The organism is Candidatus Villigracilis saccharophilus, from assembly GCF_016711665.1.
Genome location: NZ_JADJSO010000023.1, coordinates 57,672 through 109,282, shown reverse-complemented (window position 1 = coordinate 109,282; position 51,611 = coordinate 57,672). Strand labels below are relative to the sequence as shown.

The 51,611-nt window shown below is 50.4% G+C and carries 44 protein-coding genes and 1 pseudogene (1 of these 45 only partly in view); 3 read left to right on the top strand and 42 right to left on the bottom strand.

The genetic code is table 11. The features are described 5' to 3' along the window. From IPL17_RS09935 to IPL17_RS09745, 39 genes and pseudogenes are all read right to left on the bottom strand, one after another. Positions 1–807, bottom strand: an 807-nt coding sequence (locus tag IPL17_RS09935; protein ID WP_345306931.1) for an MATE family efflux transporter, incomplete at its 3' end; no start/stop codon positions are given. Between the two features lie 116 nt (positions 808–923). Next, positions 924–1,856 (bottom strand): glycosyltransferase family 2 protein, encoded by a 933-nt coding sequence (locus IPL17_RS09930; RefSeq protein ID WP_345306930.1) that lies wholly within the window; start codon positions 1,854–1,856, stop codon positions 924–926. Next, positions 1,853–3,022, bottom strand: coding sequence for an AI-2E family transporter (locus IPL17_RS09925; RefSeq protein ID WP_345306929.1), 1,170 nt, complete (start codon positions 3,020–3,022; stop codon positions 1,853–1,855). Before IPL17_RS09925 ends, IPL17_RS09930 begins: the two co-directional genes overlap by 4 nt. Further along, complete coding sequence (gene thrC, locus IPL17_RS09920) at positions 3,019–4,287, bottom strand: threonine synthase (RefSeq protein WP_345306928.1); 1,269 nt, start codon at positions 4,285–4,287, stop codon at positions 3,019–3,021. Before thrC ends, IPL17_RS09925 begins: the two co-directional genes overlap by 4 nt. Positions 4,288–4,404: 117 nt before the next feature. Next, positions 4,405–4,863: a molybdopterin cofactor-binding domain-containing protein gene (locus tag IPL17_RS09915; RefSeq protein ID WP_345306927.1), complete on the bottom strand. Its 459-nt coding sequence runs from the start codon at positions 4,861–4,863 to the stop codon at positions 4,405–4,407. Position 4,864: 1 nt separating this feature from the next. Beyond that, complete coding sequence (locus IPL17_RS09910) at positions 4,865–7,198, bottom strand: molybdopterin cofactor-binding domain-containing protein (protein WP_345306926.1); 2,334 nt, start codon at positions 7,196–7,198, stop codon at positions 4,865–4,867. 11 nt (positions 7,199–7,209) lie between these two features. Then, positions 7,210–8,082, bottom strand: coding sequence for an FAD binding domain-containing protein (locus IPL17_RS09905; protein WP_345306925.1), 873 nt, complete (start codon positions 8,080–8,082; stop codon positions 7,210–7,212). Between the two features lie 135 nt (positions 8,083–8,217). Next, positions 8,218–9,780, bottom strand: coding sequence for an ABC transporter ATP-binding protein (locus tag IPL17_RS09900; protein ID WP_345306924.1), 1,563 nt, complete (start codon positions 9,778–9,780; stop codon positions 8,218–8,220). 72 nt (positions 9,781–9,852) lie between these two features. Then, a complete protein-coding gene (locus IPL17_RS09895) occupies positions 9,853–10,911 on the bottom strand; it encodes a BMP family protein (RefSeq protein WP_345306923.1) in 1,059 nt (352 codons plus the stop codon). A 104-nt stretch (positions 10,912–11,015) separates the two neighbouring features. Continuing rightward, positions 11,016–11,948, bottom strand: coding sequence for an ABC transporter permease (locus IPL17_RS09890; RefSeq protein WP_345306922.1), 933 nt, complete (start codon positions 11,946–11,948; stop codon positions 11,016–11,018). After that, positions 11,945–13,102, bottom strand: coding sequence for an ABC transporter permease (locus tag IPL17_RS09885; RefSeq protein ID WP_345306921.1), 1,158 nt, complete (start codon positions 13,100–13,102; stop codon positions 11,945–11,947). The genes IPL17_RS09890 and IPL17_RS09885 overlap by 4 nt, the downstream gene beginning before the upstream one ends. Positions 13,103–13,291: 189 nt before the next feature. Beyond that, on the bottom strand, positions 13,292–14,260 hold the full coding sequence (locus tag IPL17_RS09880; protein ID WP_345306920.1) for an ABC transporter permease: 969 nt from the start codon (positions 14,258–14,260) through the stop codon (positions 13,292–13,294). A 2-nt stretch (positions 14,261–14,262) separates the two neighbouring features. After that, positions 14,263–15,387 carry an ABC transporter permease gene (locus tag IPL17_RS09875; protein WP_345306919.1) on the bottom strand — a complete coding sequence of 375 codons (1,125 nt, stop codon included), beginning with the start codon at positions 15,385–15,387 and terminating at the stop codon, positions 14,263–14,265. Next, positions 15,380–16,969, bottom strand: a complete 1,590-nt coding sequence (locus tag IPL17_RS09870) for an ABC transporter ATP-binding protein (protein WP_345306918.1) — start codon at positions 16,967–16,969, stop codon at positions 15,380–15,382. Before IPL17_RS09870 ends, IPL17_RS09875 begins: the two co-directional genes overlap by 8 nt. A gap of 99 nt (positions 16,970–17,068) precedes the next feature. Beyond that, positions 17,069–18,328, bottom strand: coding sequence for a BMP family ABC transporter substrate-binding protein (locus IPL17_RS09865; RefSeq protein ID WP_345306917.1), 1,260 nt, complete (start codon positions 18,326–18,328; stop codon positions 17,069–17,071). Between the two features lie 140 nt (positions 18,329–18,468). Beyond that, positions 18,469–19,881: a hypothetical protein gene (locus tag IPL17_RS09860; protein WP_345306916.1), complete on the bottom strand. Its 1,413-nt coding sequence runs from the start codon at positions 19,879–19,881 to the stop codon at positions 18,469–18,471. Further along, a complete protein-coding gene (locus IPL17_RS09855; protein WP_345306915.1) occupies positions 19,868–20,425 on the bottom strand; it encodes a hypothetical protein in 558 nt (185 codons plus the stop codon). Before IPL17_RS09855 ends, IPL17_RS09860 begins: the two co-directional genes overlap by 14 nt. A gap of 68 nt (positions 20,426–20,493) precedes the next feature. Beyond that, positions 20,494–21,447 (bottom strand): carbamate kinase, encoded by a 954-nt coding sequence (gene arcC, locus IPL17_RS09850; protein WP_345306914.1) that lies wholly within the window; start codon positions 21,445–21,447, stop codon positions 20,494–20,496. Positions 21,448–21,496: 49 nt separating this feature from the next. Continuing rightward, the gene (locus tag IPL17_RS09845; protein WP_345306913.1) at positions 21,497–22,486 is read right to left on the bottom strand and encodes an ornithine carbamoyltransferase; all 990 of its coding nucleotides are present in this window, start codon (positions 22,484–22,486) and stop codon (positions 21,497–21,499) included. Positions 22,487–22,533: 47 nt separating this feature from the next. Continuing rightward, positions 22,534–23,058: a histidine phosphatase family protein gene (locus tag IPL17_RS09840; RefSeq protein WP_345306912.1), complete on the bottom strand. Its 525-nt coding sequence runs from the start codon at positions 23,056–23,058 to the stop codon at positions 22,534–22,536. Further along, positions 23,058–24,260: a YgeY family selenium metabolism-linked hydrolase gene (locus IPL17_RS09835; RefSeq protein WP_345306911.1), complete on the bottom strand. Its 1,203-nt coding sequence runs from the start codon at positions 24,258–24,260 to the stop codon at positions 23,058–23,060. Before IPL17_RS09835 ends, IPL17_RS09840 begins: the two co-directional genes overlap by 1 nt. Positions 24,261–24,346: 86 nt before the next feature. Continuing rightward, positions 24,347–25,060 carry a GntR family transcriptional regulator gene (locus IPL17_RS09830; RefSeq protein WP_345306910.1) on the bottom strand — a complete coding sequence of 238 codons (714 nt, stop codon included), beginning with the start codon at positions 25,058–25,060 and terminating at the stop codon, positions 24,347–24,349. Between the two features lie 6 nt (positions 25,061–25,066). Further along, positions 25,067–26,857, bottom strand: a complete 1,791-nt coding sequence (ade, locus tag IPL17_RS09825; RefSeq protein ID WP_345306909.1) for an adenine deaminase — start codon at positions 26,855–26,857, stop codon at positions 25,067–25,069. A 16-nt stretch (positions 26,858–26,873) separates the two neighbouring features. Further along, positions 26,874–27,179 (bottom strand): hypothetical protein, encoded by a 306-nt coding sequence (locus IPL17_RS09820; RefSeq protein WP_345306908.1) that lies wholly within the window; start codon positions 27,177–27,179, stop codon positions 26,874–26,876. 81 nt (positions 27,180–27,260) lie between these two features. Beyond that, complete coding sequence (locus IPL17_RS09815) at positions 27,261–28,640, bottom strand: 8-oxoguanine deaminase (RefSeq protein ID WP_345306907.1); 1,380 nt, start codon at positions 28,638–28,640, stop codon at positions 27,261–27,263. A gap of 218 nt (positions 28,641–28,858) precedes the next feature. Then, positions 28,859–29,959 (bottom strand): DUF2270 domain-containing protein, encoded by a 1,101-nt coding sequence (locus IPL17_RS09810; RefSeq protein WP_345306906.1) that lies wholly within the window; start codon positions 29,957–29,959, stop codon positions 28,859–28,861. Positions 29,960–30,163: 204 nt separating this feature from the next. Continuing rightward, entirely contained in the window at positions 30,164–31,225 is a 1,062-nt protein-coding gene (gene hypE, locus IPL17_RS09805; RefSeq protein ID WP_345306905.1) for a hydrogenase expression/formation protein HypE, read from the bottom strand. A gap of 15 nt (positions 31,226–31,240) precedes the next feature. Next, positions 31,241–32,323: a hydrogenase formation protein HypD gene (gene hypD, locus IPL17_RS09800; RefSeq protein WP_345306904.1), complete on the bottom strand. Its 1,083-nt coding sequence runs from the start codon at positions 32,321–32,323 to the stop codon at positions 31,241–31,243. After that, on the bottom strand, positions 32,320–32,574 hold the full coding sequence (locus IPL17_RS09795) for a HypC/HybG/HupF family hydrogenase formation chaperone (RefSeq protein ID WP_345306903.1): 255 nt from the start codon (positions 32,572–32,574) through the stop codon (positions 32,320–32,322). The genes hypD and IPL17_RS09795 overlap by 4 nt, the downstream gene beginning before the upstream one ends. A gap of 1 nt (position 32,575) precedes the next feature. After that, positions 32,576–34,888 carry a carbamoyltransferase HypF gene (hypF, locus tag IPL17_RS09790; RefSeq protein ID WP_345306902.1) on the bottom strand — a complete coding sequence of 771 codons (2,313 nt, stop codon included), beginning with the start codon at positions 34,886–34,888 and terminating at the stop codon, positions 32,576–32,578. 6 nt (positions 34,889–34,894) lie between these two features. After that, complete coding sequence (gene hypB, locus IPL17_RS09785; protein WP_345306901.1) at positions 34,895–35,554, bottom strand: hydrogenase nickel incorporation protein HypB; 660 nt, start codon at positions 35,552–35,554, stop codon at positions 34,895–34,897. A gap of 71 nt (positions 35,555–35,625) precedes the next feature. Further along, a complete protein-coding gene (gene hypA, locus IPL17_RS09780) occupies positions 35,626–35,967 on the bottom strand; it encodes a hydrogenase maturation nickel metallochaperone HypA (RefSeq protein ID WP_345306900.1) in 342 nt (113 codons plus the stop codon). 136 nt (positions 35,968–36,103) lie between these two features. Then, positions 36,104–37,900, bottom strand: coding sequence for a sugar-binding domain-containing protein (locus IPL17_RS09775; protein WP_345306899.1), 1,797 nt, complete (start codon positions 37,898–37,900; stop codon positions 36,104–36,106). A gap of 4 nt (positions 37,901–37,904) precedes the next feature. Continuing rightward, on the bottom strand, positions 37,905–38,939 hold the full coding sequence (locus tag IPL17_RS09770; RefSeq protein WP_345306898.1) for a DUF2804 domain-containing protein: 1,035 nt from the start codon (positions 38,937–38,939) through the stop codon (positions 37,905–37,907). 11 nt (positions 38,940–38,950) lie between these two features. Continuing rightward, positions 38,951–40,891 (bottom strand): beta-L-arabinofuranosidase domain-containing protein, encoded by a 1,941-nt coding sequence (locus IPL17_RS09765; protein ID WP_345306897.1) that lies wholly within the window; start codon positions 40,889–40,891, stop codon positions 38,951–38,953. A gap of 4 nt (positions 40,892–40,895) precedes the next feature. Continuing rightward, on the bottom strand, positions 40,896–42,203 hold the full coding sequence (locus tag IPL17_RS09760; protein ID WP_345306896.1) for an MFS transporter: 1,308 nt from the start codon (positions 42,201–42,203) through the stop codon (positions 40,896–40,898). 214 nt (positions 42,204–42,417) lie between these two features. After that, a complete protein-coding gene (locus tag IPL17_RS09755) occupies positions 42,418–42,705 on the bottom strand; it encodes a M20/M25/M40 family metallo-hydrolase (RefSeq protein WP_345306933.1) in 288 nt (95 codons plus the stop codon). A gap of 101 nt (positions 42,706–42,806) precedes the next feature. Next, a pseudogene (locus IPL17_RS09750) lies at positions 42,807–43,379 on the bottom strand (M20/M25/M40 family metallo-hydrolase); the annotation flags it as partial. A gap of 268 nt (positions 43,380–43,647) precedes the next feature. Next, positions 43,648–44,712, bottom strand: a complete 1,065-nt coding sequence (locus IPL17_RS09745; protein ID WP_345306895.1) for a P1 family peptidase — start codon at positions 44,710–44,712, stop codon at positions 43,648–43,650. Between the two features lie 482 nt (positions 44,713–45,194). Between IPL17_RS09745 and katG the strand changes: the two genes are divergently transcribed. From katG to IPL17_RS09730, 3 genes are all read left to right on the top strand, one after another. Continuing rightward, on the top strand, positions 45,195–47,375 hold the full coding sequence (gene katG, locus IPL17_RS09740; protein ID WP_345306894.1) for a catalase/peroxidase HPI: 2,181 nt from the start codon (positions 45,195–45,197) through the stop codon (positions 47,373–47,375). A 402-nt stretch (positions 47,376–47,777) separates the two neighbouring features. Further along, a complete protein-coding gene (locus IPL17_RS09735) occupies positions 47,778–48,464 on the top strand; it encodes an AzlC family ABC transporter permease (RefSeq protein ID WP_345306893.1) in 687 nt (228 codons plus the stop codon). Beyond that, the gene (locus IPL17_RS09730) at positions 48,461–48,790 is read left to right on the top strand and encodes an AzlD domain-containing protein (protein ID WP_345306892.1); all 330 of its coding nucleotides are present in this window, start codon (positions 48,461–48,463) and stop codon (positions 48,788–48,790) included. Before IPL17_RS09735 ends, IPL17_RS09730 begins: the two co-directional genes overlap by 4 nt. A gap of 233 nt (positions 48,791–49,023) precedes the next feature. Here IPL17_RS09730 and IPL17_RS09725 read toward each other — a convergent pair whose 3' ends face one another. From IPL17_RS09725 to IPL17_RS09715, 3 genes are all read right to left on the bottom strand, one after another. Next, positions 49,024–50,823 carry a methyl-accepting chemotaxis protein gene (locus tag IPL17_RS09725; protein ID WP_345306891.1) on the bottom strand — a complete coding sequence of 600 codons (1,800 nt, stop codon included), beginning with the start codon at positions 50,821–50,823 and terminating at the stop codon, positions 49,024–49,026. Then, positions 50,823–51,392 carry an MCP four helix bundle domain-containing protein gene (locus tag IPL17_RS09720; RefSeq protein WP_345306890.1) on the bottom strand — a complete coding sequence of 190 codons (570 nt, stop codon included), beginning with the start codon at positions 51,390–51,392 and terminating at the stop codon, positions 50,823–50,825. The genes IPL17_RS09725 and IPL17_RS09720 overlap by 1 nt, the downstream gene beginning before the upstream one ends. A gap of 61 nt (positions 51,393–51,453) precedes the next feature. After that, a protein-coding gene (locus IPL17_RS09715) for a chemotaxis protein CheW (protein ID WP_345306889.1) crosses the window boundary here: on the bottom strand, positions 51,454–51,611 show its end. 295 nt of this gene lie beyond the right edge of the window; only the last 158 of its 453 coding nucleotides appear in the window; its start codon lies beyond the right edge, outside the window; its stop codon occupies positions 51,454–51,456.

Here is a 51,611-nt window from a genome sequence, read left to right as displayed (position 1 = left end):
GATGTGGGCATAGATGGCGTTGTAGGTTGTAATGCCCAAAGACCAGAACATTTCGTTCGCAACAGCAGGCATCACCGTTGTAATCACGCGGATGAAGAACGCCTTGTCGAAGGAGAAAAATGTCAACGGGTTTGCGGCGAGGGGAGTCTTCTGAGTGTAGATAAAGATCAGAAGCAGAACCAGTTCCAAGGTCCAGCCTGATGCGGTGCCAATCGCTGCGCCGCGGACTCCCAGCGCAGGAAGTCCGCCAATGCCGAAGATCAATCCATAGCCAAGAATCGTCTTAAAGATCAAGGCAGAAACGGTCGCAACAACGGTCAGCCGAACGAGTTGAATACTGCGCAGGATCGCGATGTAGGAAGTGGCGATGGCGATCGGGATATACGTAAAACCAACGATGCGAAGATAACTGCTTCCAAGACGGATGACTTCGGCATCTTTTGTATATAAGCCAAGTATGATCTCTGGCATGAGCGTTGCCACAAGGGTGAAGATGAACGCAACAGATATGGATAAGATCAGACTCATGCCCAGCACTTTACGGATCGGCTCGATCTCCTGCTTGCCCCAAAATTGCGCGGTAAAAATTGACATGCCGCTGGTCGCGCCAAAGAGAATCAGGATCAGCACGAAGAAAATCTGATTTGACAGTCCCAGCGCGGCGATGGAGGTCTCGCCCAATTGCCCGACCATGATCACGTCGATCATGTTGAGCGAGGCGTTGATAAGCTGTTGAAATGAAATGGGAATCGCGATCACCAGCAATTCACGGATAAAGGAACGGTCTTTGAGAAAGGAAAGATTCATGGGGAAAATGCAAATGATGAAAGAGGAAGGATGAAAACAGAAAGCAGAAGGCGGCTCAAGGGACAGTTATAAAAGGTGTCTAACCGCCGACTGGTCACTGATTACTGATCGCTAATTTACTGATCTTCCGGCGCGTCGCGGACAATATAAAGCGGCCTGCCTTTGGCTTCGTCGTAAAGGCGGCCAATATACTCGCCGAGAATGCCAAGCGAAATTAATTGCACACCGCCAAGGAAAAGCACCGAGATGAGGGTTGTCGTTTGACCTTCAAAGAAGTGCGAGCCTGCCAGGCGCAAGGCAACGACTATGGGAATGGCAAGAATTGAAATTCCAGCCGAGACGAACCCAAAATAAGTGGCAACCTGTAATGGGAAATATGAAAAGCCTGTGATGGCATTCAGCGCCAGTTTGAGCATCTTACGGAACGGATATTTGGTCACGCCTGCCACGCGCGCGGCGCGTTTGTAAGTGACTCCGATCTGTCTGAACCCAACCCAGGCAGACATGCCGCGCGGAAAACGATGACGTTCCTTCATCTGCTTGAGCACATCCACGACTTTGCGATCCATCAAGCGGAAGTCGCCTGTGTCTACGGGAATCTTCACATCCGTGATGCTGTAGATGATCCTATAGAACATGGCGGCTGTGAATTTTTTGAACCACGATTCACCTTCGCGTTCGCCGCGCACGGCGTATACGACTTCGTAGCCTTCCTTCCATTTCTTTGCCAATTCAAGGATCACTTCGGGCGGGTCTTGCAAATCCGCATCAATGATGACGATCGCATCGCCGCGCGCATAATCCCAGCCTGCGGTGATGGCAACCTGATGCCCGAAGTTGCGCGCAAAGATGACTGGGCGCACGATCTTATCTTTTTTCGCCAGCTCACGGATCTTCTCAGTCGAACCGTCGGTTGAGCCATCATCCACGAGGATAAGTTCCCACGCTTCCCCTGAAGAATTCATTACTTCTTTTACACGGCGGTAAAGTTCAGGGAGATTCTCGATCTCGTTATAAATGGGCGCAATAATGGAATACGTAATTTTCATTTATTTTTTTCCTGCATCTCTTGCTCAACAGCGGGGACTGCGCGCCTTGATTTGATCTTCTCCGGCGGCGCGACAAACTGCTGACTGCCATCGTCGCCAAATGGAGGCAGACCCAGTACACGGCGGCGTAAATATTCGAGGATCACGACCACAGAAGCCAGGACCGGCACAACCAGCAGCGCCCCCATAATCCCTTCAAGGATCGTGGCGATCATGATGGCGATGAAGATCAAGGCTTCATTCATGTGAACACTGCGTCCCATGATGTAAGGCCGCAGCCAGAAATTCTTCAAATTGATCAACACCAAATAAACAATAAAAACGATTCCCGCCACCAGGAAGTTTGAAAGCGGGATCCAACTGGAACCTTCCAACAAAGCTACAGCCATTGTCAATATGACAGCCACAAAAGGCCCCACGTCAGGCACCAAGGTGAACAGTCCCGCGATCACACCCAGGACCAATGCGCCGGGAATTCCCATAATGACCCAGGCAATCGTAAAAACGATCCCAACGATGATCATCAAAACGATCTGCCCGCGCAGGTAAGCCATCCATACGCCGCGGACACGCCTGTACAACTCACGCAGATCATCGTGATAAGACGAAGGAGACATCTCCAATAAGCGCACACGAATGTGAGGCCACTCACTCATAAATAAATGCACAGCCACAATGATCACCAAAAACCACAACACACCGACAGAGGTTGTTTCAAGCAACGCCAGGGCTTTCTCCGGGATCGGAGTAAGCACCGCGTTCTGCACATTCGCCAGACTCGCCCCAAGCTGCTCAAAATGAAAAACCATGCCCCCAAACCGCACAGGCTGTATCAGAATCGCGCTGATCTCGTTGGACAGATCCAACAAATCCTGCGCGACAATTTTAATTTCATCAAAGAAGATCGGTGTTAAGGTGGAAGGGACGCCCACCAACAAGATCAAGGAAGAAAAATAGACGATATTCACGGCCGCAGTTCGTGAAAGCTTTGTCCGCTCCATTAAAAAATTAACAGCGGGGCTGATCAGATAGGCGACAAATGCCGCAATGATCAATGCCTTAACGGCATCGCGCGCGTAAAGCAACAGCGCAATGATCGCGACAAAGAGAATCAGACCCGTCACATAGCGAAACGGCAGACTCCAGGCTGGTTCATTATTTTTCATAAAATCTTTTTCACCGCTTCCAAAGTAGGTTCAATGATCGGGGCAGACTGGACAGCCTGCATTGCCGCGCGGACATCCTTCAATCCGCTGCCGGTATTCATAACGAGGACGGGATCATCGCTTCCGACTACGCCCGAGCCTGCCGCTTTGACCAGACCCGCATACGCCGCCGCCCCGGCAGGTTCGGGAAAGATACCCATCCTGCCAAGCTCCGCGATGGATTTGATGATCTCATCATCGGATACAGTGATATATGTTCCGCCAGTCGCTTTCGCTGCCCGCACCGCGCGGACACCATCTCGCGGCAGGTCAACTGAAATACTATCAGCGATCGTTGTGGCAGAGACCGGGGTAATTATCTCTGTATTTGCATTAAATGCATTCGCAATCGCAGCAGACTTTTCCGCCTGCACACCGATGATGCGCGGCATGGTTTGGATCCAACCCAAAGTAAGCAAATCCTTGAAGCCTTTATGAATACCAGAAATTATATTGCCATCCCCCACTGAAACAAAGACAGTGAGGGGAGCATGATCGTCAAGCTGCTTATCCTTTTGATGCCACTCGCGATGAGCCTCCAGCCACCACTCCCAAATTTCAAAAGCAGCGGTCTTTTTGCCTTCCAATGTAAATGGATTGTAGCCAGTGTTACGGCAATACCACCCAAATTCATTCGACGCTTTGACACTCAGATCAAAGGCCTCATCATAAGTCCCATCCACAAGGATCACTTTCGCGCCAAAGACAAGCAATTGCGCCACTTTGGCCTGTGGAGCGGATTTGGGCGCAAAGATGATCGCTTTCTGCCCAACCGCAGCAGACATGCCCGCCAGCGCCGCGCCAGCATTCCCTGTGGATGCTGTCACAACGATCTCAGCTTTGAGTTCACGAGCGCGGGTCACAACGATTGCGCTGGCGCGGTCTTTGAAGGACGCGGTTGGGTTGCGCGACTCGTCTTTTAGCCAGAGATGCTTGAGGTTGAGTTTTTCTGCCAATCGCGGCAGAGCAAACACCGGCGTCCAGCCTGCGGCATGCAAAGGGGTAGAATCACCCTCAGGTTCATCCACAGGCAAAAGAGGCAGATACCTCCAAAGTGAGGGCTCAGTCCGCGATGTAATATCTTCGGGGTGGAATTTCTTCTTTATGTGTTCATAATCCGGGATGACATCAAGATTGCCGCCATCCTTCGGGCAGATGTATGTGACCTGACCGGGCAGGTATTCGGATCCACAAATTGAACAGCGATAGCCAGTGAATTTATTCATAGTTAGCCCTTTTCTTTGCCTGATTTTACCCGATATACAAGCAGACTTGTAAAAAGGACTCTCAAGCTAAAAACCTTGAGAGTCCTTTTGATATGTCAGCGATTTATTTTCTTTTTTTTACTTATTTTCCCTCTCCCATAGCTCATTCGCGATCAACTCCTGATCCACAGGTGTTCTGTCAATCCGCACGCCGACTGCGTTGTAGATGGCGTTTGTGATGGCGGGTGTGGTTGGGATGCTGCACACTTCGCCCACGCCTTTCGCACCGTAAGGACCTGCTTCAATAGGATGTTCGACGACGATGGAGGTGATCTCTGGGGTCAGCATAATGCCAGGCACACGGTAACGGGCGAGATGGTCTGTGATCACGTTGCCGTTCTCGACGATGAATTCTTCGGTGAGACAGTTGCCGAGTCCCATCATCACGCCGCCTTCGATCTGTCCCTGCAAGCCGAGCGGATTAACCGCCATGCCCACATCATTGGCTGAGATGACTTTCAGCACGCGCACTTCGCCTGTCAGCTTATTGACTTCGACTTCAGCAGCCTGCACACCGAATGAGAAAGCAAAGTGCATGTCACCGCCTGTGCCAAGGGGTTTGAGTCTTGGGCGCTTCATACATATAGCGCACGAGCGGATTTTTTCCCGCGGCTTTCATTTCTTTATAAATTTCCGCGTATGTCAACGAATGTCCGTTGACATGGACAACGCCATCCGCAAAGCGAATCTGTTCGGGACGGACATCGTACTTTTCAGCCATCGAGGCAGTGATCTCATCGCGCAGAGTCTTTGCCGCATAACGAGATGCATTGCCTGTGACGAATGTTTGACGTGATGCAGTCGTTGGGCCGCCGTTGGGAGTCAAGTCGGTGTCCATGACAAGGACGCGCACTTTTTCAGGAGCGACCGCCATTTCTTCGGAAACGATCAAACGCATGACGGTCACGAGTCCCTGACCGAGTTCAGCGGCTGAACTGCGGACCTGGAACGTGCCGTCTTCGTAGAGTTCAACATCCGCGCCAGAGATATCGGGAGCGCCGCCGCCGAGTCCGGTGTTCTTGTAGGCAGAGGCAAAGCCCCAGGCGCGAATCAGGTTCGGGTTGGCAGAGTCAACTACCGGCGTGAAAGGATCCGAGTTGTGCTTGCGCATCTCCGCATCCACACGGTCAATACATTCCATCAAACCCACAGACTCTTTTAGTTCCTGTCCCGTGTTGGTGATGCTTCCAACGTGCAGTGCGTTCATGCGGCGTAGTTCAACACGTTCAATATTTAATTTTTCGGCGAGCATGTCCATCATGGACTCAACAGCAAACGCAGATTGCGTCACGCCGAAACCGCGGAACGCGCCCGCGGGCGGATTGTTGGTGTACATGGCGTAGCAATCAGCGCGGACGTTCTCCACATCATACGGACCTGCGGCGTGCGTGGTGGCGCGGGTCATGACCTTTTCGCCGAGCGACGCATACGCGCCCGTGTCGCCGTAGAGTTCTGTATCCACCGCAACGAGGCGGCCATTTTTCATCGCACCCATCTTGACGCGGATCTGTGTGGCGTGGCGTTTGGGGTGTACGAGCAAACTTTCGTGACGATCAAAGAGCAGCTTCACTGGGCGCTGGGTCACGTTCGCAAGCAGGGCAACATGGATCTGCCCCATGATGTCTTCCTTGCCGCCGAAACCGCCGCCCATCAGCTGACCCACAATGCGGACACGCTCTTCATCCCAGCCCAACGCGCGCGCAACCTGTGTTTTATCCTGATACGGAATTTGCGAGCCAACGTAAACTTCCATGCGGCCATCGGGCAGCGGCACGCCAATACTGCATTCGGGCTCGATGAAGGCGTGGTCAGTGGTCGGCGTGTGGAAGGTATGTTCAAAAACAATATCAGCTTTTGCAAAGCCAGCGTCCATATCACCCTTGCGGACTTTGATGTGCTTGAGCAAATTTCCTTTTTCGTGAATTTGCGGAACGCCATCCTGCCGCGCTTGAACTGGATTCGTAATAACAGGCTGGAGATTAAATTCCGCTTCGATCAACACCGACGCCTGCTCGGCAATATCCTGAGTTTCGGCTGCAACGATGGCAAGAGCGTCGCCCACATAGCGGATGCGCTCGCCGACGCCGACCATTACCGGCCAGTCGTAAATGACCAATCCATGATTGTGTTCACCGGGAATATCATCAGCGGTTAGAACGGCCAATACACCAGGGAGGGCTTTCGCTTTGGAGATATCGAGTTTTGTTAAGAAACCATGTGGGATCGTCGCGCGGCGGGCTTTGGCGTATAACATGCCGTCAAATTTCAGGTCATCAGTGTAGATGGCCTCGCCGGTTACTTTTTCCACAGCTTCCGGGCGCAAATGACTGTGCCCAACTGTTTTGTGATCGTGGATTGAATCAGGAATATGCGTCGGTTTCTGGACGGGTTCGCCAGTTCGCAAGGCTTCGGCCGCGGCGATAATGGCATTCTCAATGGACGGGTAACCCGCGCAGCGGCAGAGGGTATCCTTAAGCGCAAAGCGAATGTCGTCGCTGTTTGGATTCGGATTGCGTTTAATCAAAGCATACGCGGTCATAATTTGACCAGGGATGCAGAATCCGCACTGGACTGCGCCTTGTTCAATAAAGGCTTCCTGCAACGGATGCAGTTTCATTTCTTCGTGAACGCGCTGGGCAAGTCCCTCAATGGTGACAATGGTCTTGCCATCGGCGCGCTCGGCGGGATAGACACAGGACATCATCGGCTCGCCATCTACAAGGACGGTACATGCGCCGCACTCGGCTTCTTCACAGCCGATCTTGGTGCCGGTCAGGCGCAGCCGTTCGCGCAGGAGGGTTGATAAAGTCTCGCCCGCGATAGGTTCGATAGAATACTTTTGCCCATTAACTGAAAAATTTATGTTTGACATACCATTAATCCTTATTCTGCGCGTTTCCACGCGGTCTCGAATACATCACTAAATAATCCACCAACGGTATGCTTGCGGTAGTCTGCACTGGCGCGGCGGGCGCTGGTGCGGAATTTAGCCTGGCCAAGAAGAGATTCTATTGTGCGGTTTAGTGCATCGCTGTTTACTGCTTGTCCTCGCAAGGTTGCTTCCGCTTCCGTGGCGCGGAAAGGAGTAGAACTGCCGGGGCCGACGGCGATGTGAATATCTTTGACAATATCGCCTTCACGTTCAAGCCAGACGGCGCAGTTCAAAATGGGCAAAGCCACGCCCTGCGGACGCATGATGCGCTTGAAGCAGGAGGCTTGTCCCGTCTTGGTTTGTTTGAGATAAAAGCCAACGATGATCTCTGAGCTTTTATTGATCGCAGATTTTCCGGGGCCAAGAAATAATGATGTGAAGGGCATTCGGCGAGTCCCAGCAGAACTGGCAACTTCAGCTTGCGCTTCGAGGGCAGTCAGGGCGATGGTCCCATCTGCGGCGGGGAGGGCGTGCGCCACATTACCGCCGAGCGTGGCGGTGTTGCGGACTTGCGGGCCTGCGATCAAGTTACAGGCTTCGACCAATGCCTGGGCGTGCGCACCAGTTAACGGGTCCAGTGCGACGCGGTTGACCGGGACGGCAGCTCCGATGTAGAGTTCATCCCCTCTCAATTCGAGCAGGGACATCTCCGGGACAAAAGTCAGATCAATTAATGTGTGGACAGGGGCGTGGCGGCCTTGTTTCAAGTCGAGCAATAGATCGGTTCCGCCCGCGATGGGCATGACGGGACCTGATGCGGATGTGAGCGCTTGGATTGCTTCCGTGACGGAAGCTGGCCGTTTATATTCTTGCCATAGGTTCATAGGTGGTGTCCTTCCTTTTTTGGGACGGCGGCACTTTTCGATGGATCGCGAAACTGTCCAACGCCGCTGCTGCACTTTACACGCGCAGCGAGCGACCACCGAACCGATGGAGTGAAATTGTACTACTTTTAAATTTTAAGCAGGGGTCTTTTCCTCGGGCTGCACACCCGCCATTAACAAGCCAAGCCTTTCACGGGTCGCATCCTGACGAGAGAGAATATCCATGACCCTGCCTTCGTAGAGCACGGCAACACGATCGGATAGCGCAAGGATCTCATCGAGGTCTTCGGAGATCAGCATGACAGCCGCGCCGCGCTTGCGCTGGTCAAGCAATTGTTCACGCACATATTCGGTCGCGCCGATGTCAAGTCCGCGGGTGGGCTGGGCGGCTATGAGCGCGCGGGGGTTTCTGGAGATCTCGCGGGCAAGCACGATCTTTTGGATGTTACCGCCTGAAAGATTCTTTGCGTGAGTTTCCTGTGACGGGGTCTTTACATGGAACTGCGCTATTAATTTATCGGAATGCGTGAAAATATTCTTCAATTTCAAAAAGCCTGAACTGGAGAATGGCAGTTTATGATGTTCACGCAGGATCATATTTTCAGCGACGGTGAAGTCCTTGATCATGCCGTCGCGCATTCTTTCCTCTGGAATGTAGGATAACATTCGTTCGGTCAACTGGCCGGGCTGAAGGTTCGTTACATCCCTGCCTTCAAGGTAGATCTTTCCGCTGGTTACTTTTCGCAGGCCGGCAATCGTGTCCGCCAGTTCACGCTGACCATTGCCAGACACACCGGCGACCCCAAGGATCTCGCAAGAATGGATCTCAAGGCTGACTTCGCGCAGGCCGGGCGTTCCGCGGTCACTGCCGCAGGAGACCCGATCCAGTTTCAGACGGACTTCGCCGCATTCGACATCGCCGCGATCCGGGGCGAAATCAACATCATGACCGACCATCCAATTCGCCAGATCCTGTTTCGTGGTCTCGGAAGTCGGGCGTGTGCCGATCTTCTTTCCATTGCGAAGGACGGTCACACGGTTGCTGATCTCGACAACTTCGTGCAGTTTATGGGAAATAAAAATAAGTGCATAGCCATCCTTCACCATCTGGTGCATGATGACAAAAAATTCATCCACTTCCTGTGGAGTAAGAACAGCGGTCGGTTCGTCAAGAATAAGCAAGGCCGCGCCGCGATACAGCGCCTTGATAATTTCTACCCGCTGCTGCTGACCGACAGATAACTGCCACACATACGCATCGGGGTCGATCTTCAAACCGTATATGCCTGCCAACTCCAAAATCCGTTTGGATACGCGGTCGAGGTCAGTCAATGGGCCGCGGGAGGAGGGTAATCCCAAAGCCACGTTTTCTGCAACGGTCAGCGTAGGGACAAGCATGAAATGCTGGTGGATCATGCCAATCCCGTTATTGATCGCATCGGTTGGCGATGCAATGCTGATCGGCTTGCCATTCAACAAAACCTGACCTTCATCTGGATGGTACATGCCATACAGGATCTTCATCAAAGTGCTTTTGCCCGCGCCATTTTCGCCAAGCAGAGCATGGACTTCACCAGACTTCACATCAAAATCCACATGGTCACTGGCAAGTACGCCGGGGAATCTTTTGGTAATTCCGCGCATCTCAATGCTTTCGATACGGGTCTGGCCTGAAGGAAGTTTATTGGAATCGGTCATGGCGTCATCCTGAAATAAAACGATAAGCCTTCGGAAGTCTTGAGGACTTCCGAAGGCTATTAATATTATCCGTTATGGGAGAGCGATCGTGATGGTTCCGTCGATAATCCCTTGAATGGTTGCATCAGCCAAAGCTTGGGCTTCGTCAGAAAGGGCGTAATCGGAATTAAATTCGATCACCTGTCCGCCATTGGCGAGGTTGGCAGAGAAGGATTGTCCGCCCATGGTGCCAGCCTGAATGAGGCCGATCATCTCGTTGAGCATGACTTCCCAGTGGTAAACCTGGCTGGCCACAACAATCGACGGGGCGAGTGAAGCCTGGTTGGATTGAGTTCCGAACCAGAGGGCATTCGCTTCTTCAGCCTTACCGATCGCGCCAACAACCATCTGGGCGGAACCGGTCAAGACATCAGCGCCGGCGGAGATATGGGTGGTGGCAGCTTCAGAGGCAAGCGCAACATCCGAGAAGGAACCAATGTAATTGACATTGACCTGAACAGCGGGATCAGTCGCGGCAACGCCGGCTTTGAAACCGTCAACATACAACTTGGCATCGCCGGTTTCGATCGGTCCTACAACGCCGATGACTTTGCTTGTGGAAAGAGTGGCAGCCAACACGCCGTTGACATAGCCGCCTTCCTGAGACAAAGCTTCATAGGCGAAGATATTGGGCTGACCAAAAGTGTCCACCGTGGTGCCCCAGGCAAAGCTGGTCTCGGGGAAGTCAGGAGCAATTTCCTGCAGGGAGGAACCGTATTGTGAGCCGTGAGCGATCACCAGGTCAAAGCCCTGAGTGGCGTAGTCACGGATGGCAGCAGCGGCATCATCCACAACGAACATGCCTTCCGAGTAAACGAACTCAAAATTCTCTGCGCCCATTTCTTCCTGAACGCGGACGAGGGCATCGTACATGGACTGACCAAACGCGAGATCAGTGGTGGAACTGGGCATTACCACAGCGACGCGGAACGGTTCAGCGGCCACAACAGGGGCTTCGGTTGCGGCGGGAGCCTCGGTGGCAGCGGGAGCTTCAGTCGCAGCAACAGGAGCTTCGGTCGCTTCTGGGGTGGGGGCGCCGCAAGCGCTCAAAACAAGTGCCAGGGTGAGCAAAAACCAAACGAACTTTTTCATCTTCTTCTCCTTAAATATGGGTGGTTATCTTTCGACGGGACAATTGTCCTGTTTGGAAATTCAGATTGACATGTTTAATCGGTTGACCACCTCCTTCGCATGGATTAATCGCCCCGCTCAAAGGGTTTCGTCAACGCTGACGGAGCGCGAACTTTCGACACAGTTGCGACCAAAACCAGGATCGTAACGACATACGGCATCATCACCGCAATATCAGAAGGAATGGGAATGCTCAAGACCTGCACCCATAATTGTAATGAATTGATCAAGCTGAATAACAGCGCGCCGCCCAAAACACCGATGGGACGCCACGCGCCGAAGTAAACCAGCGCAACGGCAATAAAGCCAAGTCCGCTGGTCATGTTCTGCTGGAAGACATTGAGCAAGGCGATCGACATGGATGCGCCCGCCACACCGGAGAGAGTCCCGCCGAGGATAATGGTGAAGTATCGAATCCGTGCCACGCTCACGCCCAATGAATCCGCCGCATCCGGGTTCTCCCCTACAGAGCGGATCTTCAGTCCAAGCGTTGTCTTGTTCAACACGAACCAGGCGATCGGGACAAGCAGATAGGCAATATACACAAGAATATTTTGACTAAAGAATATCTTTCCAATCCCCGGAATGTCGCTCAAGAAAGGAATGTAAACTTCAGGAAAACCTTTGACCGTTTCCACAGTTCCCATCAACTTTTGGAAAAGCAGATCGCTCATCCCAAGACCGAAGAGATAGAAACCGATGCCGCTAATACCCTGCTCGGCATGCAAGTTGACGGTCACATACGCCATGGCGAGTCCCATCAATGCGCCGACGATCATGGCGGTCAATAAACCCAACCACAAGTTACCCGTTGTAAGCGCCACATAGAAGGCGGCAAAAGCGCCCAACAGCATTTGCCCTTCGACACCGAGATTTAGCACGCCGCTTTTTTGCCCGAAGGTCTCGCCGAGGGCCGCAAACAAATACGGCGTGGATAGGCGGATTCCAGATGCCAAAATGCCAACCAATACAGTGACAGTAAAAAGATCTGAGATCATGAACCTGCCTCCACTTGATTAACCTGCTTGCCATTCGATGGAGGCGGAGCAGATTCGTTCTCATGCTTGGCAACCGCTTCCCTCCTTCGCTGTCTTCTCTTACGGATGATCTCGCTGCTGACGACGAATACAACCACCAACCCATTCAGGGCAGTGATCAAAGCCGATGGGACCTGTACAACTCTTTGCATCTTATTGGCGCCGACCAGCAGCGCGCCAAACAGGATCGAAGCAGGAATGGTTAAGATCGGATGCAGACCTCCAAACAAGGCAGCCACGATCCCATTGAAACCGGCGCTCCCCGTAAAGCCTGACGAAGACCCGTCTGTGATCATGCGATAGTTCACACCAAAGACTTGAGTCGCGCCGGCCAGCCCTGCAAACGCACCGCTCAACAATAAGGCAAGCACCATGTAACGCTTAACATTGATCCCCGCATAACGTGAAGCATGTTGATTCTGTCCAACCGCGCGGATACGGTAACCAAGAGTGGTGCGCCATAATAGAATGTAAACCAATATGGCAAGGATGACAGCGATCAAAGCCCCAAGATGAAGGCGGGTTGGAGCAAGGCGCGGCAAGCGGAAAATCTCCTCCAAACGCGCAGTCTGGGGAATTTGCGAAGCCATTTCCGCCTGCGCAGGATCGATCATCGGTCCACGCAAAAGGAAGTTCATCAACTGCACCGCAATGGCGTTCATCATCACGGTGCTTAAAATTTCATTTACACTGAAATATGCTTTCAATACCCCCGGAATACCACCCCAAATCGCGCCGCCCAAAAAACCTGCCAGCATGGATAAAGTAATCGTCAGCCAACCGGGCAGCCCGGTGAAATTCAACCCAACCCAGGTCGCGAGGACTGCGCCGATGATCATCTGCCCTTCACCGCCAATATTGATCACATCGCCACGAAATGAGATGCAAATGCCGATCCCAACCAAAAGCAAGGGTGTCGCTTTGACCAGGGTTTCCGCAAAAGCGTTGGTACTGCCAAATGCGCCATCCCAGAGGGCTTTATACGCCTCAACGGGATTAACCTTCAAAAAGAACAACATGACCGCGCCAAGAAGCAAAGCTATCATCGCGGCAAATACTGGAAGAAGCGTGTCGATCAGGCGGGAAATCCATTCACTTTGAAGTAGTTTTTTCATGGCCAGATACCTGTCTCCTGTACCATCTCAGTATACTGAATCCGTCTACAAGTTGTCAGACATTTTGTAACAGGAATTATATGATTTTTGTCCAGAAAATTACAAAACTGTTAGATGTAATATGAAATCTCCCTTCGGCGTGAAGTCAAAGGGAGACGGATAACCGAATCCAAATTTATCAGAGCCAGATTACTTTCCGCGCTCTCCGCGAATGTACGGATTGCCAAGAGCGGCTGGCGCGCCAATGCGTTTTCGCATGGCTTCGCGTGAACCAATCACAAGCACAACGACTGTGAATAGGTACGGCAGCATCTGGAGGAAAAATCCCAGGTAGGGATTGTAATAAAAGGGATTATTAAAACCGAAGAGAAGAAGCGGGCCTTGAATATCAAGAATAAGGCGCCGCAGTGCGCCAAAGGCATATGAACCCAAGGCCGCGCGGACAGGGTCCCATTGAGCAAAGATAACCAAACCGATCGCAATCCATCCCTGCCCGCCAGTGGTCAATTCACTGAACCAGCCCGGAGATACTGCAAGACTGATCGTAGCACCTGCCAACCCAGCCAGCATCCCGCCAACAAAAACATAAAAATAGCGCATACGGAAAACGCTGATACCCAGAGCATCCGCAGCCGATGGATACTCACCCACCGCGCGCAAATGCAAACCGGGACGCGTGCGATTTATGTAATACCATGATAGCGGAACCAATAAATAGCCAATGTAAACCAGCACGCTTTGACTGGTAAAAAATATTTTTCCAATGACCGGGATTAACGAAAGTAACGGAATGGAAAAATTTGGAAGAAGCGAAACGGTACCGGCTTTGCTTAATCCCTCGCCCAATACAAGGCTAATGCCTGCACCCAGAAAAGTGAGGGACAGCCCGCTGACAACCTGATCAGCCTGAAGGGTGATCACAATAAAGGCATGGATCTGGCTGACAAGCCCGGCAAAAAACATTGCCACCAGAACACCCAGCCACGGATTACCTGTGGCAATGGTTGTACTAAATGCGCTCATCGCACCAATCAACATCATACCTTCGACGCCAAGATTCAGAACACCGGCACGCTCTGAAAATAATTCCCCTATGGTCGCGAACAACAGCACAGTTCCACTTGCAATCCCTGCCTGTAAGATGATCGTAAAATCCATAATTATTCCTCCCCGCGTTCAACAACGATACGATAGCGGAGCATAAAATCGCTGGCGATCAGACAGACTAATATAATGCCTTGAATCATTTTCGGAACGCCTGAAGGCTGAATTTCACGCCCTGCCAGGATCAACGCTCCAAATAAAATTGAAGCGATAATGATAACCAGGGGGTTTAATTTTGCCAGCCAGGCCACGATAATTCCTGTAAAGCCATATCCAGCCGCTATGGGAGCGGTCTGCAAACGATGGACAACGCCGGTCACCTCAGACATGCCGCCCAGTCCAGCAAGCGCACCGGAAAGCATCATGACCCAGATAATATTCTGTTTTATATTGATACCCGCATATTGCGCAGCATGCGGATTGTCACCGATCAAGCGGATCTCATACCCCCAGCGGCTGCGGAATATCACGATCCACAAAATGATCGCGGCGATAATGCCGATCACCAGACCCGCGTGAGTGGTAAGCCCACGAAAAGCGGGGAAAGTCTTAGCGAAATCCGTTAAACGAGGCAGACTGGCTCCATCTGGAAACTTGGGTGACATTTGGAAACCACCTTCTGTCCAAACGCCGAAGATCCAAAAATTTACCCAAGCCACCGCGACGTAATTCAGCATTAAAGTACTGATGATCTCATTAACATTAAATTTTGCTTTTAGATATCCTGGAATGAAACCCCATAAAGCACCGGCTGCCATACCCGCCAGCATCATCACAGGGATAAATATCCAACGCGGAGTCTCGGCGGGCAGTACTGGAGCAAGCACAATGGCACTTGCTCCAAATGCGCCCATGATAAATTGACCTTCAGCACCAATGTTCCACAACTTCATGCGGAACGCCACCGAACAAGCCAACGCCGCAAGAATGATCGGAGTCGCCTTCACGATCGTATCTGAAAGCACACCAATATCGCCGAAAGACGCCTTTGCAATATGCTGATAGGATCGGATCGGGTCACCGCCAGCGAAGGATATCAATACGCCGCCGAGAATAAGCGCTACGACGATGGCACCGAGTGTTACCGCCGCCGGATACCAAGCGGGGGGTTCACTTAATCGCGGTTCGATCCGAATACGGAAAGGCGGGCGTTTCTTATTTACAACTGTTGTCTCAGCCATGTGCTGCCACTCCTTCTTTTTGGATTTGATCGAGCGGAGTGCCGGTCATCATCTGGCCGATCGTATCAACCAGCGCCTCATCATGCCCATCACCCTTGATCATTACCTCCCCCATGATCTTTCCTTCGTAAATCACATATACTCGGTCACTCAAGGAGAGTAATTCTTCCAACTCCTCAGAGACGAGCAAGACCGCAGCGCCAGTTTCGCGTTGAGCCAGCAGCAAACGATGGACTCCCTCTATCGCGCCGACATCCAGCCCACGGGTAGGTTGAACCGCGACCATGAATGATGGCTGCCCGGAAATCTCACGGGCAAGGATCACACGTTGAAGATTTCCACCTGATAGTAGTCGAACCGGTGTTGACACACTCGGTACTACGATATCGTAGGCTTGCCTAAGCTCATTGGCAAGTTTTGTAGCCGCCTTCATATCCAATAAGCCGTTCTTCAAAATGGGCGGCTTGCGGTATTTTTTCATAATAACATTGTCAGTAATACTCAAGTTGGGAGCACTGCCAACATGTGTGCGGTCTTCCGGAACATACGCCATACCGTGTTGAATGCCATAGAGGGTGCTGTGGTTGCTGACCGTATCTCCGCCAAGCAAAACCTCACCCTTCTTGCACTCGCGCATCCCTGAAATTACCTGGGACAGCTCGCTCTGGCCATTGCCAGCAACACCAGCCACACCCACAACTTCACCTGCGCGAACATTAAGGGATAGTCCGCGCAAAGCGGGCAGGCCTTTATCATTATCGGCGTAAATATCGCGTACATCCAATACTACATCCCCCGGATTGCATGGTTTTTTGTCAAGCGCAAAGATCACATCGCGCCCAACCATCAAACGCGCCAGTTCCTGGCGTGACACTCCTTTTGAAGCTACGCCAGATGCGGTTGCAATTCCCTTGCGCAGCACACTTACACGGTCGGCAATCGCGCTGACTTCCTGCAATTTGTGGCTAATGAAAATAACAGATTTCCCCTGGGCGATCATGGCTCGCAAAGTTTCAAATAAACCTTCAATTTCTTGCGGCGCGAGCACAGCCGTAGGCTCATCCATGATGAGTACATCCACACCGCGATAAAGCATTTTTAGAATTTCAACACGTTGTTGTTCCCCCACCGATAATTGCCATATCTTCGCGCGCGGGTCCACTTTCAGCCCAAAGCGCTCGCCCAAGTCGGCGATCTTTGAATCATATTCAGATAAGCGCATAAAAAAACGCGGAGCATCCAAACCGAGCAATATATTCTCAGTGACCGTTTGCGAAGGCACAAGCATAAAATGTTGATGCACCATGCCAATCCCGGCCTTGATCGCATCGCGCGGCGATGAAAAAACCTTCGGCTCGCCCTTAACAAAGATAGTGCCCGCCTCCTGACGATACAACCCGGCCAGTACATTCATCAAGGTGCTTTTGCCTGCGCCATTCTCGCCCAGCAAGCCGTGAATCTCTCCATGCGCCAACTTGAAATCAACATGGTCATTGGCAATTACGCCAGGAAAGCGTTTGACAATGCCGCGCATTTCTATAATATGGTTTTGTTCTGGTGTTGAGGAGATTTGTTGTGTCACTGAGTTACTCCTGCGATCCGTTATGTAGTCTTACACAAAGACATTTTACAAAAAGGGCTAGAACCCCAACGGAGTCCTAGCCCTAGCATTACATCAATCTTATTGGGGGAGCTCTGCGGTAATACCTTCAGCCCACCACTTCATACAGACTGCCACAGTACACGGCAGACCATATTCTGGGAAAGCATCAAGGTCAACCTGCTCAAGCGCTTGGCCGGCAGGGAGCACCACATTACCCTTATTATCGTTGATCGGGCCGGTAAACACATCAAAGCGGGTAAATTCGCCTGCGAGCATTTGAGCAAGTGTGTCCTGCACCTTGGCGATCACCTCAGGATCGAGATCCTTTACTCCGGGCTGCATTTCCTGGCCTTCCATGAAACCAAACAAACCTAAAGCGCCAGTTTCAGCATCAAAGTAATCATAACCGGGAACATAAGTGCCTGCGATCACTTTTTCCGTGATGCCTGCGTAAATCGGACCCCAAACCCAGTATGGAGCGGTCAAACAAGCGTCCACTTTGCAGGAGCCGTACCAGTCATAGGTCACGCCCCATTTTCCCTTTTCCTGAGCAACATCAGCAACAGCGGGGGTATCCGCGCCGGTGAAGACGACTTGCGCGCCAGCATCAAAGAGGGAAGCAGCGGCTTCTTTTTCAATAATGGGATCGTGCCAGGTATTGATCCAGCGGACATCCAAAGTACATTCAGGGCAGGTCTGCTTCATACCTAATGCAATGGCGTTACCAAGGCGGATTTCTTCCGGGATCGGGAAGGTGGCCATATAACCGAGCTTGGGATTTCCATCCTGCTTGGCGCGGGCACCAGCCAGCATACCAGCCAAATACTTCATATCTTCCATGGCGCCCATCAGGTTACCAAAGTTTGTGAAGTTGGACTTGATACCTGTCAAATGGATGAACATTGTGTCAGGGAATTCACCAGCCACGACTTCCATCGGGTCACCAAAACCGAAAGATGTTCCAAAAATCAAATTGAAACCTTTGCGGGAAAGGCTGCGGAAGACCTGTTCTGAATCGGCACCTTCAGGAACATTTTCAATATAGGCGATGTTTACATTCGGCACATTTTCCTGAATATATACGAGGCCTTCGTAATGAGCCTGGGACCAACCACCGTCATCGTGCGGTCCGATCAAGACCATGGCAACGTTGAATTTGCCTTCAACTACTTCGGGGATCTGGAAACCTTCAGCAGCCGGGGCCTCGGTTGCGGCGGGAGCTTCAGTTGCAACGGCAACGGGAGCCTCTGTTGCGGCGGGCTTTGCGCCACCACAAGCAGAAAGGACGAGCATGAGTGCCAGAGCGATAATCGCGAGGCGGGAAATATTTTTATGCATTCTTCTTCTCCTATTGAAATTTGAACTTACCATACAGGACTAACAACATCTATATTTTTTCTCGGCCTCCTTCTCAATTTGTATGGACAATATTAACGAAAAGGGACACTTTTGTATAGTACCTTTTATATTATAAACTTTTAAGGCAAACACTCAAATTTATTTTGTACTATATCCATAGTGACTTTCTGCTCTCGGGTGCTCTCAGTTTCGCGCGCGATACGGGTCCATAATTTACAGAGCGGCGGGCCAACAAATTTTTTTGATATTTTATAAGAAACATCGGATAATTCTAATGCCTTTTCCCAATCTCCATTATGGGCATAGCCTTCAATAAAAACAAATCTTTCGATCGGATCATTGGGATAATCTTCCAAGGCAAAAGCTGTGTTACCTAGTTCAACGACTTGTCCCCAATCTCCCATCTGACGCGCCAATTCAGCCTGCTCAAAATAATAACACCAATTATATTCTGGTTCATCGCCGTAAAATTGCACGGGTAGTTCAGCCTGCCTGTCAAATAAGATCACTGCCTGGTTTGAGTATTGATCAATATTGCGCAGGGACTCTGGCAGCAGCCGGTTAACCGAATCTATTTCAGGATCGAGCACACGCAAACAGCCGGGCGGCTCGTACTTAAACATGACAATATTTGAAGTACTGCCATAAAATGTTGGTCCCACATAATACAACTGATGCGGCTGACCGGGTTCAAGGTTTGGCAGGGTTTTGCCAACACGAACGGACGCAAAATATAAAATCACGTTCATTTCGCCGGGCGGGCTGTATATCCAATTCAATGGTCCGGATAATGAATTATCTGAAAAATATGTAACGGGCAGATCGTTGGAAATTAAGATGGTGCCTTTTTCCAATGCAGGAATACGCGTGGACATTTGCCAAAATAGATTCTGCTGGGTTTTCCAATCACTGCGAAAAATTTCTTCCAAACGGAATTGCCTGCTCACAGCGAAACCGATCAATAACGCCAGGAGGATCATTTGTGTCCGCTGATTTTTGATCAATGCTATCAAGCAAGCCAGGATCAAACTCGCTCCCAGCATAAAGGGAAGCATAAAACGATCGATCGAAAAATTGAATTGTGGAACGATCCCAATCAACCAAACTGACCCGCCTGACAATCCCCAAAAGACCAGACCGATCAACCCAGCCTGTTTGGCAAAGTCGCGATCATTTAAATCACCACGATCCGTGAACTTGAAAAGATACAACCCGACTAGAACAATGACCGAGAATAACAGGACCAGCATCATGGTCAGCGTGAGCGGACCGAAGCCAGTCGTACCAATCGTGCCGAAGGAATAGATCCAAACTCCAAATACTGTCCGCCAAAAACTAATGGCGACATTGTTGATCAGGTGTAATAAACCAGAGAAAAAATCATCTCGAAGAGCATCCAGCAAAACATATTGATAACTGGCATTTTGGAAAGTAAAGAAGAACATGCGCCAAAATGTTATGCCAAGAAAAATAAATAAATACGGTGAAAAATATAAAACTGCTTTTTGCAAACGGACTTTATTCGTCCCCAAGAAAGATTCGCCAGAACAAAAATAATCGCGCGAATTCGAGAAAATAAAAATATTCCATCGTCAGCAAATTTACCGCAGCCAATAAATACGACGCAGCAAATAAAAATACACGATACTTTTCAGAACGTAAAGCGCGCAGGGATAGATAAAGTGATAACAAATAACATGACAATACAATGTAGAAATGACTGTACATCATGGAGATGAAATGCTGCCCCATGCCTGGGTAAACAAGAAATAACAGACTGGCCCACAATGCAGGGCGCGGGTGTTCAGGCCACAGCAGGCGTAAGATCAGCCAGAACAAGAGCGCAGTGACCCAGCGTAAACCCAATGCCAGTAATTGCCAAACCCAGGGATTTGGTCCAATTACTGGCATTGTAAGTTGATAGATCATTCCCCAGAAGGGACGGCTGGTTGAGAAGGTTTTCGTTAATACATCCGGGCCGAGGCGGTAATAGATCCACGCCCAGGGAAATTCATCCCAATAAAAACCGCGCTTCCAGAAGAACAAGCCATAGGTCAGCACGGCGATGAAAAGCATAAACCACACGGCGCTGCGTGATGTAAATTTTATTTTGTTCAGCCGTTCAGCCCATTTTTTCATCAAAACTATGCAACGATCCAAGTACCTGTCTCACCCTTCAGGGCACGGCCAATATTTTCAGGATTGGTGATAAGCGCTTCCTTGCCGCCATTTTCAAGATACCAGATAACTGCCTGGATCTTGGGTGCCATGGAACCTTTGGCAAAATGGATACCTTCAGCCAGATACGCCTTGGCTTCGGCAAGTGAGATCCTATCCAGCCATTTTTGCTCGGGCTTGCCAAAGTTGACGGCAACTTTTTCAATCGCCGTTGAGATGACAAACAGGTCCGCATTTATTTTTTGAGCTAATAATGATGAGGCGTAGTCTTTGTCCACTACCGCGGCGATGCCTTCATAGTTCCCATCACCAGGGTCGACAACTGGAATACCACCGCCGCCGACTGTGATGGTGACGATGCCCTTCTCAAGAAGAGTCTCAACAGTTTCAAGCTCAACAATTTCCTTCGGCAATGGAGAAGCAACCACCCGCCTCCAGCCGCGACCTGCATCCTCGACCACGCTCCAGCCTTGCTCACGCTGGCGGCGCTCCGCTTCTTCTTTGGTCATGAATCCGCCAATCGGCTTGGCTGGTTTTTGAAAGGCGGGGTCGGCCTTGTCAACCAGAGTCTGCGTAATGATGGTGACCACCTTTTTCTTGATTCCGCGTTGATAAAGGATATTTTGCAGGTTCTGCTGAAGCGCATACCCGATCGCACCCTGGCTATCCGCACCGCACACATCAAGCGGAACTTCGTGCATCCCTTCAACGCGGGCAGCGATCTCGGAGCGCCGCAAGATGAAGCCAACCTGCGGACCATTACCATGACCAATGGCAACTTCCCAGCCCTGCTCGATCATATCCGCGATATGCAGGGCTGTTTCCTTGGCGGCTTTGTATTGGCTTTCAACAGTGACATTCTTTTCATCAATAATCAGCGAATTACCACCGATGGCGATTACGGCAAGTTTATTGGTCATTAATAAATCTCCTTATGATATAGGGGCGGGGTAACCCGCCCCTACTCTTTTAGGCCATCGTCAAGGCCATCACGGCTTTCTGCGCGTGCAGGCGGTTTTCTGCTTCATCAAATACCACGGACTGCGGACCATCCAGCACGCTGCTGGTGACTTCAACATCACGATCGGCAGGCAATGGGTGCATATAGATCGCGCCGGGCTTGGCGACTTTAAGTTTCGCATCATCCATCAGCCAGTTCTTGTACATATCTTGTAATTTCTTGCCTTCAACTTTATCAGTCGTGGTCAAAAGCGGACCCCAGGACTTGGCGTAGATCACATCCGCATCCTTGCAGGCTTCGGTCATGCCATCTTTGGTATCAATGATCTCAAAATTGGTGCCTGCGATCTTTGCCTGCTCTTTTGCCTGTTCCACGATCTCGGGCATGAGTGGGAACTCGGGCGGATAGGCAAGAGTCACGTCCATGCCAAAGCGCGGCATTTGGAGGATCAGGGATTGGGGAACGGAGATCGGCTTGAGATAGGATGCAGCATACGCCCAGGAAACAACGATCTTCTTCTTGCGCAGATCTTTGCCTTTCTTTTCCATGATGGTCATCAGGTCAGCAAGACACTGGAAGGGATGATAAATGTCGCATTGCATATTCAAGACAGGCGTGCGGCTGGATTTGGCAACGGCGTTCAAATATTTATTGCCATCACCATAATCACAATGGCGGATCGCAATGCCATCGAAGTAACGCCCAAAGATCTCGCCAATTTCCACGGGGGTATCGCCGTGTGAGATCTGGGTGGTGTTGCTGTCAATGAAGGCTCCATGACCGCCCAACTGCGCCATGCCCGCTTCGAACGATCCGCGTGTGCGGGTGGATGAGAAGAAGAACAACATCGCGAGCACCTTATCGCGTAAATAAGGATGCGGTTCGCCAAGCGCACGCTTGCGTTTCAAGTCCCAGGCTACTTCCAGAACAGTTTCGACTTCCTCTTTGGTGAAGTCAAGGTCGCCGATGAAATCACGACCGCGAAAATTTGTTTGCATAATATAGTCTCCTTGTTTTTTTCTGAAGTAATTGCTCACTTCATAATTTATTGATTCACTCTTAATGCTTCGCCTTTTATAAAACTGCCGTCTTCCCAATACAATCTTGCACCTTCGCAGTAACTAACAGCATCGCCCCAGGTGGAAAAATCAACATGAGGTAGGCAACCCACAACACCCAGTTCGACCACGCCGCCGTGATTAATGACCAGCGCTGATCTGCTTTCAGAGATCACTTCCAGCACGCTTTGATAATATCGAACCAATTTTTGCGCGTATCTGGAGGCAGCACCTTTCTTTGTTATGATCTCAGCGTAATTTACAAAAGGCTGAGGCCATGGAGCTTCCATCTCCACATCGCGTCCGTAAGTGTTCATCAATTCGTTTTGCTCATCCACGGCAAAGCCCATCGCAATGGCAGTCTCAAATGCGCGCGGAAGCGTGGAAGTCACCACACGGTCAAACGGACCGATATTCTGTCCGACCAAACGCGCAAGCGTTATGCCTGTTTGATTCAGGTGGTCGCTCATGGCAGAGCGGATCGAGTGGCGGCGAATTTCGAGTATCTTCATTAACCTGCAATGAGACTCGGAAGGATCGCGTAGAACTCTGTCGCCTTGACCATATCTGCCAAAGAGACGGAATCTCTGACTGTGTGTGCTGTCTCTTCGTCACCGGGGCCGAACCCAATGGAGGGAATACCCGCTTTACCAGCCCAGTAAATGCCGTTCGTGGAGAAACTCCACTTGCTGCTGGGGGCATCGGTCAAACCAATGGTTGTCCGTGCCAGCTGGCCCGCAGTTACGAGCGGATGTTTTTCATCCAAAGCCCAGGCTGGGAAATATTTATCAACAGGGAAAACGAAACCAGTATAGGAAGGCTCATCGTAAAAGAGTTCTTCCACTTTGACCGTATCCTTGAATTCAGCGGGGATCAGATCCTCGACCTGTTTCTTGACCTGTTCCTTTGTTTCGCCAAAGGTCATGCGGCGGTCTATATAAATGATGGCCTCATCGGGCACAGCATTGATGGAAGGAGTTTGCACCTTCATATCGCTGACCGTGATCTTGCCATGCCCCAAGAATTCATGGTCGCCAAGTTTAGGTTCAAGGTCTCTAATACCAGTGATAACAGGCAGTAATTTATAGATCGCATTATCGCCAAGGTGATTGCTCGCGGCATGTGCGGACTTGCCTTTGGCCGTGACCTTCATTTCAAGGCGGCCTTTATGACCACGATACACATTCATCTTGGTCGGCTCACCGATCACGACAAAATCTGGTTTGATATTTGGGTCAACTTCCACGAATGTATTGGGGGCGATGCCGTCACACCATTCTTCCATATTACCGAAGTAATAAGCGGTCCAGCCATCCAACAGACCCAGGTCACGCGCAATGGCCAGGCCATAGACCATGCCCGGTGTACTGTTCTTTTCATCACAGGCTCCGCGCGCGTAGAGAATACCGTCTTCCACTTTTCCGATAAACGGATCCCATTCCCATTCACTCGGGTCACCCACGCCGACCGTGTCAATGTGTGAATCGAACACGATCACTTTCTTGCCATTGCCAATACGACCAATGGTGTTGCCCATCTTGTCAAACCGCACTTCATCATAGCCAAGTTTTTTCATCTCGGCTTGAATGCGCTCACCCACAGGACCGATCTGCGATTCCATGGACGGAATGGCGCATATCTCACGCATGAACTTGATGATGTCGTCACGGGATGATTCCACACGCTTTTGAATTTCTTGAATTTTGTCTGTCATGATTTTCTCCTTATTAGATTACAGGTTTTCAAGTTTACAGGTTTGAATGTTTCAACCTAAAAACTTGCAAACTTTTTAACGATTTTTTAGCTTCCCACACGCCGCACAATATGAAAATGGAAATATCCCGGAATAAAGTAGCTTAAGGAATAATCCACCACCTTGCCTTCGCCATCGAACAATTGCGAATAAAAATGCAATAAGACATCGCCGCGCTGAATTTCAAGCGCCTTAGCGACTTCTGCCGTCGCGCCAATTGCGCTAACATTCGCGCGGGACGATGCCAGAGAATCGCCGCGAGCCTGTAAAAAATCGAGCACAGAACCGTGAAAATTTGCGGGCAGATCTTCAACATGCATCGAGTTCTCTGGCAATATATCAACCAAATAAGCAACCGGGCGGCTGTCGGTATTGACGACACGCTGCACCCGCGTCAAACGCGTGCCCACAGGAACATCCAAGGCGGCGGCAAGATCTTCATCAGCCAAAACCATCTCAACATTTAATTTAGTGACTGAAACTTCAAAGCCGAGGCGTTTTGCCATTGTCTCAAGGCTTTCAAGTACTTCAAGGCCGCTATCAAGCGCGGGAGATTTACCAACCACAAACGTGCCCGAACCCTGACGGCGGCGAATCAGACCCTGCGTTTCAAACGAGCGCATTGCTTCGCGAAGCGTGGCGCGTGAAACGCCCAGCTCTTTCGCAAGCTCGGGTTCAGATAATAAGCGCTGTCCTGCAGGCGTACGCGCAATCAAAGCGGCAAGGTCGGTTTGCAAACGGTGAAATGGGAAATTTGACATATTGCCTCAATCATCCAATACTGAAATAAAATCAAAATTTGTTACATCCACAAGCCCTTTGTCTGAAATGCGCAGTTCAGGGATTACCACCAAACCAAGCAAACTTAATTGCATGTTCGGGTTATTCAGTTCACTTCCGCACATTTTGAATCCCTCCAACACTGTGGCTGCCTTCTTCGCGACGATATCCGCGTGTTCATTCGACATCAAGCCAGCGATCGGAAGATCCACCAATCCGATCACCTGACCATCCATCACCACGATCTGACCGCCACCGCATTTTACAAGTTCATTGGCGGCAACCGCCATGCTCTCATCATCGGTGCCGACCACGATCATTTGATGGCTGTCATGCACAACCGTTGAAGCGATCGCGCATTTTCTGGTAAATTCGAAACCATTTACCAAACCAACCGTGACCTTACCTGTTGCGCGATGACGTTCCACAATCGCTATCTTTGCGAGGTCACGCTTAAGATCAGCTCTGACTTCGCCGTTTTGAGCAGTGACATTCATCCTCAAATGACGAGTCGGCGCTTGATTCTCGATCACACCGATCACATGCGCCTCAACTTCCGCCCCGTTGACTGCTCTTGTCTTAAGGATGAAATCCTGCGCCTTGAGCATCCGCTTCAAATGCACAGAGCTGGTCGCCCACTTTGGATATTTTTGTGGAGGCAGATCGATCAGCAGTTTCCCTTTTTCCGCAACGACCCTTCCTTTAGCGACCACAGTATCCACTTTGAAATTCTTCAGATCATTGACAATCAGCACATCTGCCCAGCGGCCAGGGGCGATCATACCCATTTCTTTGGTGAGCCCAAAATGCTCCGCTGAATTGATCGTCATCATTTGAATGGCCGTCATCGGATCAAGGCCTTCAGAAATTGCATGGCGCAGAACACGATCCATGTGACCATCTTCAGAGAGTGTCGCGGCATGAGAGTCGTCAGTGCATAGGATAAACCGGCGCGAATCCATTTTCTTTTCGGTGATGGCTTTTATGCCAACCGCCACATCATGCCAGGCAGAACCGTATCTCAGCATGGCTTTCATCCCCTGCCGTACACGCGCCACTGCATCTTCTATCCGCGTGCCTTCGTGATCATCCTCCGCGCCGCCTGCGACATATCCATGGAATGGCAGACCAAGGTCGGGTGATGCATAATGACCACCAATGGTTTTCCCTGCCGCATGAGTGGCAGACATTTCATCAAGTAATTTTTTGTCACCGTGGAACACACCGGGAAAATTCATCATCTCACCCAACCCGATGATGCCTTTCCACTGCATCGCCTCTGCCACTTCCTTCGGACCCAGGGAAGCGCCCGGAGTCTCAAAACCCGGCGAGGAGGGCACGCAGGAAGGCATTTGCACCCAGACATGGATCGGCTGTTTTTGCGCTTCATCCACCATCAACTTGACGCCTTTGAGGCCAAAGATATTTGCGATCTCATGCGGGTCAACGAAGATGCCGGTCGTGCCGCGCACCACCACAGCGCGCACAAATTCGGTCACCGTGACCATGCCCGATTCAACATGCATGTGCGCATCCAGCAAACCAGGCACAAGGAAGCGTCCATTCGCATCAATGACCTTTGTATTATCGCCAATGGAATGACTCGCATCCGGACCCACATATGCAATATGACCATCCACAATGGCAATATCAGTTTTTGGAATGATCTCACCTGATTGCACGCTGACCCATTTACCGGCGCGGATAACAAGGTCGGCATGTGCGCGTCCCATGGCGACATCTACAAGCGAACGAGTTAGTTTTGTGGAAGACGACATAAATCTCTCTTAAGGATCAAGATATCAACCCGACAACAACCAGCCAGCCAATGACCGAGACCGTAGGCATCAACAACAGCCATGACCAGGTTTCATTCTCTTCTTTTACAGCCCAAGCTGACCCTGCCTGAAAAACAGGCAGAAGCAGGGAAAACACACTGAATATGCTGGAGCCACTTAGATGATAACAAAATGGAATGATAAGCACAGCTCCGATCAAGACAAGCCCGGCTCTCTCAAAAACAATTCCGATCACAGAAACAAATATGGAGAGGGCGACAAACGGCCAACCGAAAATAATTGAAACCAGGATTTCGTTCATAGTCTATATTCATCCTTTTTTATAGATACGGCGTTATGCTGACTATCCGGACGTTGCCTGATCCATGATTCTCATCACCGGTTAACCGTACAGTAATCTTTTCGCAGCTTTATTATGTTTTTCGACCAGGTTACGTTCGTCCACGGTAACCAGTTGACCTTCTTTCACAACGAATTTTCCATTGACAACTGTGTAATCTACATTAATGGGCTGACCAAAAATAACCGCAGCGACGGGATCGTGCATACCTGCGTAACCGATCCGATTTAGATTGACGGCAAAAAAGTCAGCACATTTGCCTGCTTGTAAACTGCCGATATCTTTGCGTCCCAATACCGCCGCCCCTCCACGTGTGCCAAGGTAGAGCGCTTCGCGCGCGGTCATCAATTTGCGACTCGGATCATTCGAAAGCGAAAATCCGGTCATGCCGTCATTAACGCGTGACACTAACATGGCATTACGAACTTCAGCCAAAAGATGTGATCCATCATTTGAAGCAGAGCCATCCACGCCAAGGCCAACATTCACGCCAGCCTGAAGATATTTCTTGACCGGCGCGATCCCAGAAGCAAGCCGCATATTGGAGGTTGGGCAATGTGCCACACCGCATTGATGTTTTGCAAACAGCCTGATCTCTTCGTGATTGACCCAAACAGCGTGAGCGAACCATACATCATCACCGATCCAATCGACTGATTGCATGTAACCAACCGGGCGATGGCCAAATTTCTCAATGCAGAACTCTTCTTCGTCTTCAGTTTCGGCTAGATGGGTATGTAAATGCACACCATATTCACGCGCCAGTTTGGCAGATTGTTTCATCAAGTCGCCAGTGACGCTGAATGGTGAACACGGCGCAAGCACAATCTGAGTCATCGCACCAGTTTTGGCATCATGATATTTTTCAATGAGGCGCTGCGAATCCTTCAGGATATTATCTTCGGTATCCACCACAGAATCGGGCGGCAGGCCGCCTTTGGATTCGCCGAGACTCATGGAACCGCGGGACGCCTGCAGGCGCATCCCGATCTCGGAGGCCGCGGCAATTTCATCGTCAAGTTTTGATCCGTTCGGAAAAAGGTAGAGATGATCTGATGCGGTGGTACATCCCGAAAGGGCGAGTTCTGCCAATGCGGTCTGAGTCGAAGTAAAAATATCATCCGGGTTTAGCCGCGCCCAAATGGGGTATAAAGTTTTGAGCCAGTTAAAAAGGTTTGCATCCTGTGCGGCAGGCACCGCGCGTGTAAGGGTCTGGTAAAAATGATGATGAGTATTGACCAACCCGGGAAATACAACATGCCCTTTGAGGTCAAGGACTTCATCGGCAGTGTCCGGAAGCTCGCTCATTGGTCCGACCTCTTGGATGAGACCACGCCGAATAAAAAGACCACCCTCGGGGATCTCCCGTTGATGGTCGTCCATGGTAACTATATGTGCATTTTTTACGAGGAGAGTTGTCATGGTAGCCTTTTGCCTTAGCGGTTAGCTTGTAGCGATTAGTCTAGTTGTCTGACAACTTCAAGTGTAGCAAAAAAGAGGGCGGATGTCAATTAGAGTTTGAAAGTTTAAAACATTGCGTGGGAAAGTTGAATGCAAAAACAAATAGGAAGTGGAAAATAAGATATCGGTCATGCCATCTTGCGCTTCCAAGTAACTGGATTCAAATCGAGAGATTCCCGTTATTTTTCCTCAAGCGGATTGAAGCCTCGCCCAAGAATCTCCTGCGCAGGGGATACGATCACAAAAGCTTGAGGGTCTTCTTTCGCTACGGCAGTTTTCAAGTTATGCACTTCTGTGACGGTTAAGGCGCACATGAGAACAGTTCGATCAGCGCCTGTGTACATGCCTTTGCCATCAATGGCAGTGACGCCGCGCTTTAGATCAGATAAGATCCGATTTGAAACTGCTTCCGCATTACCAGTAATGATCAATGCAAGTAATTGGCGACGGCGCTGGCGGGGGGCAAGGATTGCGCGAATCCCTTTCAGTTTTTCATGGTCCGGAGGTTGAGAAGTCGCGGCCTCATCTCCAAATCGTGGAAGCACCTCACCTGAAGCACGCATCATATTGATCGTACCAACTGCAACAAGAGTTAGAAAGGTGTAAAACACCAAACCCAGTATGATCATGATCTGCCCGGGTAATGGACCGACCGCGGCACGGGTCAGGAACTCGTCCATATTCGCGGGCGAAGCCGGGAACAACCATATCTTGGCCACCCAGGAAGCGCACAGGATCAGAAATATCCAATAATAATTTCTACGCAGACGGCGTCCAAATGCCTCCCAAACTGAAATGGGGAAGCTGGGTGTAAGTAAGCTTTCGGCAAGATTTTCCGCCCATTCTGGCGAAGGGTGGAATGGCGGAACAAGCATGGCAGCGTAAAAATCCGTTTCCATTAAACGCACCCGATAGCTCCATAATTCATAATAACGATAACGCCGCGCTTCGATAAACAAAAACCATAAAACAAGCAATGTATTTATGAGAATAAGGGAATGATGAACATTCGATTGGCCAAAGGCGATTGAGAGTGTCGCGCCGGTGACAACAACCGCCCAGTTCGTAGTGGTATCCAAGCGCTGACGCCAAACATTGGCGCGTTGGATCTCAGCACGGAAGAAGTGCACCATCGCCGTAGTGAATTCGCTTGTTTTTAGGTGGTAACCGCGATACGTCCAGACAGACTCTTCCGGTTCATCCTGTTTTGGATTCTCTTTCGGTTTTGTGGATACCTTTGCCTTAACGGTCTTTTTTTTAGCAGCAGATTTGACGGTCATTTTAGATTCTCGTTGTCTGGATATTACAGGATGTGTTGAGTTTGCATACCGCAAAAGCTTTCCTGTTTTATCAGGACAGCCCTGGTCATGGAGAATAAACCTTTAAGAAACAATATTGATCATCATCAAGATACACATAGCAAGATACTATTAATATTCAAAAGATGATTACGAGAGCGGCATGGTTAAATAATCAATGCCCCTCTAACAAATCCTCGGCAGCATTTCACCTGCCAGCATGTCAATGACACGTGTGGTGCCATAAGCGGTCTTGAGTAACACACGCCCCTTTAAATTTTCTTGCACCTCGCCAATGATAACTGAATCTTCACCATAGCGAGCTTGCTGCATGACTGCAAGGACTTTTTCAGCGTCTTCTTTGGCAACAATGGCGATAAGCTTTCCTTCATTTGCGACATACAGCGGGTCAAACCCAAGCATTTCGCAGGCCGCATTGACCTCGGGGTGAACAGAGATGGCCTGTTCATTTAAAATTATCCCGATTTTCGATTGGGCGGCAATTTCATTTAACGTTGTAGCCAGTCCACCGCGGGTCGGATCGCGCAGGACATGAATGTTATTACTGACTTGGAGCATTGCATCGATCAAATGATTTAGCGGGGCAACATCGCTTTGAATTGCGGATTCGAATCCCAGTTCACCGCGCGCCCCGAGGACTGCGATCCCATGATCACCGATCGAACCAGACAGGATGACTGCATCGCCGGCTTTGGCATTCGCTCCGCTGATATTGATGCCTTCCCGTACAACACCCACTCCGGCCGTAGTGACATATAACCCGTCGGCTTTGCCGCGCTGTACAACTTTGGTATCCCCAGCCACTATTTGCACTCCCGCTTCTTCCGCCGCCGCCCGCATCGATTCGATCACACGTTTAAGTGTATCCATCGACAGGCCCTCTTCGAGAATGAATCCAGCAGTGATGTAAAGCGGCTTCGCGCCCAGCATGGCTACATCATTGACCGTGCCACAAATTGCCAGCCTGCCAATATCGCCGCCAGGAAAAAATAACGGGAAGACAACATGCGCATCGGTGCTGATGGATAATCGTCCATGTTCAGGCATAACCAACGCCGCATCGTCGCCGGCTTGCAATGCAGAATTTTGAAACGCAGGCATGAACATTTTCTGGATCAACTGGTGACTCATCCGCCCACCTGCGCCGTGTCCCATAACGATCTGCTCAGTATGCGGCAGCTGTGGAGCGCATACCGCACCTTCGATATTGATGGTTTCGTCTGTCATATCACCTCGTAAAAACTATTCCCTGTACCTGTAATACGCCGCGCACGCGCCTTCAGAAGAAACCATCGTTGCACCAAGCGGATTGTCCGGTGTGCATTGCTTCCCAAACGCGGAGCAATCATGCGGTTTTTTCAATCCTTGTAAAATTTGACCCGCGATACAGAGCGGGGATTCTTCCGCTTGAATCGCGTCCACGTCAAAGCGCTTCTCCGCGTTGAACTCATCAAATTCGGGCCGCAGCCCCCACCCGCTCATGGGAATCTCTCCGATACCGCGCCATTTGCGGTCACACTCCATGAATACTTTGTTGATCGCATCCTGGGCGGGCTTCAAGCCCTCCAGAGTTACAGCGCGTTGATAAGCATTGGCGACTTCCGCCTTGCCTGCCTCCAGCAATTGCACAGTGGTCAAAATTCCCTGCGCGACATCAAGCGGTTCAAAGCCGGTCACGACCATCGGAATCTTATACTTCTCCACCAGCGGTGGATATTCCCAATAGCCCATGATCGAACAGACATGACCCGCAAGTAAAAATCCCTGCACACGGTTATGCGGCGAACCCAAGATCGCGCTAATCGCCGGCGGCACTCGCACATGCGAAACCAGAATAGAGAAATTTTTCAACCCAAGCCGCTGTGCCTGTAAAACGCTCGTCACATTGGGCGGCGCGGTGGTTTCAAATCCGATCGCGAAAAAGACGACCTGTTTCGCGGGGTTTTGCTGTGCCAGTGTCACCGCGTCCAGCGGAGAATACACCACGCGCACATCACCGCCCTGCGCCTTGATCGAGAATAGATCACGCTTCGAGCCCGGGACGCGCAGCATGTCGCCATATGAACAAAAGATCACATCAGGGCGTGAGGCGATCTCCAAGGCTTTATCGATCAACTCCAATGGTGTGACGCAGACCGGGCAACCGGGACCATGCACCAGTTCGATTTGATGCGGCAGGAGCTGGTCAATACCATGACGGACGATCGCGTGAGTCTGCCCGCCGCAGATCTCCATCAAAGTCCACGGGCGGGTGACCGTGCGGTGAATTTCCTCGATGACATTTTTTACAAGCGCGGCATCGCGGTATTCAGTGACATACTTCATGTCTGTGTCTCTGTCCCCAATTGTTCTTCAAATTCGCCGATCTGCTTTAACAGATCAAGTGTCTCCATGGCTTCGGATTCGCTTAAGATACTGATTGCAAATCCGACATGGATCAAACAGTAATCATCTACTTTGGCTTCTACATAATCCAGACAGGCTTCGCGAAAGACTCCACCAAAATCCACCTTGGCCATTTTCAACCCGCCTTTTTGATAAATATCAATGATCTTACCGGGCACACCTAAACACATATTATCCTCTCAATCTGGCAGCGGCGATGGCAGCCTGTCCAAGGGAGAGTCCGCCATCATTGGTTGGGACCTCCCGATGAATATACACCCTGAAACCATTTTTTCGTAATGGAGCTAATGTTTTGCGTAACAGAGTAACATTCTGCCACACTCCACCTGATAACACAACAGATTGCAAATCCGACTCTCTGCTTATTTTTTTTACTACATTTAATACGGACTCTGCGAGACCATTATGGAAACGCGCTGAGATTTGCGACTTGGGAATTTCCATCCGCACATCCTGGATGATCGCCGCAAGCACATCCTTGACTTGTATGCAATTCCTTTCAATCGAAAAAGGATAGCTCTCCTGGGAAGAATCCGCCAACGCTTCGAACTCAACTGCGGCCTGCCCTTCGTAATTGACAGTTTGTCTGCCCCCTGCCAGCGCAGACACGGCATCAAACAACCGCCCCATGCTGGATGTTTGCGGGGTGTTGATCTTTTTTTGCAATTGGTTATGCAGTACAGTCAGTTCCTGTGCTGAAAATTCCTTCACAGGTGCAAGATCATCATCCCATGCCAAGCCCAAACTCCACAGTAAAGCCAGAGCCGCGCGCGCGGGTTTTCGAATCGCCGCATCACCGCCGGGCAACGGGAAATATTCAAGATGTGCCGCGCGTTGATAGTTTTTATAATCTGCGATCATGAATTCTCCGCCCCATATCGCGCCATCCTCGCCATATCCGGTTCCATCAAAGGCAACGCCAATGACAGGCTCGTCCAGTTCACGTTCGACCATGCAGGCGGCGATATGCGCGTGGTGATGTTGAACTGGAATTAAAGGCAGGTCTTCCCTTTCAGCGCGTTCGATTGCATATCGAGTCGCCAAATAATTTGGGTGCAGGTCATGCGCAATTGCAACAGGTTGCACTCGGAACAGCTTCTCAAAATATTCCACTCCCTGTTCAAACGATCTCAGCGTTTCATAGTTTTCCATATCACCAATATGGTGGCTCAGGAATGCGTAGTCACCGTTCGTAATACAAAATGTATTCTTCAATTCGGAACCCACAGCGAGCAGCTGGGGCGTCCCTTTGGTCAATTTCACCGGGAAGGGAGAGTAGCCTCTCGAACGGCGGATGGGATATGTCAATTTATGGTCGGGAGTTTCAGATCCATCAGAATCATCAAAAACCCGCACCACCGAATCATCACAGCGGATGTGAATATCACGATCATGCATCAGGAACGCATCGGCAAGCTTCGCGAGTTTTTCACGCGCATCGTCGTTATCCACGGCAATCGGTTCCTCAGAAAGATTACCGCTGGTCATCACCAAAGGAGCAAGCAGGGTTGATGAAGAATGAAGCGCGTTAAAGAATAGCAGGTAATGCAGCGGCGTATAAGGCAGCATCACACCAAGCCAATCCAGCTTCGGAGATACATCTTCCACAATATTTGATTCGGGCTTTCGTTTCAGCAAAACGATCGGGCGTGCAGAGGAGAGCAATAATTCGCGTTCATCAGCGCTTACAAAACAATGCTGCATTATCACTTCAATATTTGGCATCATCAACGCAAAGGGCTTATCTACGCGCAGTTTGCGTTGACGTAGTTCTTTGACGGCAGCCGCGTTGGTCGCATCACAGGCAAGGTGAAATCCGCCCAGACCTTTAATGGCAACAATTTCACCATTTGACAAAGCGCTGCGGGTTGCAGAAATCGCATCCTCTGAATTCGCCAATGCCCCCATATTCAAACGTTCAAACGTGACCTTTGGCCCACACACCGCGCAAGCCAGCGGCTGGGCGTGAAATCTTCGATCCAGTGGGTTTTGATATTCGCGTGCACAATCGGGACACAAGTCAAATCCCGACATCGTCGTCTTCGGTCTGTCATATGGAATATCCTTGATGATCGTAAAGCGCGGACCACAATTCGTGCAGTTGATAAACGGGTAATGAAAGCGGCGGTCATGCGGGTCAAAGAGTTCACGCAGACAGTCATCACATATCGCGACATCCGGCGAGATCGGCTGGAATGCGCCATCCAAGCTTTCAGAGTGGATGATCTCAAAGGCGCTGAATCCATTTTCAGGAAGGAAGGAAGCGGACAGCGTGTCAATATGGGAAAGCGGCGGAGCTTCATCATGCAAGGATTGAATAAAATCATCCAGAATATTTTTTTCGCCATCCACTTCAATATCTACGCCTGCGGAAGTATTCTTTACCCAGCCAGTCAATTTCAAGCGCACGGCAAGGTTATATACAAAGGGTCGAAATCCGACTCCCTGCACAATTCCTGTGATATGAATCCGCGCACGCTGCATCGGCTGTTAAGTGGGTTGTACGTTTTGGATTAGCCAATCCACCCAAGCATCCATCCCCTCCCCCGTGCGGCAGGAAAGCGGGAAGGTGGTGACGCCAGGATTAAGCGCTTCGACGCCGCGCTCGAAATAATCCATCCTGAAGTTGACATAAGGCAGCAGATCAATTTTATTAATGATCAGAACATCCACGCCGCGGTACATACCCGGATATTTATAAGGTTTATCATCACCTTCAGGAATGGATGCGATCAATACGGATTTGTGGGTACCGAGTTTAAAACTGGCGGGACAAACAAGGTTACCGACATTTTCAACAATGAGCAGGTCGAACTGACTCAGGGTGAGTTGATCCAGCGCACCGCGCAGCATGACCGCGTCGAGATGACAATCGCCCCCGGTATTGATCTGCACTGAAGCAAGCGCGCCTGCCGCCGCCGCTCGATCAGAGTCTATGGATGTGGCAATATCACCGTCAACCGTGGCGATGCGAAGCTTATCTTTCAGGCGCGACAGGGTCTGCTCGATGAGCGATGTTTTACCCGCGCCGGGTGACGCCATGATGTTGATGGAGAATACACCCGCAGAATCAATCCGCGCGCGATTCTCTTGCGCGAGATGATCATTTGCATTTAAGATGTTCTCAACAATGGGAATATTCTTCGCCATGCTACCTCCAAAATATTTTCTACGCAGATGAATTATAGTGTTAAAAGTGTACCGCACAACCGATCTTTATTTTATTCAACATCAATACTTTCGACTCTTAATTCCTCGCCTTTGCTGATTTTCACCCGCGGGCTGAGACAGTGCGGGCACTCGAAGGTCGTATCATCTGGCTCGAACACAAATCCGCAATCACGGCAGGTCAACTCCGCAGGGACTCTTGTAAAGTGCAGAAGTGCACCTTTGGCAATCGTACCATCGGCGATCATGTCCCAATAGAACTGAACCGAGTCATCCACGACACTGGAAAATTTACCAATGACCAGATGGATGTTTACAATGCGTGCAGCATTAGCTGCTTCGGCATGTTTAAGTGAAATATCAAGAATAGATTGCGTGATCGAAAGTTCATGCATGTTATTTTCTAAAGGGCCATTGTTCTTTGCCAATGGTTGTAAAGCTTTTCTGGCTAAAAAAAACGAATTTGAGCGAGGCTCCCCGCAACAATATTTCTATTTGGGGGATAAATCCGGTGAAAGATTCCATAGTTTGTTATTTCTCCACTAATTTTGTAGCATGATCCACTACGCCATTAATCAACTCAGCATGGATCCGTTTGAGACTTTCCGAATCCATCTTCTGCACTTTACGATCATAAGTTAGAAAACCATTGATCTCGATTTCCACATCTGTCGTTTGAGTATAAATCGCCGCAGCAAGTCCCTGTGCTAGTAGCGGTTTAAGTTCTTCTTCCAGCAAAGTTATATAAGCGCCTGTCAATGCTTCGGGGGTCTCATAATAGCGATATCCAAATTTTTTATTCTCATCCCAAAGATGGCCAGCCATCTTCAAACTGTATCCGCCAAATTCTGAAACGACAAAAGCACGCTGGTCAGGCCTGGGTCGCCTTATTTTCTTGAAATACACATGTTTACTTTGAAAATCCCCGCCGCCCTGGTCGAACCATCCCGAAGCATGATCCACCAAACGGGTCGGGTCATACCCTTTGACCCACTCCGCCACATCCGCAGATTGAAACTGCCCCCAGCTTTCGTTGAACGGAACCCACACCGCAATGCAGACCGCGTTATGCAAATGATAGATCATGTCTTTTAATTCGCTTCGATAGCGTTCGCGATTATCTGCATCATCGCGCCCGAAGCGGCTCAAGCGGCGTGTGTCGTTGCGATGAAAGCCAATCAGCAAGGCAAGCGGAGCAACCACTTCCCCATCGATCAAACCGCCGTTCGGCATATCCTGCCAGACGATCATCCCCAATCTGTCACAGGCATAATACCAGCGCAGCGGCTCCACCTTAATATGCTTGCGGATCATGTTGCAGCCGATCCGCTTTGTGTATTCAATATCAAACAACATCGCTTCTTCGGATGGCGGCGTATACAACCCATCGGGAAAATATCCTTGATCGAGCGGGCCATACAAAAACAACAGTTGATCGTTCAACGCAAATCGCTGATGACCTTTTGCATCTTTCACCAGACCAAACTTACGCATTGCGAAATAACTTCCCACCTCATCCACAACTTGACCATCACGAATCAATTGGACTTTCAGATCATACAAATGCGGATCATCAGGAGTCCATGCATGTGGATTTAGAATCTCGCCGCTTAACCGTCCCATCACCTGCCCGCTGACCGAGGAGATTTTTTCTCCGCTGCTGCTTATCTCTGCCACCACACTGAGACCATTCCCCTCGCCCCGAACTTTGACCTCCACTGATAGCGTTTCAGAATCCAAGTCAGGCGTGAGTTTCAGCGATTCGATACTCACCTCAGGCACAACCTCCAGCCAGACCGTTTGCCAAATCCCTGAGACAGGCGTGTACCAAATCCCTTTGGGATTCAGTACTTGCTTTCCCCGTTGTTGCAAGCCAGTATCGGTTGGATCCCAAACAGAGACAATTAATTCGTTCTCGCCATCGACCAGAAAATCTGAGATATCGAACGTAAAGGGAAGGTAACCGCCGCAGTGTTCACCAATGTGTTTGCCATTCACCCAGACAATACACTCATCATCCACTGCTCCGAAGTGAAGTAAAACCCTCACCCCGCCTTCGGGACCCCTCTCCCTAAGGGAGAGGGGAAAGGTACGCCGATACCATAAGCGTTGACTCGGCAACAGCGGTTTCTGCACGCCAGAGAGTTCTGATTCAACACAGTAAGGGACAAGAATTTTTCCGTCAAAAGTTTCTGGCGCAGAGTTTTCTTTGGGCAGAATAGCGTAATCCCAGAACCCATTGAGGTTGACCCAATCAGGCCGAGTCATTTGCGGACGCGGATATTCGGGCAAGGGAATCGGTGTAGCAGGCGTCCAGGGAGTTTTCATTGATTTACCATTTAGCGTGATGTTCTTCTGCAAAACCGATCAGGTCTCTGACATCTATCCTTTCGCCTTCGTCTGTGACCACAAAGCCGTTGTAGCGGCCAAACATCTGGTGGACTTTGCTCGTGATGATCCCAAGGTTGGTCTCTGCCAGACGGTCTTTGAAGGGAGTGAAGGTCAGGTCGAGGCGGTTCTCGGCGTCGGTGAATTTCCAGGGTTTCATGTAATCGCCTGAGGTGTAATCGAATTTGACCTGTTCAAGTTTGTGAATGCGATTGTTCAGGATGAGAGCATTTTCATCAGCCTTGGAGAGATCACCAAAGCCTTTGCCCATATTCAATCCAATCGTGCGGCCATCGGGAAGGAAGCCAGAAGCGCTTGCCCAATTCCAGAAGGATTGATATTCCCATACACCGCGTCCCCAATCCAGCGAACCAAGGCAGTTTTTGGGATTGAGCGGTATTGTGATATCGCCATATTTGATTATCCCGTCAGCAGGCAGACAGTTGATCTTGCGATTGTAGTAGAAACGTTTCTGTCCAATGGGAATGACAATATTCATTGACTCATGTTCTGACGAAGTTTGCAAATCAATCTCGAATCGAAGCCCTCGCCCATCGTGGAAGGAAGGCCATGAGACAGATAAATGCCGATGGTCAGCGAACAGGCTAAAGTCCAGTTTGAGGCGGGCGTCTTCAAAGTGACTATTCCCTTCAGTGGAGTTGCGCGGCAGCGTCACACCTTTTCCAAATGGAACAACGATCCCTTCTTCGTGCAGTTCGCCAGTTTCAAAATCCATGGTGTAGACAAAGAGATTGCCTGCGTACCCGAGATCGGCGATGGTGGCGGAAAAGAAACGCTTGGGCGTGAACACGGCGTAATAATCCCAGCGTTTGATACGGAAGCGCTGCAAGGGTGTGAGGGCGTAAAAGCGAGCGGCCTCAAGGTTGCAATCAAGAATGGGTTGGCGCGCCCAGCCGATTTGAGAAAGCTGTCCGTTCGGTTGCAGCAGTGGACCTGCTTGAGTTAACTCAGTTTGCATGATGTCTCCTTTTATTCGTTGACCCACACCGTCATCGTAGACTTGCCACGATTGCCCCACAGATGATAGGGGATAAAAGTGAGCGGACGTCCTGTTTTTGCCTGCCCAATGATTTTGGTAATTCCACCTAATGTAATTCGGTCAAATACAGAATCTAGGGAAGCTTTATCTATCGCGGCATTGAAAATATTCGCATCGGGATTGTCTACACTTTCGAGACAGTAGACCAACGGTCCGCGAGTGATGGCGACTTTGCCTTGATGCCCTTTGACTTTAGGATGAGTTCGACGCAATTGAATTGGCATGTCAAAGTTCAATTCAACGATATCACCAGAATTCCAAATCCGTTTGAGGTTCAACCATCTGCCTTCGCGTGGATCGTAGCCCGAAGCTGTGATCTCGTTTTGCTGAGGCGGAGGTGAAACGGTAAAGAATTCCCCGTTACAAGAAACACGAGTTGCCTCGACATCACACCATGAAGGCAGGCGAAGGTTCAAGGTGAATTCGGATGGAACGGAAGGGTCAACTGTGATCTTCACTTTTCCTGCCCACGGCAATTCGGAGCGGATATCTATTTTGGCTAATTCATCGTCATATTCACTGCTGATGTATTGATGAATAAAGATCTCATCTTGTTTGGACGAGTAAATATATTTTCCCAAGCCTGCCCATGTGCGCGAGAGGTTGGATGGGCAGCAGGGGACAGAATACCACGGCTTGCGCGTGACTCCGCCACGGCAAGTAAGCGGATTGTTGTAAAGATAACTGGTGCCATCCAATCCCATGCCAACGGCAGCGGCGTTATAAAGCTGCCATTCGAACAGATCACTATATTTGGCTTGGTTCGTGAGTTGCGCCATTTCCCAATTCCAGAACAGGCTGGCAAGGGCGGCACAGGTTTCAGCGTAGGCGTATTCGGGGTCAAGTTCGTAGTCGTTGCCGAAGCCTTCAGAGCCAGGCACTGAGCCAATTCCGCCAGTGACGTACATGCGGCGCGTGACCATGCTTTCCCATACCTGCTCCAATGCGCGGACGAGAGTCTTGTCACCATTTTCACGGGCGAGCATGGCAACGGCTGTTTCAAGATATGCAAAGCGGACAGAGTGCCCAACTGGCACAGTCTGCTTGCGGATGGGAGTGTGCTGCTGAAAGTATTTTCCGCTCAAGGCGTTGATCTGCCAGCGCAATCTCGAATAACGCGGTTGTTTTGATGCGTTGTCAGGCGGGAGTTGGAAAGGCTTGAATTCTGGATGCGCGGAAAGATATTCCTGCTTTTTCTGTTTAATAAAATTACGGCGTTGATCTACGCTGGAGTTCTGGCGAATGAGCGAAAGTGCAAACAGTGGATTACGTCCGCGCTGCTCGATGAATTGACGAGCCATTTCGAGATACGGTTGATGATCTGTAACCTTATACAAACGCAGCAATGCAATCTCGATCTCTTCGTGACCTGGAGTATGGTCTGTGCCTTTGCCAAGAAAATCTTCCACGATGCGGTCTGCGGCACGGCGGGCAATCGTGAGCATATCTGTGCGGGTGGTGGCTTCGTAGTGCGAGACACCTGCTTCGATCAAATGTCCGTGGCAATAAAGTTCATGTTCGATCTGTAGATTCTTCCAGCGGTCATTTGGGAAGTGGATCTGATTGTAGGTGAAGATATAACCGTCGGGGAGTTGGGCTCGTGCTACCAGCGTAATGAATGCGTCCATAACGGAAGCAAGTTCGGGCGTGGGAAAAGAGGCGTAGATTCGGGAGGCTGCATCCAGCCATTTGTAGGCATCTGAATCAGCGAAGAACCAGCCTTCGCGGAAGCCATCCACATCCCCTGCTGCAATGCGGAAATTTTCGATACATCCCGAAGCCTCAAGCTGCTCCCATTGATGAAAGATCGCGCGCTGGGCGTTGACCTCAAGACGGTCGTGCCAGAAACCAGATGTGATTTTTGTTTTCATAATCTTATTTTGTTGGGGCGGATCGCGATCCGCCCTTGTGATCGTTGATAAAAAAGAGCGGGATGAGCGCGAGCAGGCTAATGACCGAACCAACTTGAAAGATGATCGGAGCTGGCACAAAACCAGCTTGACCGTTGAGAGTGGTCGGCGCGCCGAAGTTCTGAATCAGCGTTGAGCCGAGCCACGGGCCGATGACCATTGGAATGGCAATCCAGAAGATCATGCGGATGCCGAGGAACTTGCCGCGATTTTGTTCGGGGAGTAAATCTTTGAGCCAAGCCACAGACGCGATGCCCATCGCAACGGAGAATGCCTGCCAGAGCAACCCTGTGAGCGCGAGCAGGGGCAGGCTCTTTACAAGCGAAAGCAAAATGCCGCCGAGGCTGCTGACGATGGTGGCGAAGAAAATCATGTTGCGCTTGTTCCATTTGTCTGCGAGCAAGCCGAAGGGAATGGCAAAGACCGCGCTGCCCAACATGACCGCGCCGCCGATGATGCTGAATTCGGTTTTTGTGACGCCGATATAATTTTCAAGGTAGATGATGAGATAGGGCAATGAGACTTGCATACCAATGCTGCTCAGCATGATGAAGATGAGAATGATGAACAGTTCGCGATTTTCTTTCAAGGTGTTGATGTCGAAAAGTTCAGCGAACTCGGAAAGGAAGGAACGCTTCGGCACTTCGCTCTCGGCGGGGAGTTTTACATCTTGAAGCATACTGCCAGCGACAACGCCAACGACGATGACGATGCCACCCAGTAAATAGAAAAATGTGAAATAGCCAAGGCTGTCGATCAACATCCCTGCCGCGACCATCGCGACGATTTGCGCGAGGAAGACGCTCAGGTTGAGTACGCCTTCCACTCGTCCACGGGTTTCGGTGGTGGCGATGTCGGTTGTCCATGCACTGAAGGCTGCGTCGTTGGCAGTGGAGCCGAAGAAGGTCATGATCGAGTCTGCGACGACGACCATGATGATGGCAATGCTGGTCGTTTGGATATAAGCCACCGTTGGGAATAAAACAGTGGAAAGTCCCCATAAGATGTAGCCCACCAAAATAAACGGACGCCTTCGTCCCCAACGTGAGCGGGTGCGGTCACTGAGTGTGCCCATAAAGAGCGTGGTCAATGTGGCGGTAATGGCGCTGCCAGCCACCATCCACGCCACGGGCCGCGGATCGGGCGTGATGGTGTCGTAAACGAATGTGTTGAACCAGGAATTTTCGACAGCCCAGGCGATCTGCCCCGTGAGGGCAAGGGCGAACATGACGAACCAGGTGCGTGAGGAAAGACGTGAGGATGAAGTTGGCATGGAGTCCTTTTATAGAGATCAAACAATAGATCGGCCTTCGGGTTTCGGCAAATCGCCAAGGTGAAGTTGATCGCCATTCACCAGATGACGAGTGGCCATCCATAATCGCCAAGTCTGATGTTCATACTTCAATTTTACGGCATAAAAGGAATGGTCGGCACGCTAATCCGAATCAGGACAGCAGCTTCGAGATCTACAAGATATAGCTGATGGCCTATATCTTGTAGATAATTCCTGTATAAAAGCCGCATGCCTCAACAATTTGATCAACATCGCAGCTTTCATTACGCATGTGAGCCAGTTTATATTCTCCCGGTCCAAACCCAATTGTGGGTATTCCCATACTGACCGGGGTAACGGCATTGGTACTGAAATCCCAAAAGTCAAACTCGGTCGGTTCTTTTCCAAAATTTTCGGAATACGCTGCAATACAAGCTTTTGTGAGTTCGTGATCCAGATCAATTTTCCACGCCAGATGGAATGGTTCATACTTGATATCCATTCCAGTCCAACTTTTCTGTATAGCGTTCCCACTTCCCAAGTTGCGTTTTTGCCTTCCACGAGTTTATCCATTTCCTGTCTGATGGCTTCTTCAGATTCGCCTGGAACCATTCTTCTATCCAGATAGACTTCACACTCCGAAGGTACAGCGTTCAGAGATGCGCTAACGCTGGAAATTCTAGACATAACCAAGGTTCTTTTTGGTCCCGCTTTTTTCATAAGTTCGATGTTCGTCTTTTCGACCCGCTGAATGATCTCAGCCATTTCATAAATCGCATTGATCCCTTTTTCGGGAGCCGATCCATGAGCCGAAACGCCAAGTGTTTTAATGGATACTTGCGCCTTCCCTTTATGTCCGAGCGTAATTTTATTATTGGAAGGCTCACAGATGATCACATAATTTGGTTTGAATTCAAGTTCCTTGAATAAGTGTTTCAAATTTTCCCCGTCGCAATCTTCCTCAAAAACGCCGCAGGAAACGTAAATGGACTTGCCAGAAGCAAGTCCCGCCTTCTTTGCGATCGAACCAGCATAGATCGAGGCGGCTATGCCAGATTTCATGTCAACAGAGCCTCTGCCATGCAAACATCCATTTCGGATCGCACCGCTGAACGGCGGAATATCCCATTTTTCCTCATCATTTACCTCGACCGTATCCACATGGGAGTCAAACATGATAGCCTTTTCGCCATTGCCAATTCTCCCTACAATATTTCCCATGGAATCAATGATCACCTCATCATATCCAAGAGCATGCATTTTTTTCTCAATGAGTTTGATAATTTCCCCTTCCTGCCCGGACATACTCTTCACCCTTACCAGACTTTGGGCAAACTGGATGAGTTCTTCTCTTAGTTCTGGAGTAATCAAATCCAACATTTTCATCATTGCCTCTTTTTTTTCTGGGCGTACTTTTTTAGAAACAGCCAATATATATCTGCAATCACTTAAGCTGTCCAACCGCTCGTATGGGGAGTGCATGAATTACCCGCCCTTTATAGCCTGTCATAGTTTCGGCCATGCAGAGCGAGTTATAGATCGCCTCTTCAGTTGCTTCGATGGCAGCCTGAAACAATGGTGACAGTTGTGCATTGGGCACTTCAGGATACGCCCAGACCTGAGCCCGGCGTTCTGAGGTTCTGCGGACTTCCTCTGCAGTTGAAAACGCGATCACATAATCTCCAGATCCATTGCTCATGGATGCTCCTGTTCGAGCAAGCCCGGCGAGTCCGCGTTTGGCAAGGCGCTTGAGGTTACGGTCAAACAAAGGCGCATCCGTTGCGATGATGATCATGACCGAGCCATCGGCTGTTTGATCTGCCAGTTCATCTTTCAGGTAATATTGACCAAGTTCTTTTCCAACGGGGATTCCGTTCATTTGCAACACACCACCGAAATTAGACTGCACCAAAACGCCCAGGGTATATCCACCGAGGTTTCCTGGAAGAATGCGCGAACTCGTACCGATGCCGCCCTTCCAGCCGAAACAAACTGTTCCAGTCCCAGCACCCACGTTTCCTTCCGTGACAAGACCTGTACCAGCATGCTCAAGCGCAAATTTGACATGCTCTTTTGTGATCGAGAGTTTGCGGATGTTATTCAACATCCCGTCATTGGTTTCACCTACAATGGGATTTACGCTTTGAACCTCTTCATTGCCATTTTGATTCAAAGTCCATTCGATCAATGCCTCCGAGGCACGCGGAACCGCAAGAGTATTCGTCAAAATGATCGGTGTTTCAATTTCGCCCAGTTCTTCGATCTGAGTGGAACCAGCCAATTTCCCAAACCCGTTCCCAACCACGACGCCAGCTGGCACTTTATCCTGATAGATATTTCCTCCATGCGGCAGGATGGCGGTCACGCCCGTTCGAATATCGTCACCTTCGATCAAGGTAAAATGCCCCACCTGAATCCCAAAAACATCCGTGATGGAATTCAGCTTTCCCGTTGGCAGAATACCAGGAGCAAACCCCAATTCCCTTGCGCGTTTTCTTGGACTATCCATATGATGTGTTCCGTTTAATCGCATCCATTAAAACCGTTCGTTGTTGATCAAATATCCATGGACTGCGGACTCTGGTCAGTTGCCGCATACAAAGTCCATATAATGAAGCTGATATTGATGCGACAATTTTACGTTATTAATTCTAAAAAGCCGATCAAGGCAGAAAGTGGTTTGTTTCTCAGTTCCCAGAAGCCGCCATTTCTTTTTGATGATCTAGGAAATACCGTATTTAACTACCGCTCATAGCACCTGCCCGGGATATAATATCGCTATTGGCCAACCGTAGAGCGATTTCCTGCGTGATACAAATTCGCGTCCGCAATTTTATTAGGCGCACACGAAGGGAGAGCGGGGCTTCCCTCGTTGAGAGGATTCAGTGCTTTTGGTGAATTTTCCCTTTGACTTTTGTCCGGCAGATCCGCCCCGCGCACGGCTAAGATTACCATTAACTTTTCAAACCTAATATCTAAAGGAGAACAAAGATGAGCGAAAACAGCAAGTGCCCAATAACAGGTAGGGCTGGCCAAGGCACATCAAACCACGACTGGTGGCCCAATCGACTAAACCTGGGCATTCTTCACCAGCACGCGCCAGCCTCCAACCCGATGGATCCCAATTTCAACTACGCTGAAGAATTCAAGAAAATTGACCTGACTGCGGTCAAGAAAGATCTTGCCAAACTGATGACAGACTCGCAGGAGTGGTGGCCCGCGGATTGGGGTCACTATGGTGGTTTGATGATCCGCATGGCCTGGCACAGCGCGGGCACGTATCGCACCGCGGATGGACGTGGTGGTGGCGGAACGGGCAATCAGCGTTTTGCGCCGCTCAATAGTTGGCCTGACAATGTTAACCTCGACAAGGCACGCCGCTTGCTTTGGCCCATCAAACAGAAATATGGAAACAAACTCTCATGGGCTGACTTGATGATTCTGGCGGGCAACGTGGCGCTGGAGTCGATGGGATTCAAGACCTTCGGTTTCGGCGGGGGACGCGCCGACATCTGGCAGCCCGAGGAAGACATCTACTGGGGCAATGAAGAGACCTGGCTGGGCGACAAACGCTACAGCGGCGACCGCGATCTTGAGAATCCGCTGGCTGCGGTGCAGATGGGTCTGATCTATGTGAACCCCGAAGGTCCCAACGGCAACCCTGACCCTGTGGCCTCGGGCCGCGATGTGCGCGAGACGTTCGCCCGCATGGCGATGAACGATGAAGAAACCGTCGCGCTCGTCGCCGGTGGACACACTTTTGGCAAAGCGCACGGCGCAGGCGACCCAAAGTTGGTCGGACGCGAACCAGAAGCAGCTCCGTTGGAAGAAATGGGCTTGGGCTGGAAGAACAGCCTCAGCAGCGGCGTGGGCGTTCACACCACCTCCAGTGGCATTGAAGGCGCGTGGAAACCGAACCCCACCCAATGGGACATGGGCTACTTCGACATGCTCTTTGGCTACGAGTGGGAACTTGTCAAAAGTCCCGCTGGTGCGCAACAGTGGCAACCGAAAAATTGCAAGCCCGAACACATGATCCCCGACGCGCACGACCCGTCAAAGAAGCACGCGCCGATGATGACCACCGCTGACCTCTCGCTGCGTTTTGACCCGATCTACGAACCCATCGCACGCCGTTTCCACAAGAATCCCAAAGCGTTTGCAGATGCCTTCGCCCGCGCCTGGTTCAAACTGACTCACCGCGACATGGGACCCAAAGTCCGCTACCTCGGACCAGAAGTTCCGAAGGAAAATTTGATCTGGCAGGATCCGCTCCCTGTAGTTAATCACAAGTTGATTGGCGCGAAGGATATTGCCACACTAAAGAAGGATATTCTGGCTTCGGGTCTTTCTACGCCTGAGCTTGTTTCTACAGCCTGGGCTTCTGCTTCCACCTATAGAGGATCGGACAAGCGCGGCGGCGCCAACGGTGCGCGCATCCGCCTTGCCCCGCAAAAGGATTGGGAAGTCAACCAGCCTGCGCAGTTGGCGAAGGTGCTCAAGAGATTGGAGCGCATTCGCAAAGAATTCAACAGCGCCCAGTCTGATGGCAAGAAAGTCTCACTTGCTGACCTAATCGTTTTGGGCGGCTGTGCCGCAGTTGAGGCCGCAGCGAAGGCTGCTGGTCACGCGCTGAAGGTTCCCTTCACACCGGGCCGCACCGACGCCTCGCAAAGTCAGACCGATGTTGAATCATTCGCCGTTCTGGAGCCCCAGGCCGACGGATTCCGCAATTATCAAAAGACGGCCTTCACCGTATCGGCCGAGGAAATGCTTGTAGACAAGGCTCAACTCTTAACCTTGAGCGCACCAGAGATGACAGTGCTTGTCGGCGGCCTGCGTGTACTAGGCGCTAATGTGAACCAGTCAAAACATGGCGTGTTCTCAAAACAGGCCGATACGCTGAGCAATGATTTCTTCGTCAACTTGCTAGATATGGGAACAATCTGGAAGTCCACATCTGATATCGGAGACACCTTCGAAGGGTGCGACCGCAAGACAGGTGAACTTAAGTGGATCGGTACCCGCGTCGACCTGGTCTTTGGCTCGAACTCGCAGCTAAGAGCCCTGGCCGAAGTTTATGCGCAAAGTGATGCAAAAGAGAAGTTCGTGCGTGATTTCATTGCAGCCTGGAACAAGGTCATGAATCTGGACCGATTCGATCTTATCTAAGACAACAAGCAGGGCTGTCCTGATAGAGCAAATTAGCCACACCCCGAATGGGCAGAATAAAAAAAAGCTGGCGGAGATAATCTCCGCCAGCTTTTCACATAGTACGTGCAAAGCGCGCCAATCGCAGCTCCGCAATTTTAAGTGGCATTGACAGAAAATCTAAATTTACCACGTAGAGCCGCAGTTCTTAAAGCTGTATGGGTTTCTTTGCGCTCCTTGCGAGCTTTGTGGTTCAAAATAAGACACCACAAATAAGTCTAGTCCTATCCCAGTCGTTGAAACGCCAGTTTATTTATCTTTTTAGCCCCCCCCGATTCTTATCTCATCCTTTGCTGTGTAAAAAGCAATTGTGAGTGATGGTAAACTCCCATAAAACTACATAGGATTTGGATAAAAGAAACAATGCGAATAAACAAGGATTTTCTTGCCGGCGCACGAGGCGCGCTGCCCATCCTGATCGGAGTGGTTCCGTTTGCCATGATCTCAGGAGTGGCTGCCGTCAGCGTGGGATTAACTTTTTTTGAAACCCTGGGAATGTCAGTGCTGGTATTTGCTGGAGCGTCGCAGCTTGTGGTGTTCCAATTGATGAGCGCCGGCAGTCCCTGGCTCATTATGGTACTGACAGCATGGGTGATCAACTTGCGTTTTACCATGTACAGCGCAACCCTGGCTCCTTATTTGCAAAAGCTTTCACTATGGCAAAAGGCTTTGCTGGCATATATGCTCTCAGATCAGGCATTCGGAGTTAGTTTGACTCATTTCGTGACAAATGAAACGGTCAGTCATCGCTGGTTTTATTTTGGTTCGGCACTGACCGTCTGGGTTGCCTGGCAGATCAGCGCCGTTATTGGGTCGCTATTAGGCGCGCTTGTGCCAGCTAGTTGGGGTTTCGACTTTGCCTTTCCGCTCAGTTTTATGGCATTGATGTTCGGATCATTGCGCGACCGCCCGACAGTGGTTGCCGCGCTCACGGGAGGAATCATAGCAGTACTCGCCAAGGGATTACCGTATAACATCGGCTTGGTGCTCGCTACCTTTCTTGGCATTGCCGCTGGTTATCTAGTGGAAAATCGAAGGACCGCATCGTGAGCAAAACACAGATTTGGCTACTTTTTATTACCATTGGAGCAGGCACGTTCCTGCTCCGCTTCCTATTTATTTACCTATTCGGGAAAATTGCAATGCCAGATCGGCTGCGCCATGCCTTGCGCTTTGTGCCTGCGGCCGCACTGGCAGCATTGGTCTTCCCAGCCCTTACTCACCCAGCCGGGCATCTTGACCTTTCACAATATAATTTCCGCTTAATGGCTGGCCTGGTCGGTGCTGTGGTGGCCTGGAAAACACGCAATGTCTTGCTCACCATTTTAGTTGGGATGACGGTATTGTGGATTTTGGAATTGGCTTTTGGGGGCTAATAATGGACGACCATTCGTGCAATTATGAATGATTTTTATTCCGTTTTTAATGGACAGTGTTTTTTCTGATTTCATATCGCGCCTCAGATGAGTAGTTAAAAAAATAAACAACCGATACTCACTGTTTATACTTCATCTCATTCTCCAGGTTTCGTAAGTATTTACAGAAAAAAAAATAGCGAAGGATTGGATGTTGGCACATCCAATCCTTCGCCAAGTCTATGTCGGACAGATTATTTCAGTTTAAACTTTGCCACCACTTGCTGCAACTTCTGAGCCATCTCCATCAGGGAAGTGGCGGAGGCAGAAACCTCTTCAACCTGGGCGGAAACTTCCTCGGTGGAGGCGGAGACTTCCTCGACAGACGCGCTGTTCTCTTCGCTGACACTGGCGATGTTCTCGATGGCCTGGGTCAGCTCTGTGGAATTGGCAGCCATCTCTTCGGTGGCGGCGGTGTTCTCTTCGATCACGGCTGAGACCGCGTCGACCGCTTCGACCAGTTCAGCGGCGGCGGCGCCGACCTTGGCGGCGGTGTTGCCCGCCTCTTCCGCCTGCTTGTAAACGGATTCCGCCGCACCGAGGATGTTATCGAGCACCTCGCCAGCCGAATGAGCGCGTGTCACACCCAGCTCGACTTCCTGAGCGGAGGCTTGCATGGCGGTCACGGCTTCACTGACGGTCTTCTGGATGCCCTTGATGAGGGCGGCGATCTCCTTTGTGGCAAGGCTGGAGCGTTCGGCCAGTTTGCGGACTTCATCGGCCACGACCGCGAAACCCTTGCCCTGTTCACCTGCGCGGGCGGCTTCGATGGCGGCGTTGAGCGCCAGCAGATTGGTTTGAGAGGCAATGTCTTCGATGGTCTCGACGATGGCACCGATCTCCTCGGAGCGGGTGCCCATCTCTTCGACCTTGGTGGCGGAGAGACCGACCTTGGAGCGGATGGCTTCCATGCCAGTGATGGTTTCCTTGACGGTCTTGGCACCGTCGCGGGAGTAGGTGGCGGCTTGAGCAGAGTCACGGGTGACGGCCTGCGCATTGGCAGCGACCTGTTCGATGGCGGTGTTGATGCGGGAGGTGATCTGTGAAGCCTGGGAGATGGCTTTGGCTTGTTCCTGAGCGCCCTTGGCGACGCCGTCAATGGCGCGTCCCATCTGCTCGACGGAGGCGGAGGTCTTGGTGACGCCTTCGGTCTGCTGGGCGGTGCCGAGCGCGACCTGTTGAATGGTGGTGGCGATCTGGCTGGTGGCTTCGCCGGATTGTTCGGCGGCGGTAGTCAGTTGGGCTGCGGCGATGGAGACGGAGTTTGCGTTTTCGGCGATCTGGCTGACGGCATCGCGCAGACCGGCGATCATCTTGGCGAAGGAGTTGCCGAGTTCATCTTTGGGTGATTTCGGGGTGACTGTAGTGGTCAGGTTGTTTTCAGCAATAGCTGTTGCAGCCACGCCCATGCCCTGCATATAGTTGATCAGCGCATCGAAGGCGTTGCTGATGTCGCCAATCTCGTCTTTGCGTTTGCGGACCGTGTCCTTCTCAGCTTCGCTCACATCACGCACCATGTCGCCGACCGAGAGGGCTTTCGCCAATTTGGTAAGGAATGCCAGCGGGTTGGCGATACTGTTGGAAATGACAATCCCAAGGATCAATCCAAGCAAGATCGCAACGACAACAGCTATGATGGTGAGCGTGATCGCGCTGGATACGGCACTAGCGCTGGTGCCTTTTGTAGCTTCAGCTGCCAGCCAGCCGGCATCTTCCGCCGCCATTGCGTTTTCCTGTACTTTCAAACCAATAGAGTTCATATCAGCCAGGATGGCGGTTAATTCATTGTCTTTGGCCACCCAGCCTTGTGCAGCCACGTAATACGCATCAGTTGCTGTGCGTGCTTCATTAATCTTTTGCTTATCTGCAGCCTGCGTGCTTACTCTTTCCAAATCTGTATAGCGTACACCCAATTTCTTAATATTATCTTCCAACGAGGTGTAATACTTTTGATCGCGATAGAGCATATACTTGTTCTGGTCAATCCGGGTCATTAACGCAGTCTCCCAAATATCAACCGATCGGTGTTCTTTTCATCAGTCAATCCGGTCTTGTCATTGAAAAATGCACGGGCGAGGTCGGTCACCTTGGTGCCGTTCTCCGCCATGACTGTGGCCAGTTGGGCATTTTCTTCCAATGCCGCTACGCCCTGATTGTAAAGGTCTTTATACTGCAAAGTGACCGTTCGAACTTCCTGTGATTTTGCCAGCAGGTCTGTATCGTTATATTCTTTGGCGACCTTGTCCACTTCATCCAGCGCAGCAATGATCTGGTCAATATTGTTCATCGCAGACGCCTGAAATTGCGTGCGGTCTACACGTGTATCGTTGGCGCCCAGCAGGTATTGCTTCTCATCAAGAATAGTGCGCAGGGCATATCGCTCAACAGCAGTAGCATTCTTAACGGAAGGTACGCGCTGGTTGACGATCTCTTTAATGATGTTGTTGACGTTATTCAGGTTGAAATAACCCAATCCTCCCAGCACGCCTCCCACGAGTAGTACAAGCACCAGAAAAGCCCCAAGCAACTTCACACCCATTCGTAAGTTATTAAACCATTTCATATCAATCTCCTTCAATTCTTAATTTGACTGCCTTGTATGAAGCTATATTTATTTCAATTTTTTAAACCACAAGTGCTTCAAGCACCTGCTGGTCGTTTAGATCAAGCACTTTGCCTAGTTCCAACAAAATAATCAAACGGTTCTCCAGTCGGACAATGCCTTTTAAGAATACAGAATTGACCGAGTTGACCATCGGGGGCAGCGGCTCGATCAATTCAT

Coding starts and splice junctions, on each gene's coding strand:
- IPL17_RS09930 (WP_345306930.1), bottom strand. CDS start 1,856: ATGAAAATTACGTATTCCATTATTGCGCCCATTTATAACGAGATCGAG.
- IPL17_RS09925 (WP_345306929.1), bottom strand. CDS start 3,022: ATGAAAAATAATGAACCAGCCTGGAGTCTGCCGTTTCGCTATGTGACG.
- thrC (WP_345306928.1), bottom strand. CDS start 4,287: ATGAATAAATTCACTGGCTATCGCTGTTCAATTTGTGGATCCGAATAC.
- IPL17_RS09915 (WP_345306927.1), bottom strand. CDS start 4,863: ATGCACTTTGCTTTCTCATTCGGTGTGCAGGCTGCTGAAGTCGAAGTC.
- IPL17_RS09910 (WP_345306926.1), bottom strand. CDS start 7,198: ATGTCAAACATAAATTTTTCAGTTAATGGGCAAAAGTATTCTATCGAA.
- IPL17_RS09905 (WP_345306925.1), bottom strand. CDS start 8,082: ATGAACCTATGGCAAGAATATAAACGGCCAGCTTCCGTCACGGAAGCA.
- IPL17_RS09900 (WP_345306924.1), bottom strand. CDS start 9,780: ATGACCGATTCCAATAAACTTCCTTCAGGCCAGACCCGTATCGAAAGC.
- IPL17_RS09895 (WP_345306923.1), bottom strand. CDS start 10,911: ATGAAAAAGTTCGTTTGGTTTTTGCTCACCCTGGCACTTGTTTTGAGC.
- IPL17_RS09890 (WP_345306922.1), bottom strand. CDS start 11,948: ATGATCTCAGATCTTTTTACTGTCACTGTATTGGTTGGCATTTTGGCA.
- IPL17_RS09885 (WP_345306921.1), bottom strand. CDS start 13,102: ATGAAAAAACTACTTCAAAGTGAATGGATTTCCCGCCTGATCGACACG.
- IPL17_RS09880 (WP_345306920.1), bottom strand. CDS start 14,260: ATGGATTTTACGATCATCTTACAGGCAGGGATTGCAAGTGGAACTGTG.
- IPL17_RS09875 (WP_345306919.1), bottom strand. CDS start 15,387: ATGGCTGAGACAACAGTTGTAAATAAGAAACGCCCGCCTTTCCGTATT.
- IPL17_RS09865 (WP_345306917.1), bottom strand. CDS start 18,328: ATGCATAAAAATATTTCCCGCCTCGCGATTATCGCTCTGGCACTCATG.
- IPL17_RS09855 (WP_345306915.1), bottom strand. CDS start 20,425: ATGCTTTTCATCGCCGTGCTGACCTATGGCTTGTTCTTCTGGAAGCGC.
- arcC (WP_345306914.1), bottom strand. CDS start 21,447: ATGACCAATAAACTTGCCGTAATCGCCATCGGTGGTAATTCGCTGATT.
- IPL17_RS09845 (WP_345306913.1), bottom strand. CDS start 22,486: ATGCAAACAAATTTTCGCGGTCGTGATTTCATCGGCGACCTTGACTTC.
- IPL17_RS09840 (WP_345306912.1), bottom strand. CDS start 23,058: ATGAAGATACTCGAAATTCGCCGCCACTCGATCCGCTCTGCCATGAGC.
- IPL17_RS09835 (WP_345306911.1), bottom strand. CDS start 24,260: ATGACAGACAAAATTCAAGAAATTCAAAAGCGTGTGGAATCATCCCGT.
- IPL17_RS09830 (WP_345306910.1), bottom strand. CDS start 25,060: ATGTCAAATTTCCCATTTCACCGTTTGCAAACCGACCTTGCCGCTTTG.
- ade (WP_345306909.1), bottom strand. CDS start 26,857: ATGTCGTCTTCCACAAAACTAACTCGTTCGCTTGTAGATGTCGCCATG.
- IPL17_RS09820 (WP_345306908.1), bottom strand. CDS start 27,179: ATGAACGAAATCCTGGTTTCAATTATTTTCGGTTGGCCGTTTGTCGCC.
- IPL17_RS09815 (WP_345306907.1), bottom strand. CDS start 28,640: ATGACAACTCTCCTCGTAAAAAATGCACATATAGTTACCATGGACGAC.
- IPL17_RS09810 (WP_345306906.1), bottom strand. CDS start 29,959: ATGACCGTCAAATCTGCTGCTAAAAAAAAGACCGTTAAGGCAAAGGTA.
- hypE (WP_345306905.1), bottom strand. CDS start 31,225: ATGACAGACGAAACCATCAATATCGAAGGTGCGGTATGCGCTCCACAG.
- hypD (WP_345306904.1), bottom strand. CDS start 32,323: ATGAAGTATGTCACTGAATACCGCGATGCCGCGCTTGTAAAAAATGTC.
- IPL17_RS09795 (WP_345306903.1), bottom strand. CDS start 32,574: ATGTGTTTAGGTGTGCCCGGTAAGATCATTGATATTTATCAAAAAGGC.
- hypF (WP_345306902.1), bottom strand. CDS start 34,888: ATGCAGCGTGCGCGGATTCATATCACAGGAATTGTGCAGGGAGTCGGA.
- hypB (WP_345306901.1), bottom strand. CDS start 35,554: ATGGCGAAGAATATTCCCATTGTTGAGAACATCTTAAATGCAAATGAT.
- hypA (WP_345306900.1), bottom strand. CDS start 35,967: ATGCATGAACTTTCGATCACGCAATCTATTCTTGATATTTCACTTAAA.
- IPL17_RS09775 (WP_345306899.1), bottom strand. CDS start 37,900: ATGAAAACTCCCTGGACGCCTGCTACACCGATTCCCTTGCCCGAATAT.
- IPL17_RS09770 (WP_345306898.1), bottom strand. CDS start 38,939: ATGCAAACTGAGTTAACTCAAGCAGGTCCACTGCTGCAACCGAACGGA.
- IPL17_RS09765 (WP_345306897.1), bottom strand. CDS start 40,891: ATGAAAACAAAAATCACATCTGGTTTCTGGCACGACCGTCTTGAGGTC.
- IPL17_RS09760 (WP_345306896.1), bottom strand. CDS start 42,203: ATGCCAACTTCATCCTCACGTCTTTCCTCACGCACCTGGTTCGTCATG.
- IPL17_RS09755 (WP_345306933.1), bottom strand. CDS start 42,705: ATGGATATCAAGTATGAACCATTCCATCTGGCGTGGAAAATTGATCTG.
- IPL17_RS09745 (WP_345306895.1), bottom strand. CDS start 44,712: ATGGATAGTCCAAGAAAACGCGCAAGGGAATTGGGGTTTGCTCCTGGT.
- katG (WP_345306894.1), top strand. CDS start 45,195: ATGAGCGAAAACAGCAAGTGCCCAATAACAGGTAGGGCTGGCCAAGGC.
- IPL17_RS09735 (WP_345306893.1), top strand. CDS start 47,778: ATGCGAATAAACAAGGATTTTCTTGCCGGCGCACGAGGCGCGCTGCCC.
- IPL17_RS09725 (WP_345306891.1), bottom strand. CDS start 50,823: ATGACCCGGATTGACCAGAACAAGTATATGCTCTATCGCGATCAAAAG.
- IPL17_RS09720 (WP_345306890.1), bottom strand. CDS start 51,392: ATGAAATGGTTTAATAACTTACGAATGGGTGTGAAGTTGCTTGGGGCT.